At 72.4% G+C, this 57508-nt stretch carries 48 protein-coding genes, 1 pseudogene and 1 riboswitch (2 of these 50 running past the window's edge); of the genes and pseudogenes, 30 read left to right on the top strand and 19 right to left on the bottom strand.

Features of this window, described 5'->3' with window-relative positions; all coding sequences use genetic code 11:
* Positions 1-630: the 5' portion of an alpha/beta fold hydrolase gene (locus K3769_RS36370; protein WP_267030476.1), read on the bottom strand. 405 nt of this gene lie to the left of the window's left edge; the window shows 630 of its 1035 coding nt (coding positions 1-630); it begins with the start codon at positions 628-630; the stop codon falls past the left edge of the window.
* A 315-nt stretch (positions 631-945) separates the two neighbouring features.
* On the opposite strand from K3769_RS36370, the gene K3769_RS36365 reads away from it, so the two are divergent.
* The 5 genes from K3769_RS36365 (at position 946) to K3769_RS36345 (ending at position 6097) form a co-directional block, all read left to right on the top strand.
* A complete protein-coding gene (locus K3769_RS36365; protein ID WP_267030475.1) occupies positions 946-2355 on the top strand; it encodes a S1 family peptidase in 1410 nt (469 codons plus the stop codon).
* Between the two features lie 43 nt (positions 2356-2398).
* Complete coding sequence (locus K3769_RS36360; protein WP_267030474.1) at positions 2399-3628, top strand: damage-control phosphatase ARMT1 family protein; 1230 nt, start codon at positions 2399-2401, stop codon at positions 3626-3628.
* 130 nt (positions 3629-3758) lie between these two features.
* Positions 3759-4151, top strand: a complete 393-nt coding sequence (locus K3769_RS36355; protein WP_267030473.1) for a hypothetical protein — start codon at positions 3759-3761, stop codon at positions 4149-4151.
* 92 nt (positions 4152-4243) lie between these two features.
* Positions 4244-4900 carry a thioredoxin-like domain-containing protein gene (locus K3769_RS36350; RefSeq protein ID WP_267030472.1) on the top strand — a complete coding sequence of 219 codons (657 nt, stop codon included), beginning with the start codon at positions 4244-4246 and terminating at the stop codon, positions 4898-4900.
* Between the two features lie 312 nt (positions 4901-5212).
* Entirely contained in the window at positions 5213-6097 is an 885-nt protein-coding gene (locus K3769_RS36345) for a hypothetical protein (RefSeq protein WP_267030471.1), read from the top strand.
* Between the two features lie 112 nt (positions 6098-6209).
* Here K3769_RS36345 and K3769_RS36340 read toward each other — a convergent pair whose 3' ends face one another.
* Both K3769_RS36340 and K3769_RS36335 read right to left on the bottom strand, forming a co-directional pair.
* Positions 6210-6401 carry an antitoxin gene (locus tag K3769_RS36340; RefSeq protein WP_267030470.1) on the bottom strand — a complete coding sequence of 64 codons (192 nt, stop codon included), beginning with the start codon at positions 6399-6401 and terminating at the stop codon, positions 6210-6212.
* Between the two features lie 117 nt (positions 6402-6518).
* Entirely contained in the window at positions 6519-7232 is a 714-nt protein-coding gene (locus K3769_RS36335) for a ribonuclease H family protein (protein WP_267030469.1), read from the bottom strand.
* A 136-nt stretch (positions 7233-7368) separates the two neighbouring features.
* Between K3769_RS36335 and K3769_RS36330 the strand changes: the two genes are divergently transcribed.
* The 7 genes from K3769_RS36330 to K3769_RS36300 all read left to right on the top strand — a co-directional run bounded on the left by K3769_RS36330 (position 7369) and on the right by K3769_RS36300 (position 13550).
* Positions 7369-8292 (top strand): MurR/RpiR family transcriptional regulator, encoded by a 924-nt coding sequence (locus tag K3769_RS36330; protein WP_267030468.1) that lies wholly within the window; start codon positions 7369-7371, stop codon positions 8290-8292.
* A 310-nt stretch (positions 8293-8602) separates the two neighbouring features.
* Positions 8603-8986, top strand: a complete 384-nt coding sequence (locus tag K3769_RS36325) for a hypothetical protein (RefSeq protein WP_267030467.1) — start codon at positions 8603-8605, stop codon at positions 8984-8986.
* A gap of 98 nt (positions 8987-9084) precedes the next feature.
* Positions 9085-9834 (top strand): TetR family transcriptional regulator, encoded by a 750-nt coding sequence (locus K3769_RS36320; RefSeq protein ID WP_372515109.1) that lies wholly within the window; start codon positions 9085-9087, stop codon positions 9832-9834.
* 123 nt (positions 9835-9957) lie between these two features.
* On the top strand, positions 9958-10431 hold the full coding sequence (locus K3769_RS36315; protein ID WP_372515108.1) for a Zn-ribbon domain-containing OB-fold protein: 474 nt from the start codon (positions 9958-9960) through the stop codon (positions 10429-10431).
* Positions 10432-10500: 69 nt separating this feature from the next.
* Positions 10501-11010: a mycothiol transferase gene (locus K3769_RS36310; protein ID WP_267030466.1), complete on the top strand. Its 510-nt coding sequence runs from the start codon at positions 10501-10503 to the stop codon at positions 11008-11010.
* Between the two features lie 267 nt (positions 11011-11277).
* Positions 11278-12438, top strand: coding sequence for a tetratricopeptide repeat protein (locus tag K3769_RS36305; protein WP_267030465.1), 1161 nt, complete (start codon positions 11278-11280; stop codon positions 12436-12438).
* Entirely contained in the window at positions 12435-13550 is a 1116-nt protein-coding gene (locus K3769_RS36300) for a polyprenyl synthetase family protein (protein WP_372515107.1), read from the top strand. The genes K3769_RS36305 and K3769_RS36300 overlap by 4 nt, the downstream gene beginning before the upstream one ends.
* A gap of 51 nt (positions 13551-13601) precedes the next feature.
* Here K3769_RS36300 and K3769_RS36295 read toward each other — a convergent pair whose 3' ends face one another.
* Positions 13602-13826, bottom strand: a complete 225-nt coding sequence (locus K3769_RS36295; RefSeq protein ID WP_267030464.1) for a hypothetical protein — start codon at positions 13824-13826, stop codon at positions 13602-13604.
* A gap of 168 nt (positions 13827-13994) precedes the next feature.
* Positions 13995-14294, bottom strand: coding sequence for a hypothetical protein (locus K3769_RS36290; RefSeq protein WP_267030463.1), 300 nt, complete (start codon positions 14292-14294; stop codon positions 13995-13997).
* 484 nt (positions 14295-14778) lie between these two features.
* Here K3769_RS36290 and K3769_RS36285 point away from each other — a divergent pair, with 484 nt between their 5' ends.
* Together K3769_RS36285 and K3769_RS36280 are read left to right on the top strand one after the other, a co-directional pair.
* Positions 14779-15633, top strand: a complete 855-nt coding sequence (locus tag K3769_RS36285) for a hypothetical protein (RefSeq protein WP_267030462.1) — start codon at positions 14779-14781, stop codon at positions 15631-15633.
* A gap of 17 nt (positions 15634-15650) precedes the next feature.
* A riboswitch (ZMP/ZTP riboswitch) is annotated at positions 15651-15737 on the top strand.
* A 20-nt stretch (positions 15738-15757) separates the two neighbouring features.
* The gene (locus tag K3769_RS36280) at positions 15758-16618 is read left to right on the top strand and encodes a bifunctional 5,10-methylenetetrahydrofolate dehydrogenase/5,10-methenyltetrahydrofolate cyclohydrolase (protein WP_267030461.1); all 861 of its coding nucleotides are present in this window, start codon (positions 15758-15760) and stop codon (positions 16616-16618) included.
* 15 nt (positions 16619-16633) lie between these two features.
* On the opposite strand, the gene K3769_RS36275 is transcribed toward K3769_RS36280, so the two are convergent.
* The gene (locus tag K3769_RS36275) at positions 16634-17701 is read right to left on the bottom strand and encodes a CU044_5270 family protein (RefSeq protein ID WP_267030460.1); all 1068 of its coding nucleotides are present in this window, start codon (positions 17699-17701) and stop codon (positions 16634-16636) included.
* On the bottom strand, positions 17694-18272 hold the full coding sequence (locus tag K3769_RS36270; RefSeq protein ID WP_267030459.1) for an RNA polymerase sigma factor: 579 nt from the start codon (positions 18270-18272) through the stop codon (positions 17694-17696). The genes K3769_RS36275 and K3769_RS36270 overlap by 8 nt, the downstream gene beginning before the upstream one ends.
* A 105-nt stretch (positions 18273-18377) precedes the next feature.
* Here K3769_RS36270 and ctaD point away from each other — a divergent pair.
* Positions 18378-20012, top strand: a pseudogene (gene ctaD, locus K3769_RS36265) (aa3-type cytochrome oxidase subunit I); the annotation flags it as partial.
* Positions 20013-20183: 171 nt separating this feature from the next.
* On the opposite strand, the gene K3769_RS36260 reads toward ctaD, so the two are convergent.
* Positions 20184-21623 (bottom strand): M6 family metalloprotease domain-containing protein, encoded by a 1440-nt coding sequence (locus tag K3769_RS36260; RefSeq protein ID WP_267030457.1) that lies wholly within the window; start codon positions 21621-21623, stop codon positions 20184-20186.
* Between the two features lie 197 nt (positions 21624-21820).
* Positions 21821-23683, bottom strand: a complete 1863-nt coding sequence (locus K3769_RS36255; RefSeq protein ID WP_267030456.1) for a glycoside hydrolase family 5 protein — start codon at positions 23681-23683, stop codon at positions 21821-21823.
* A 214-nt stretch (positions 23684-23897) separates the two neighbouring features.
* Between K3769_RS36255 and K3769_RS36250 the strand changes: the two genes are divergently transcribed.
* From K3769_RS36250 to K3769_RS36225, 6 genes are read left to right on the top strand one after another with little or no spacing between them, the layout of a single operon-like run.
* Positions 23898-24386 (top strand): (2Fe-2S)-binding protein, encoded by a 489-nt coding sequence (locus tag K3769_RS36250; protein WP_267030455.1) that lies wholly within the window; start codon positions 23898-23900, stop codon positions 24384-24386.
* On the top strand, positions 24383-26779 hold the full coding sequence (locus K3769_RS36245) for a xanthine dehydrogenase family protein molybdopterin-binding subunit (RefSeq protein ID WP_267030454.1): 2397 nt from the start codon (positions 24383-24385) through the stop codon (positions 26777-26779). Before K3769_RS36250 ends, K3769_RS36245 begins: the two co-directional genes overlap by 4 nt.
* Positions 26776-27636 (top strand): FAD binding domain-containing protein, encoded by an 861-nt coding sequence (locus K3769_RS36240; protein WP_267030453.1) that lies wholly within the window; start codon positions 26776-26778, stop codon positions 27634-27636. Before K3769_RS36245 ends, K3769_RS36240 begins: the two co-directional genes overlap by 4 nt.
* On the top strand, positions 27633-28580 hold the full coding sequence (locus tag K3769_RS36235; protein ID WP_435369368.1) for an AAA family ATPase: 948 nt from the start codon (positions 27633-27635) through the stop codon (positions 28578-28580). Before K3769_RS36240 ends, K3769_RS36235 begins: the two co-directional genes overlap by 4 nt.
* Positions 28577-29734: a vWA domain-containing protein gene (locus K3769_RS36230; RefSeq protein WP_267030452.1), complete on the top strand. Its 1158-nt coding sequence runs from the start codon at positions 28577-28579 to the stop codon at positions 29732-29734. The genes K3769_RS36235 and K3769_RS36230 overlap by 4 nt, the downstream gene beginning before the upstream one ends.
* Entirely contained in the window at positions 29727-30830 is a 1104-nt protein-coding gene (locus K3769_RS36225) for an XdhC family protein (RefSeq protein WP_267030451.1), read from the top strand. Before K3769_RS36230 ends, K3769_RS36225 begins: the two co-directional genes overlap by 8 nt.
* Positions 30831-30833: 3 nt before the next feature.
* Here K3769_RS36225 and K3769_RS36220 read toward each other — a convergent pair whose 3' ends face one another.
* Both K3769_RS36220 and K3769_RS36215 read right to left on the bottom strand, forming a co-directional pair.
* Complete coding sequence (locus K3769_RS36220; protein WP_267030450.1) at positions 30834-31337, bottom strand: metallophosphoesterase family protein; 504 nt, start codon at positions 31335-31337, stop codon at positions 30834-30836.
* 43 nt (positions 31338-31380) lie between these two features.
* Positions 31381-33849 carry a SpoIIE family protein phosphatase gene (locus K3769_RS36215; RefSeq protein ID WP_267030449.1) on the bottom strand — a complete coding sequence of 823 codons (2469 nt, stop codon included), beginning with the start codon at positions 33847-33849 and terminating at the stop codon, positions 31381-31383.
* Positions 33850-34137: 288 nt separating this feature from the next.
* On the opposite strand from K3769_RS36215, the gene K3769_RS36210 reads away from it, so the two are divergent.
* The gene (locus K3769_RS36210) at positions 34138-36300 is read left to right on the top strand and encodes a SpoIIE family protein phosphatase (RefSeq protein WP_267030448.1); all 2163 of its coding nucleotides are present in this window, start codon (positions 34138-34140) and stop codon (positions 36298-36300) included.
* A gap of 103 nt (positions 36301-36403) precedes the next feature.
* On the opposite strand, the gene K3769_RS36205 is transcribed toward K3769_RS36210, so the two are convergent.
* Positions 36404-37795, bottom strand: a complete 1392-nt coding sequence (locus K3769_RS36205; RefSeq protein WP_267031694.1) for a S1 family peptidase — start codon at positions 37793-37795, stop codon at positions 36404-36406.
* A 650-nt stretch (positions 37796-38445) separates the two neighbouring features.
* Between K3769_RS36205 and K3769_RS36200 the strand changes: the two genes are divergently transcribed.
* From K3769_RS36200 to K3769_RS36180, 5 genes are all read left to right on the top strand, one after another.
* On the top strand, positions 38446-38661 hold the full coding sequence (locus tag K3769_RS36200) for a type A2 lantipeptide (RefSeq protein WP_267030447.1): 216 nt from the start codon (positions 38446-38448) through the stop codon (positions 38659-38661).
* Between the two features lie 142 nt (positions 38662-38803).
* A complete protein-coding gene (locus K3769_RS36195) occupies positions 38804-39610 on the top strand; it encodes an HlyD family efflux transporter periplasmic adaptor subunit (protein ID WP_267030446.1) in 807 nt (268 codons plus the stop codon).
* 59 nt (positions 39611-39669) lie between these two features.
* Entirely contained in the window at positions 39670-41886 is a 2217-nt protein-coding gene (locus K3769_RS36190; RefSeq protein WP_267031693.1) for an NHLP family bacteriocin export ABC transporter peptidase/permease/ATPase subunit, read from the top strand.
* 1 nt (position 41887) lies between these two features.
* Positions 41888-44713 carry an NHLP bacteriocin export ABC transporter permease/ATPase subunit gene (locus K3769_RS36185; protein WP_267030445.1) on the top strand — a complete coding sequence of 942 codons (2826 nt, stop codon included), beginning with the start codon at positions 41888-41890 and terminating at the stop codon, positions 44711-44713.
* Between the two features lie 185 nt (positions 44714-44898).
* Positions 44899-46407, top strand: coding sequence for an MFS transporter (locus tag K3769_RS36180; RefSeq protein ID WP_267030444.1), 1509 nt, complete (start codon positions 44899-44901; stop codon positions 46405-46407).
* Positions 46408-46544: 137 nt separating this feature from the next.
* Here K3769_RS36180 and K3769_RS36175 read toward each other — a convergent pair whose 3' ends face one another.
* The 5 genes from K3769_RS36175 to K3769_RS36155 all read right to left on the bottom strand — a co-directional run bounded on the left by K3769_RS36175 (position 46545) and on the right by K3769_RS36155 (position 52265).
* Entirely contained in the window at positions 46545-47819 is a 1275-nt protein-coding gene (locus K3769_RS36175; protein WP_267030443.1) for an MDR family MFS transporter, read from the bottom strand.
* A complete protein-coding gene (locus K3769_RS36170) occupies positions 47812-49530 on the bottom strand; it encodes an ABC transporter permease subunit (protein ID WP_267031692.1) in 1719 nt (572 codons plus the stop codon). Before K3769_RS36170 ends, K3769_RS36175 begins: the two co-directional genes overlap by 8 nt.
* Positions 49531-49604: 74 nt before the next feature.
* On the bottom strand, positions 49605-51104 hold the full coding sequence (locus tag K3769_RS36165; RefSeq protein ID WP_267030442.1) for an ABC transporter substrate-binding protein: 1500 nt from the start codon (positions 51102-51104) through the stop codon (positions 49605-49607).
* 96 nt (positions 51105-51200) lie between these two features.
* The gene (locus K3769_RS36160; RefSeq protein ID WP_267030441.1) at positions 51201-51734 is read right to left on the bottom strand and encodes a GNAT family N-acetyltransferase; all 534 of its coding nucleotides are present in this window, start codon (positions 51732-51734) and stop codon (positions 51201-51203) included.
* 51 nt (positions 51735-51785) lie between these two features.
* The gene (locus K3769_RS36155) at positions 51786-52265 is read right to left on the bottom strand and encodes a hypothetical protein (RefSeq protein WP_267030440.1); all 480 of its coding nucleotides are present in this window, start codon (positions 52263-52265) and stop codon (positions 51786-51788) included.
* A 256-nt stretch (positions 52266-52521) separates the two neighbouring features.
* Here K3769_RS36155 and K3769_RS36150 point away from each other — a divergent pair, with 256 nt between their 5' ends.
* The gene (locus tag K3769_RS36150; RefSeq protein ID WP_267030439.1) at positions 52522-53022 is read left to right on the top strand and encodes an STAS domain-containing protein; all 501 of its coding nucleotides are present in this window, start codon (positions 52522-52524) and stop codon (positions 53020-53022) included.
* A gap of 187 nt (positions 53023-53209) precedes the next feature.
* Here the strand turns inward: K3769_RS36150 and K3769_RS36145 are convergent, their stop codons facing one another.
* The gene (locus K3769_RS36145) at positions 53210-53638 is read right to left on the bottom strand and encodes a protease inhibitor (RefSeq protein ID WP_267030438.1); all 429 of its coding nucleotides are present in this window, start codon (positions 53636-53638) and stop codon (positions 53210-53212) included.
* 439 nt (positions 53639-54077) lie between these two features.
* On the opposite strand from K3769_RS36145, the gene K3769_RS36140 reads away from it, so the two are divergent.
* Together K3769_RS36140 and K3769_RS36135 are read left to right on the top strand one after the other, a co-directional pair.
* A complete protein-coding gene (locus tag K3769_RS36140; RefSeq protein ID WP_267030437.1) occupies positions 54078-55085 on the top strand; it encodes a hypothetical protein in 1008 nt (335 codons plus the stop codon).
* A 166-nt stretch (positions 55086-55251) separates the two neighbouring features.
* The gene (locus tag K3769_RS36135) at positions 55252-56421 is read left to right on the top strand and encodes a lactate 2-monooxygenase (protein WP_267030436.1); all 1170 of its coding nucleotides are present in this window, start codon (positions 55252-55254) and stop codon (positions 56419-56421) included.
* Between the two features lie 8 nt (positions 56422-56429).
* Here the strand turns inward: K3769_RS36135 and K3769_RS36130 are convergent, their stop codons facing one another.
* On the bottom strand, positions 56430-57508 hold the 3' portion of the coding sequence (locus K3769_RS36130; RefSeq protein ID WP_267030435.1) for an RICIN domain-containing protein. Its footprint extends 727 nt past the window's final position; the window shows 1079 of its 1806 coding nt (coding positions 728-1806); the start codon falls outside the window, past its right edge — the gene reads right to left on this strand; it ends in the stop codon at positions 56430-56432.

Here is a 57508-nt window from a genome sequence, read left to right as displayed (position 1 = left end):
CTTCGGGACGAAGAAGACCGCGCCCGATCCGGTGCCCTCCCCCGACGCCGGCATCGTGTCGCCGGCCAGCGTCGCGTAGAAGCCGGCGAGCCAGCCCCGTACGTCCGGTTCGATCTCCGCCTCCGCCCGGCCCGGCTCCTGGAAGTAACCGACATAGAACTCCTCGTCCCCGCCGATCATGGCGAAGGCGTCGGTCGGCTTCATACCGCCCCGGGGCGCGTATGGCACCCCTAGCAGTCCGACAGCGGTGAAGACGTCGGGCCTGAGCAGCGCGGAGTCGGCGGCGATGGTCGAGCCCCAGTCGTGGCCGACGATCACGGCGGTCTCCTCGCCGAGCGCGTGGACGACCGCCACGTTGTCCTCGACGTGGGCCCCGATCCGGTACTCCTCCACCGCGTCGGGCGTCGAGGAGCGCCCGTATCCGCGTACGTCGATGGCCACCGCCCGGTAACCCGCCGCGGCGAGTGCGGGGAGCTGGTGGCGCCACGAGTGCCAGAGTTCGGGAAAACCGTGGACCAGCAGGACCAGCGGGCCTTTGCCCTGCTCGACCAGGTGGATCCGGCCACCGGGGACGTCGACCGTCCGGTGGGTGGCGCCCGCCGGGGTGAACGGACTGGCTTCCTGCGACATACGTCCTCCTTGCGCCGACTTCCGCGACCGCCCAGCAGCTGGGCTGTCGGACGGGGCCGAGCCGCCGAACACGCTCAGCCCTCTGCCGCCGATCATGGGGGTGCTCCCGCCGGGCGGCGAGAGACCTTGCCGTTTCGGCAAAACGTGTCGCGCGGCACGATCCGGACGACCGGCTGGTTCACGCCGACCGCGAACGGCCGGGCGGCTCGGTGAACCGGACCGCGCGACGGCACGTACTGAAGGAGGGCGTTCACCTCGCGGGTACGTCCGCAACAGAAGTGACACTGTGTCAGGACAGTCGCACGGGAGCCGTGGATGAGGCATGCACGACGGAATGTTCAGCGAATCGCACGGTTCGCCGCCATCGGCGGGCTGGCCTGCGGAGGGCTGATGGTCACGCAGGCCATGGCGAGCGAGACCTCGTCGGACGGCACGCAGACTCCCGATGCCGAGACCCGGGCCGCCCGCACGGGACAGGAACTGGTCTCCGAACTGGGCACCTCGCGTACGGCGGGCAGCTGGATCGACGCCAAGGGGCGCCCGGTCGTCGCGGTCACCGACGAGAAGGCCGCGGCGGACGTACGCGAGGGCGGTGCCGTGGCCAAGGTGGTCCGCTACACCATGCGGGACCTGAAGTCCGCCGCCGAGGCGCTGAAGGACGCGCCCAAGGTGGCCGGCACCTCCTGGGCGATGGACTACGCGACCAATCAGGTGGTGGTCCGCGCCGACACCACCGTCTCCAAGGCCGAGTGGGCCCGGTTGACCGCGGTCGCCGAGGACATCGGCGCCTCCGTGCGCATGGAGCGGACCAAGGGCACGTTCACCCCCCGGCTGAACGGCGCCGACGCGCTCTTCGCGGGCTCCGGACGCTGTTCGGCGGGCTTCAACGTGACCGACGGGAAGACCAATTTCATCCTCACGGCCGGTCACTGCGGGCCCGTGGGAACCTCGTGGTTCTCCGACCAGCAGGGCGCCGAGTCGGTCGGCTCCACCGTCTCCGGCTCGTTCCCCGGCGGTGACTTCTCCCTCGTGCAGTACAACGCGGGCACCGCCCTGAACGGCGCCGACATCGTGACGGTCGGCAACGGCCAGGGGGTACGGATCATCGGAGCGGCCGATCCGGCCGTCGGCCAGAAGGTCTTCCGCAGCGGCAGCACGACCGGCCTCCAGTCGGGCCAGGTGACCGGCCTGAACGCGACGGTGAACTACCCGCAGGGCACGGTCACCGGGCTCATCGAGACCACGGTGTGCGCCGAACCGGGCGACAGCGGCGGCCCGATGTTCGCCGACGGACTGGCCATGGGCGTCACCTCGGGCGGCAGCGGGGACTGCCAGGCCGGCGGTACGACGTTCTTCCAGCCGGTCACCAAGGCGCTGACCTCGCTCGGTGTGAAGCTGGCACTCGATCCCGCGGCGGCGGCGCAGGCCACCCCCTCGTCCGGTGCCAGTGGCGGCACGGGCGACGACGCGGCGGCGGTACCGCCCGCCACGTCCTCGACCGCTCCCGGCGCCGCCCTGCCCGGTGCCATGGGGCCGGCGGGCACGGCTCCCCAGGGGCAGACCGACAACGCCGCCTCGGCGCTGGAACGGCTCGGGGAGTACCGCAACCTCGGCCCCGGGCTGTTCGTCATCGCGGGGAGCCTGCTCGCGCTGGTGGCCCTGCGGATCCGTTCGGAACGGGGCCGCAAGCGCTACCGCAACCAGTACTCGCAGAGCTGGGGCTGACACCCGCCCCGCGGGCGGCGGGCACGGACGGTTTACTGGGGACATGACGCGCCCCAGTCAGGACACCGGCCGAGCCCCCACCGACGCCGAGACCGCCCCCTCCACCCCTGCCCCTGTGGTGGTCGGCACGCCGGGCTCCTTCGCCCGCAGCGTGCTGGACGAGCGGCACCCGGCCCTCATCGAGCGCGTCCGACGGGCCACCCCGTACCCGCCCGGGCACCGGCGCGCACTGGACGCCCTCCTCGACGAGATCACCAAGGGGACCGTCGAGCCGCTGGGCCCTGCCGAGCCGGGCGGGAACCTCTGGCGGGACGAGCCCTACTACGGGCAGCGCTGGGCGGACGTGCCGTTCCTCTGGGCGGAGAGCTTCTTCTACCGCAAACTCCTCGCCGCGCTGAGGCACTTCACACCTGGCGCCTGGCTGGGCATCGATCCCTTCGCCCCCTTCAAGAACGCCGAACTGGCGGGGTCCGAGGTCGACGACGAGCTGGCCGCCCTCGACCGCCTCCCCCACCTGGCGCCGGACGAGCAGGACCGTACGCTCCTGCTCTCCTCCCTCTGGGGCAACCGGGCCGACCTCGGCTTCCAACTGTCGGCGGGAGAAGCGGGGTTGGGCGACCGGGTCCAGGGACTCGTGGTCGACGACTCGGACGCGCTGTGGGACATCCTCGCGGCCGAAAAGCCGGGAGAGCCCGATGGACCCGGCAAGGTCTGCCTCGTCGCCGACAACGCCGGTCCCGAACTGCTCCCCGACCTGGTCCTCGCCGAACACCTGCTGGCCACCGGCCGGGCGGCGTCCGTGGTCCTGCACCTCAAGCCGTACCCGTACTACGTCTCCGACGCCACCACCACCGACACGCTCGCCTGTCTCGACCGGCTGACCGGAGCGTCCGGCCGTGCGGCGGCGGTCGGCGAACGGCTGCGGGACGCTGTCGGCGACGGGCGGCTGATCCTGCGCAGCCACCCGTTCTCCTGCGCTCCGCATTCCTACGACCGGATGCCCGCCGACCTCCGGGAGGACTTCGCGTCCGCCACGCTCACCGTCATGAAGGGCGACCTCAACTACCGCCGCCTGGTGGGTGACCGGCACTGGCCGGCCACCACGCCGTTCACCGAGGCCACCGCGTACTTCCCCGGTCCGGTGGCGGCCCTGCGGACGCTCAAGTGCGACGTCGTGACCGGGCTGACTCACGCCACCCTGGCGGAACTGGACGCGGGCACGGAGTCCTGGCGCACCAGCGGAACACACGCCCTCATCCAGGTCAGCCCCTGACCCAGGTCAGGACATGGCCGCCCGCCCGGGCCGGCCGGGCGGGAGTGTGCGCTCACGAGCGGGAGAGGGCGGTTCCCGTTGGTGCGGGGTACCGGGAGCGCTCTCCCGGGCAACGCATACCATCACGGGGATGAGCAGCCGGGCACCCCAGCGAGCGCGCCGCGTCACCCGCGGCGCGGCGCCGTGTCCTGCCCTGACCGTGCTGCTCGGCGTCCTGCTCGCCGTGCTGGTGGCCAGCCTGGGGTACGTACCGGCGCACGGGCGGACCGCCCCGGCCGCCGTCCCGGTGATCACCGTCTCCGTCCCGCACGAACGGCTGGCCTCCCCCGCCCAGCACGACCAGTGCTGTGGTCTGCCCACGCACGAGGCGCGGGCCGTGCTGCCGGTGGGTGCCCATCCCCTGCCCGCGGTGGCGCCCCGGATGCCCGTCGTGGCGCCCGCGCGTCAGGCGGCGCGCGTGCCCGTGCTCCCGCCCGTCCGCGGAGCCCCCGACCTCCATGTCCTCCAGGTGCAGCGGATCTAGACCGGCGTCCGTTCGACGACGTCCGTTTCGACCCTCACCCATCGCCGCCCGCCCGGACGATCCGGCGTGGCGGGGACAAGGAACGCATTCCCATGAGCAGAACCAGCAAGAAGTCGGCCGCCACGGCCCGCAAGGCGCGTATCGAGGAGATGCGCCGCGCCGAGAAGGCCCGCGAGCGCCGCAACCGCGTCCTGACCGTCTCGGTCTGCGCGGCCATCGTCGTCGGGCTCGTCGGCTTCGGCGCGTACTACGTCGACCGGGCGAACGACAAGGACGAACAGCAGCAGGCGGCGGCGAAGAAGCCGGTCAAGGGCGAGAAGTCCTGGAACGCGAAGAAGCTGACCCAGAACCATGTCTCGAAGTCCGTGTCGTACCCGATGAACCCGCCGGTCGGCGGCGACCACAACCAGGCGTGGATGACCTGTGACGGCGCGGTCTACACGAAGGCGATACCGAACGAGAACGCGGTGCACTCGCTGGAGCACGGCGCGGTCTGGATCACGTACAACGACAAGGCGGCGGACGCCGATGTGAAGACGCTCGCCGAGAAGGTCGGCAAGACGCCCTACACGCTGATGAGTCCGGTCGCCGACCAGGCCGGGGCCCTCATGCTGTCGGCCTGGGGCAAGCAGCTGACCGTCGACAAGGCGTCCGACCCGCGGGTCCAGCAGTTCCTCACGAAGTACGTGCAGGGCCCGCAGACCCCCGAGCCGGGAGCCGCCTGCACCAACGGCATCGACGCGGCCTGACACACGCGCCGGATCCCGGGCGCCGACGGCGCCCGGGCGTCCGCGGTACCCGGCGCCGGGGCGCCAGAGGGGCGGCGGCACTCAACTCGCTTGCCGCGCAAGCCGATCCGACCACCCCGGCTCGTTTCACCGCCTACCGGCCGACCGCGTACCCGTGCCCGGACGACCTGGCCCATCCGGGCGACGTGTACCGGCCCTGACCCGTACCGCCCGGCGTGGGAACCGTCCGGGCCGCCGGGCGTTCCGCATCCTCTCCTCGACACCCGCGAACGGCACCCGGCCGCTCGCCGCCCCGACGAGGAGGACGATTACGTGCCGGTCCGACCCAGCTTCCGCAGGACGCCTTTGCTGTTGACCGCGGCGGCCGTACTGGCCGTCACGGGCTGGACCGCCGTGGGAGCACCGGCGGGCGCGGCACCCCGACACCGGGCGCCGGAGCCGCCACCCGCGGCGACCGCCACGACCGTCTGCTCCCCCGCGGGCACCCTGAAGGGTCCGGGCGGCCAGCGGGCCGTCGTCGGTCTCTGCGCGAACGGCGGAGGCGCGGGAACGTCGCTGTCGGCCCCGGCCACCTGCCGGCGCGGCGGCACCACCGTCCGGTACGCCTGTCTGACCTCGGGGACCTGGACCCTGCGGCGGGACGGCCGGACCGTCGCCACGGGCCCGCTGCCCGGCGGCCGGGAGACCCCGGAACCGGGCACGTACGAGGTCAGCGGCACGGTGCGGGTGCGCTCGTCGCCCGCCGGTGTCGACCTGCGGGGGACGGTCCGCGCCACGCTCACCCTCACGGACCCGAAGCCCGTCGCCACCCACCGCATCGAGGTCGACCGGCACACGCTGCGTCCGCGCTCGACGGCCACGCTGACGTACACCGTCGCGCGTGACAGTGACGCGGGGGACGGGAGCGCCCGGTTCGGGCTCATCGGGGAGGAGGCCTCGGGAGTGGAGCTGACCACCTCCGACGCCCGCTGCGTGAATCCGCTCACCGGACGCCATCCGTCGACGGCCCGCAGCATGTACGCGCTGGACTGCGCCCTGACCGACCTGCAGCCGGGGCGGCCCTCCACGGTGGTCGTCCACGCCAGACTCGCGGACGCCTGCACGAGCGTCGTCTCGAAGCTGGGGTACTGGATGCCGCGGGGCCAGAGCCCCTACACCGGCGGGATGCTGGCGGGACCCACGGTCACCTGCGACTGAACGGGCCGGTCCCGTGGAGGGGACCTGCCCGTTCGGCGGCGATGGGGTACGCCCCCGTCGCCTGTGGTCGTTCGACCGCGGTGCCAGGACCGCGGTGTCCGGAACCGCGGTGTCAGGACCGCGGCGGATTCTCGTCCCGACCCGACCCGAACTGGTCCTTCAACCTGTCCTGGGCGCTGTCGACCTGACCGCTGTACTTGCCCCCGGTCTTGCCGTCGACGTAGTCACCGGCCTTGTCCACACCCTTGCTCGTCTGGTCCGGGTGGCCCTTTAGCATGCCCTTGATCTTGTCCATAACGGACATGAGTCATCCTCCTGATCGGTTCACCCCTACGTATCAAGGGTCACCGCAGGTGCCGGGTTTCGCATCCGGGGCGCAAACAGCCAGGTCGGGGGCGGGTCAGCAGGGGGTCCGGGGCCGCTACTGGGCCTCTGTACGGCACTCCGGGTGGCCCCAGCCGTCGGGGTTCTTCGCGATGGTCTCGCCCGCCGCATACGTACGGCCGCAGCGGCACCGGCCGGGGAACTTGGCCTTGAGCGTGCGCGAGGAGGAGGCGGCGGACGACGAGGAGGCGCGCTTCTTCGCGGAGGCCTCCTTCGATGCCGGCTTCGGTGCCGCCTTCTTGGCCGCCGGGGACTTCGGCGGCTCCGGAGAGCCCTGCTCACTGCCCGCCGGCTGCTGGACGAACGCGGCCTGGCTCGCCGCCCGGTCCGCGAAGTCGTTGAGCGGGTCGCCGTCGACCTGGTGCGCGGGCACGTACCGGAACTCCACCGAGCGGCCGTCGAGCAACTCGTCGATGCGCACGACGAGTTCCTGGTTGGCCACGGGCTTGCCCGCGGCCGTCTTCCAGCCCTTGCGCTTCCAGCCCGGGAGCCAGGTGGTGACCGCCTTCATGGCGTACTGGGAGTCCATCCGGATCTCCAGCGGCACAGCCGGGTCCACGGCCGCCAACAGCCGCTCCAGTGCCGTCAGTTCGGCGACGTTGTTGGTCGCGGTGCCGAGCGGCCCCGCCTCCCACTCGGTGGGGGTTCCCGTGCCGTCCCCGACGACCCAGGCCCAGCCTGCGGGGCCCGGGTTTCCCTTCGACGCCCCATCACATGCGGCGATCACGCGTTCAGCCATGGGCCCGATCATGCCAGGGGTGCGTTCCCCAAAGGTGCAGTGGGTTGGGTGCGTGTGTATGTGCGGGTGCGTCGTGGCCGGCGGCAGGTCGTGCGTCGCGGGGTGTGGGCTATGTTGAGGCACAGTGGGACACGAAGGAGGCGCACCGGTGCCATCGCCGCAGCAGGCCCGCGCGCAGGCATCTGCGATCAGTTCGGGGAAACCGGCCACGGAGGCGGAGGCAGCGCCCACGACCCGGCTGCGGGACCTGTTCGACGGCCCCCGGCTCTCCCCCGGTCAGCGGCGTATCGCCCAGTACCTGATCGAGCACATCACCGACGCGGCCTTCCTGTCGATCACGGATCTCGCCGAGCGCGTGGGCGTGAGCCAGCCCTCGGTGACCCGCTTCGCGACGGCGGTGGGCTTCAGCGGCTACCCGGCCCTGCGGGAACGCCTCCAGTCGATCGCGCTCAGCAAGCTCGCCGGTTCGCCCGACGCCGCCGAGGAGGCCCGGCCCAACGAACTGCAGGCCGCCGTCGACGCGGAGATCGACAACCTGGAGAACCTGCGGCGCGACTTCGCCGACCCGGAACAGGTCATCGAGACGGGACGCGCGCTGTCGCGGTCCGCTCCGCTCACCGTCCTAGGGCTGCGGATCTCCGGTTCACTGGCCGAATACTTCGCGTACGCCGCCCGGCGCATCCACCCCGACGTCCGGCTGGTGACGCGGGGCGGGAGCGTCGCCTACGACGCCCTGCTGCAGTCGCGCGAGGCGGGCGGCACCTGGGTGCTGGCCTTCACCATGCCCCGGCACGCGCAGGAGACCCTGACGGCCGTGCGGGTCGCCCGGCGGGCCGGTCTGCGCGTCGCCCTGGTGACCGATCTGGGGCTGGGGCCGCTGGCCGAGGAGGCCGACGTCGTCTTCGCGACCGGTACCGGCGCGCGGCTCGTCTTCGACTCGTACGCCGCGCCCGCCGTGCTGTCCGCGGCGCTGCTGCAGGCCATGACCGACGCCGATCCCGAGCGGACACAGGCCCGGCTGGAGGACTACGAGCAGGTCGCGGACGAGCACGTCTTCTTCCTCAAGGACTGAGCTGCGCGGCCCTTTCCGGCCCTTCTCCTGCATATGACGACAGCATCACGCAAGGCGAAATTCAGTCGCACAGGCACATGAATTTTTACATACCCTTGCTTACCAGACGGTATATATGAATACTTCTCGCTGATCGGGCTCCGGTGGGGTCCCGGTCGCCCGGGAGTGCGGCGCACCCGCCTCGCACCGCCCCCGGGCGCAGGAAACGGGCACCGCTCACGCACGCCCGTGGCGGCCCCGGTCAATCCCCTGGGCCGGGGCCGCCAAGAACGACCAGAACCGCCCGCCGGCCACCTCGGAAGCGATCCCCATGTCCCTGACGTACTCCCCCATCAGCACGGACTGGCCCTGTCAGGTCAAGACGCCCGGCAACCGCGACTGGGAGCGGTCGGCCGCGAGATGGCTGCGCGAGCTGGTGCCGGCCCGCTACGCCAGCTACCCGCTGCTGATCCGTCAGCCCGTGCTCCTCGCCCGCCACGCGCAGATCCAGCTCCAGCAGGAGATCCGGGTCGTGCGCACCGCACTGCACAGCGCGCGGGCCGAGCTGCCGGCCCTGGGGATGCCCGAGTCCGTGATCGAGCACACGATCAAGCTGTACGCGGCCGAGCTGACGCAGTTGAACCACATCGCCCGGGGCGTCCGCGTGATCACCCAGGCGCTGGTGGAGAACCACACCCCCCGCCACGGCCACTGAACCGGCCGCTCAGTGGCGCGGAGCACGATGGCACTCAGTTCCCCTTTCGGAGCACACCGAGTGCCATGGGGCTCTCGTGCGGTGCTAGGTTCCCCACCATGAGCGAGGCATCCCGTCCCGACCAGGCGTCCGACGCGAGCGGTCCGAGGCCGCCGATGCGGGAGTCCCTCGTGGCGGCGGCGTTCCAGCTGTTCGTGGAGCGGGGGTACGAGCAGACCACCGTCGACGACATCGTGGCCCTCGCGGGTGTCGGACGCCGGTCCTTCTTCCGGTACTTCCCGTCCAAGGAGGACGTGGTCTTCCCCGACCACGAGGGCTGCCTGACGCGGATGACCGCCTTCCTCGACGAGAGCGGCCCCGGTCACGAGCCCGTGGAGCGCGTCTGCGACGCCGCACGCCTGGTGCTGCGCATGTACGCCGAGAACCCGGCGTTCTCCGTGCAGCGCTACCGCCTCACCCGCAAGGTGCCGGGGCTGCGGACGTACGAACTCTCGGTGGTCTGGCGGTACGAGCGGGCGCTGGCCGACTATCTGCGCGGACGCTTCTCGGGACGGCCCGACGGGACTCTGCGGGCCGACGTCATCGCGGCGGCCGTGGTCGCCGCGCACAACAACGGGCTGCGGTCCTGGCTGCGTTCGGACGGCCGCGGCGACGCGAGTGCCGAGGTGGATCACGCACTCGCCCACGTCCTGGGGATCTTCGGGCCGGAGCGGGCTACGGACGGCCCGACCCGGGGGCCGGGAGCGGGCGGAGACGACGACGTGGTCGTCGTCGTCTCCCGGCGCGGTGCCCCGCTGTGGCGGGTCGTCCAGGAGTTGGAGACCACGCTCGGCCGCGATCCTGCCTGATTGTCCCGGCGATTGAGGGAACTGAGTGCCTTTACGCGTGGCACTGCGTGCCATATCCTGAGGCCGTGCGCGGCGCTGCGCCGCGCATCTTCGGATTCCGGCCAGGCGCAGGGAGATGACATCGTGTTCCACCGAGGAAGCGGGACCACGACAGGCCTACTCGACCCGGAGACGGCGACGGGGACGGCGACGGAAGCAGGAGCGGCGACCGGGACGGCGACGAGCGCGGGGGCCGCCGAGGACGGGCTCCTGTACCTGCGCTGCCGCTGGTGCGGTACCAGTTCGTTCCAACGACTGCTCTGTCCGGTCTGCGCGGGCAGCGACCTGCGGACGGAACGCAGCGCGGGCCTCGGCGTCATCCGCCACGCGACCGTCGTACAGCGCAACACCCCCGGCGCGCGCAATGTCTCGCTCGTGGAGATGGCGGAGGGGTTCACGGTCCGGGGCCGTGTCTCGGGACCGCTCGTCGCGATCCGCACCGGCGACCGGGTCCAGCTCACCACGTCGGCGGACCCGGTGCGCCGCGAGCCGGTGTTCAAGCTGTGCGAGGAGCCGTTCTCCGGACCGCGCCACGGGTCCTACGCCGGCTGGCGCTGAGGCAGTGCGCGGCGGCGCGGGGGACACTGGGCGGGACGCATGTCCACGGAAAAGAGCCCGGAGGAACCCATGCACGCCCAGGATGTTCTGGTCGAAGCCTACGGACGCATCAAGGACGAGGTGCACGCCGCCGTCGTCGGCCTCTCCCCCGACGAGCTCAACGCCCGGCCCGGCGGCACGGCCAACTCGATCACGTGGCTGGTCTGGCACCTCACCCGTGTCCAGGACGACCACGTCGCCGATGCCTTCAGCCTGAAGCAGGTCTGGCTGACGGGCGGCTGGGCGGAGCGTTTCGCGCTGCCCCTGGCCGAGGACGACACGGGCTACGGCCACGACGCACGACAGGTCGCCGAGGTCCGGGTGGACTCGGGCGACCTCCTGACCGGCTACTACGACGCCGTGCACGAGCAGACCCTGCGGGCACTGCGCGACCTGCGCGCCGAGGACCTGGACCGCATCGTCGACGAGAACTGGACCCCGGCCGTCACCCTGGGCGCCCGCCTGGTCAGCGTGGTCTCCGACGACCTACAGCACGTGGGTCAGGCCGCCTACGCACGAGGGCTGACAGCCCAAGGCTGAGCGCCGCCCGCCCCACCGCCCGCGCTGTGATGTACGCCTCAGAGGCAACCCCGCCGCCGCGATCCTCGTCCTGATCTCCAACGAGGTGGCGCGGCGGCGCCGGTGAACCGAGCACACCAGGACAACGGTCCGGGGCGGAGAACCGGGGTGGAAGCCGGGGCACTATACACAGCATGTATACGCACTGTGTATAGATGTGGTCGATTTCGACCTGTGTACGGGCGGGCCGGGCCGCGTCCACCTCACCCGGCGGACCGAAAGGCATCCATGTACGGCAAGGCATTCGCGCCCGAGTACCAAGGCGCGCTCACCACCCTGTCCGTGAACTCCTCACTGGTCGACGTACTGGCCGCGGGCACCGAGCAGTTGCGGGCGGCCGAGCGGGCCGGGGCACGGTCGGAGGCCGCCCGCTCGGGCCTCGCGGTCGCGGAGGCGCACCGGCGGCTCGGGCAGGTGGGCGAAGCCGACCTGGCGTGGAAGGCGAGTTACCGCGCGGCCCGCGAGGCGAAGGACACGGCCGCGATGGCGTGGGCGCTGTGGAGCGGTGGCACACTGGCCCGCCAGCGCGGGGCGCTCCCGCTGGCCTGGCGGCTGCTGGGCCTCGCGGCCGAACTCGGCGAGCGGGGCGGCGACGTGGTCGTACGGGGCTATTCACTGGCGGGGATGGCGGAGACCGGCCGTATCCAGGGCGACTACGCGGCGGTCGGCGCGCTCCACGAGCAGTTGCTGGCGGAGGCGCGCAAACGCGGCGAGGCGCGGCACACGGTGTGGGCGCTCGAAGGGATAGCGCAGATGCACCGCAACACCGGTTCGTACGACACGGCGTACGCGATGTTCGAGGAGGCGGCGGAGATCGCCGGCCGGGCGGACGACCGGCGTGGGCGCGCGTGGGCGCTGCGCGGGCTCGCCGACATCGTGTCCGTGCGTGACGGGGACGCCGACCGGGCGCTCGGTCTGCTCGCCGAGGCCGAGGTGACGTGCCGCGAGATGAACCTGTCCAGCGCGCTCGCGTACAACCACAAGATGCGCGGCAACGTCCTGTACCGCGCCGGGCGTTACGCCCAGGCCCGCGACCTCTACGAGCAGGCCCTGGCGGAGTTCCGGGCGATGGGCGAGCCCCGCGGGGAGGCGCTCTCCCGGCTCGGCCTGGCCAAGTCCCTGGCCCGCCTGGGCCGCCCCCTGCACGAGACGGCGGCCGAACTGGCGGACCTGGCACAGGTGCTGGACCGAATCGGCCTCCGCCACGCCCACCGAATGGTCTCCCGGGCCCAGACGGAACTGGGCATCACCCCCACCACCCCTGAAGCCCCTGAAGCCCCTGAACCCGACACCGGGCCCAGGGCCAGTGCCGAAGCCGGGGCCGACGCCGTGCCCGTGCCCGTGCCCATGCCCATGCCCGACCGTGCCGACGTCGGGAGCCGGCGATGACCACGATGTCCTCCGCTCTCTCCCCCTCCCGGCCCGCCCCAAGGGCACACGCGGACGAGCGCGCGTCCCGTCTGCTGGAGCACAGCCGCAGCCTCGTACGCCCCGCGCTGGCCGAGGCGATCGCGCGGCTGCATCCCTGGGTGGGCGAGATGGCCGCCTACTCCCTCGGCTGGTGCGAGCCCGGCGGCGCGCCCGTGGCCGCGCCCGCGGGTGGCAAGGGTCTGCGGCAGGCCCTCGCCGTGCTGGGCGCGGAGGCGGCCGGCGCCCCGCGGAGCGCCGGCGTGACCGCGGCCGTCGCCGTGGAACTGGTGCACACCTTCTCGCTGCTCCACGACGACATCATGGACGGCGACCCGACCCGGCGCGGGCGCCCCACGGCCTGGAAGGCGTACGGCACAGGCCCGGCCGTCCTCGCGGGCGACGCGCTGTTCGCCCTCGCCGTGGAGACCCTCGCCGCCACCCCGGGAACCGGCGCCCCAGGCACCGACATCCCCTCGGCCGTACGCCACCTGTCCACCGCGCTCAACGACCTCGTCCGCGGCCAGGCCGACGACCTGCTCTTCGAGAGCCGCCCCTGGACCGGCCCGGAGGCGGTCCGCCCGGACGAGTACCGCGCGATGGCCGAGCACAAGACCGGCGCCCTGCTGGGCTGCGCGACCGCCCTCGGCGCCGTGCTCGCCGGCGCCCCTCGCGAGACGGTCGCCGCGCTCGACCGCGCGGGCCGCCATCTGGGCCTCGCCTTCCAGGTGGTCGACGATCTCCTGGGCATCTGGGGCGATCCCGCCGTGACGGGCAAGCCGGTCCACGCGGACCTGCTCCGGGGCAAGAAGACGTTCCCTGTCCTGGCCGCCCTCGGCACGCCGGCCGGCCGCCCGCTCGCCCGTCTCCTCGACTCCGCCGGCTCCCTCGGCGCGGCGGACGCCCGCCGCGCCGCCGCCCTGATCGAGGACGCCGGCGGACGTGGGGCCGCGACGGCGGAGGCCCGCCGGCACATCGCCGCCGTCGAAGCCTGTCTCGACGGTCTTCCCCGGACCGTCCGTACCGGTCGCACGGTCCGGACCACCGACGACCTGCGAGCCCTTCTCGCCCATCTCGTACACCGCGAGATGTGACCGACCCCGCACCGCTCCCGTGCCTGCACACCAGCAGTCACTCGACCTGCGTCAGAGTCCCGGCTCGGGTCCCCAGTAAGAGGAGCCTCCGCCGCGCCACTCGATGAGCGGGGACACCGCAACCTCGTTCTCGTCGAACTCCAGCCCGGCGCGGCGCAGGAACTCGACGATGTCCGGGAGGTTCATGGCGGTGCCGATCGGCTCGCCGTGGACCGTCACGCGTCGGCCGCCGTCGCCGCGCGGCGGATGCACGAGTACTGCGGGGTGTTCGGACATGCTCTCAGCCTCACCCGGACCGCCCCCGCGCGCATCCGGGCGGGTCCGATGCCCACCGGATCGTCACCGGGCCTCTCAGCGACCCACACGGCGAGGCCCCGGACCGGCACGGCCCGGAACGGCCCGGAACGGATGGGCCCAGCCCCGCACGGCCCGGTACAGGGCAGCTCAGTACTCGATCGCCGGGAGCAGTCCCGTGACGGGGGCGGCGAGGTCGGTCACCTGGTGCAGCTGCTCCAGCTGGTAGAGGCCGTTCAGCTGGTTGAGGGACTGGATGCCGTCGGAGATCTTCGGGATCTTGTTCCGGTGCTCGACGGGGAGGTCGCTCACGGCGATCTGGTCGAGCTCCGCGATCGGGTCCAGTTTTGCCTTCTCGGGGACCGTGGCGGCGCCCGCTGACGGTACGGCGAGACCCGTGACGCTGATGGCGAGACCAACGGCGGCGACAATACGTCGTGTTGAGATCATGCTTTCAGCAACGGTGACAAGCTGCTCGCGGACACGGCTCCGCCCGCCCCCTCACCCGACAGGCGCATCGGTACGGCTGCGCTTGCCGGGACTCCCGTGCCGGAGGAGTCTCGGAGAAGAGGCCTCGCACGGCCCGCTCCGCACCGCGGGCCACGGCCTCATTCGCCAGTGGTCCACCAGGAGGTCTGCCATGGACGCCGAGGAATGACGCCGAGGGTCCGGATCACCTCCCGTCTGACCTGGACCTTCACGGCCCGGCTGAGCCCGGGCCCACCGACGCGGCCCCGGCCGGCTCGCGGGGCCGTCCGGCGCGTGCCCGCCGCACTCCTCCGATCGGCGGTCCGCTCGGCACTGCGGGCCGCGCGTCCCCGTCGGTGATCGCTTCGCCGACCTCCCGGGGCGGCGGTGGCTCAGTCGCCCGTTGTCCTGAAGTCGCGCAATAGTTTCCTTGTGGATGGTTTTTCTGATTACTACCTTCCTCGCCATGACAAAGACGAGTACGCCGCACGCCGCCCTCCCGGTGGTCGAGGTCACCGCCGCGGCACGTGAACTGGCCCGGGCCGGACGGTGGCAGCGCGCGTTATGCCTCCTCGACGCCACGGTCACCACCGAGCCGCGCGACCGGGCGGCTCTCGCACTCGCCGGCGCGCAGATCGCCCTGGAGCGCGACTGGTTCGGCGGTACGGACACGGCGGACGCCCGGATCGCCACCGCGGACTCCGCGATCGGCGGGCTCACCGAGCCGGTCGGGCGCTGGGACCTGGACTTCGTACGGCTGCGGCACGCGTACTTCCGGCTGCTGCTCGGCGACGGCGCCTTCCGGTTCGGGCCCGCCGGCAAGGACCCCGCCGAGCTGGCGGAACTGCGGCGGCGCGCGGACGAGTTGTGCGAACGGGCGGCCGACGACGTACGCCGGGGCTGGGCGCGGATGTACCTGGGGCTGATCGTCGACAACCTGTTCGCCGAACGGGACGAGGCACCCGCGCACTACGAACTCGCCCTGCACGCGGGGGAATCGGCCGACGACCTGCTGGCCCGCGAGGCGCTGCGCCACCTCGGCGACCACGACCACGACAACCTCGACCACGAGCGGGCGCGGCAGCGCTGGACCCGGGCGACCGCTCTCGGCGCCCGCGCCGGGAACGTCCCCGGGACCCTCTCCCAGCAGATGCTCCTGGCCGTCCTGGCCCGCGACACCGGCGACGAACCGGCCGCCACGGCCCTCGCCACGGAGGTCGCGCGCTGGGCCGGAGCGATCGGAGCCGTCCGCGTGGCGTCCCAGGCGACCGCGTTCCTGACGGGGACGGATCCCACCACCGGCCGCGGGAACGAGGGCTGAGGGCCGGGCGTAAACTGGCCGCAGGCCGTGACTGGCGCTGAGGTGGACCACCACCGGGGAGCGGCCCGACGCAACCGTCACCGCCGCGCGCCTGGGCATCTTCCACGACGCTCAGGAGCGACACATGTCCCAGGCCACAGCCACACTCATGGACGGCACCGGTCTCGCCCGGCGGATCGTCGAGGAGACGGCGAAGCAGGCGGCCGACCTCACCGGACGCACGGGCGTAACGCCCTGTCTCGCCACCGTGCTGGTGGGCGAGGACCCGGCGTCCGTCACCTACGTACGGATGAAGCAGAACCGTTCGCGCAAGGCGGGGATCGCCTCACGGCACGTGTCCCTGCCCGCCGCGACCACGACCGCCGAGCTGATCGGCACACTCACCGAGCTGTCCGCGGACCCCACCGTGCACGGCATCCTGCTCCAGCACCCGATGGGGCCCCACATCGACGAGCGGGCGGCCTTCGAGGCGATCGCCCCGCAGAAGGACGTCGACGGGGTGACCCTCGCCTCCTTCTCCGCGATGAGCTTCGGACTGCCCGGTTTCTCCTCGTGCACCCCGGGCGCGATCATGCGCCTCCTCGACGCGTACGACGTCGATCCGGCCGGCCGGCGTGCCGTGGTGGTGGGCCGCAGCGCGATCCTGGGCAGGCCGGTGGGCATGCTGCTGCTCGGCCGCGACGCCACGGTGACGTACTGCCACTCGCGCACCCCGGCCGGCGACCTGTCGGCGGTCCTGCGGGAGGCGGACATCGTGGTGGCCGCGGTGGGGCGTGCCCGGCTGATCCGCGGGGAGGACATCAAGCCGGGCGCGGTCGTCGTCGACGCCGGCTACAACGCCGGGAACGTGGGTGACGTCGACTTCGACGGCGCCCGTGAACGGGCCTCGCTGATCACCCCCGTGCCCGGTGGTGTCGGTCCGGTGACGATCGCCACGCTGCTGTCCCAGACCGTCGAGGCGGCCGTCCGGCAGACCGGCGCCTGATCAGGGGCGGGGACGTCAGCGGATCCACGCGCTGTACTCCATGACGTCCCCCGCCTCGACGCCGTACTCGGGCTCGTCGGCGGAGGCCGTGGACTCCAGGCCCAGTACGGCACCGGTGGCCGGGTCCATGATCAGCATCCGGCGGTAACCGGATCCGTCGTACACGTACGCCTGCCCGGGCCGGCCGAGGCGGTCGGTCACCCGGCCGACCGGCCTCAGCCCCTCCGCGTCCGCGAGGAGACGGGCGAGTGCGGCGTTCTCGCGGGCGCCGGGGGTCCAGGTGTCGAGGAGTACCGCGACGGCGTCCAGCAGTTCGGGGGTGGTCGGCGGGCCGTCGAGGTGCTGGGCCTCGCGCAGATATGCGCGCAGCCGCGCGGTGTCGTGCGGGGGCGGTGACTGGGGCGGGGCGTCGCTCCAGCTCGGCGGGAAGGTCTGCTCGCTGATGACGTGCCCGTCGTCGACGAGGCGCGGGCCGTCGTCCGCTTCGCCGAGCACCCGCCGGCCGGGGTGGCGCGGGTCGGTCGCGACGACCAGGACCGTGTGGCTGTCGTCGGCGTTCCAGCGCACGACGCGTTCCACGGGCAGCGTGATCGGCGGCTCGTTCTCCGACATGCCCACGCTCCACGACTGCACGTGCGTGCCCTTGCGCAGCCCCGCCGCCCCGTCGTCCCCCGCCTCCCGCTCTGCCAGCTCTGCCAGCCTGTCGAGGGGTACGGGAGTGGAGTCGGCCCGGACCACCAGCGGGCGGGGCGCGGCCACCGCCGGGGTGGTGTTCGGGCCCGCCAGGAGGAGAGCGGTGGCGGTCACGGCGATCACCACGGTGGCCGCGAGCGCCCAGAGGAGACGGGTACGGGTGCGCCACGGGCGGGGTCCGGTGCCCGCGCCGCCCGTCTCGGCACCCGCCTCAGCGCCCGCGTGCCCGCCCGCACTCGCGCTCGTATCCGCGCTCGTATCCGCGCTCGCGCTGGCCAGGAGGTGGGCCAGGTGGCTCTCGGCCCCGGGGCCCAGCGGGCCGTCGCCGAGACGGGGGTCGTCGGAGGGCACCGGGTCGGCTCGGCGCAGCAGTTCGAGTTCGTCAGCCATGGCCCTGCTCCTTCGGGGTGTCGCGGCGGGGCGTCCCGGGGTCCGCGGCCACGGCGCCCGGGGCCACCGTGATCCGCAGGCGGTCGATCTCGGTCCTGAGGCGGCGACGGGCCCGGTGCAGCCGCATCACCGCCGCCCGGCTGCCGCAGCCGAGGGCCACGGCGATCTCGTCGACCCCGAGTTCCTCCCAGGCGGTGAGCCGCAGCACCTCCTGGTCGGCCGGGGAGAGGCGGGCCAGCGCGTCGTGCACCCACTCGGCGGGCCGCTCGGAGCCGGGGCTGTCCACGATGTGCCGGCCGTGGGCGGTCTCGTCGTTCCCGAGCCTGTTCATCAGCCGCCGCCGGCGCCCGTAGCCGCGTACCGCGTTCGACAGGCAGTTGCGCGCCACGCCGTACAGCCAGGGAAGCGGGGACGCGGGCAGGTCGGACCGGCGCCGCCAGGCGACGGTGAAGACCTCCGCCACCACTTCCTCGACTTCGCTCGTCCGGCCGTCCAGTCGCCGCGCAACATAGCGGCTGACCGCCCAGTAGTGCTCGCGATAGGCAGCGGCGAAGATCTCGTCGTTGCTCATGTTGCGTATGTGTCCGGCAGGTCCGCGATCGTCACACCTGTTTCGGTGATCCTTGTCGCTCCGCTCACGTGTGACGTCGAAGGGGCGGACGGACACAGGCGGATCATGGAGAGCAACACTGTCACCCCGGCGCTCGCGCCCCCACGCCCGGGCCGCCGTCCCGGCCTCGCCGCCGTCCGGTGGCTGACCACCACGGACCACAAGACGATCGGCACGATGTACCTGGTCACGTCGTTCGCGTTCTTCTGCGTCGGTGGCGTCATGGCGCTGCTGATGCGCGCCGAACTGGCCCGTCCCGGCACGCAGATCATGTCGAACGAGCAGTTCAACCAGGCGTTCACGATGCACGGCACGATCATGCTGCTGATGTTCGCGACGCCGCTGTTCGCGGGCTTCGCCAACTGGATCATGCCGCTGCAGATCGGCGCGCCCGACGTGGCGTTCCCGCGGCTGAACATGTTCGCCTACTGGCTGTACCTGTTCGGCTCGCTCATCGCGGTCGGTGGCTTCCTCACCCCGCAGGGCGCGGCGGACTTCGGCTGGTTCGCCTACAGCCCGCTCTCGGACGCGGTCCGCTCGCCGGGCATCGGCGCCGACATGTGGATCATGGGTCTGGCCTTCTCCGGCTTCGGCACCATCCTCGGCGCGGTCAACTTCATCACCACCATCATCTGCATGCGCGCCCCCGGCATGACGATGTTCCGTATGCCGATCTTCGTGTGGAACGTGCTGCTCACCGCGGTCCTGGTGCTGCTCGCCTTCCCCGTGCTCGCCGCCGCGCTGTTCGCGCTGGAGGCGGATCGGAAATTCGGCGCGCACATCTTCGATGCGGCGAACGGTGGAGCGTTGCTGTGGCAGCACTTGTTCTGGTTCTTCGGCCATCCGGAGGTGTACATCATCGCGTTGCCGTTCTTCGGCATCATCTCCGAGGTCATTCCGGTCTTCTCCCGCAAGCCGATGTTCGGCTACATGGGCCTGATCGGCGCGACCATCGCCATCGCGGGTCTGTCCGTGACGGTGTGGGCGCACCACATGTACGTCACCGGCGGTGTGCTGCTGCCGTTCTTCTCCTTCATGACGTTCCTCATCGCCGTACCGACCGGCGTGAAGTTCTTCAACTGGATCGGCACGATGTGGCGGGGCTCGCTGTCCTTCGAGACGCCGATGCTGTGGGCGACCGGTTTTCTCGTCACGTTCGTGTTCGGTGGTCTGACCGGTGTCATCCTGGCGTCGCCGACGATGGACTTCCACGTCTCGGACTCGTACTTCGTGGTCGCACACTTCCACTACGTGATATTCGGCACGGTCGTGTTCGCGATGTTCTCCGGCTTCCACTTCTGGTGGCCGAAGTTCACCGGCAAGATGCTCGACGAACGCCTCGGAAAAGTCACCTTCTGGACGCTGTTCATCGGCTTCCACGGGACGTTCCTCGTCCAGCACTGGCTGGGCGCGAACGGAATGCAGCGCAGGATTCCCGACTATCTGGCCGTGGAGGGATTCACGTTCCTCAACACGGTCTCCAGTATCTTCTCCTTCGTCCTCGGGTTGTCCCTGCTGCCGTTCTTCTACAACATCTGGAAGACGGCGAAGTACGGCGAGAAGGTCGAGGTCGACGACCCGTGGGGGTACGGCCGTTCGCTGGAGTGGGCCACGTCCTGCCCGCCGCCGCGGCACAACTTCGTCGTTCTGCCGCGGATTCGTTCGGAGTCTCCGGCGTTCGATCTGCACCACCCTGAGATCGGGTAGGGCAACGGACTGCGCAGTTCCCCGCGCCCCTGAAAGACTAAGGATTGCGCCGTTCCCCGCGCCCCTGAAAAGCCAAAAGATTGCGCCGTTCCCCGCGCCCCTGAAAAGCCAAAAGATTGCGCAGTTCCCCGCGCCCCTTTGAGGGTGCGGGGAACTGCGCGGTGGTCAGGTCACCGTGATGTGGACCGTCATCTCGTCGGACCCTGCCGTGCCCGCCGTCTCCACGGTGATCCCCGTCCACTTGCCGTCGGGCAGGTTGAGCGGGGGCTCCGTCCTCTCGCCGACCGTGTTGCGGTCCCCGAACGGGTACAGGTCGTCGCTGTCGCCCCGGTTCCCCCGGCCGAACATCCGTGAGAGGTCGCCCCGGCCGTCGGCCTGAAGGAGCTCGATGGCGAGGTTCTGCTCGTCGTTGACGTTGTCGATCGACTCGTCGACGACGTACACCGCGATCCCCTCGTCGGGCAGGAAGGCGTCCTGCCCCCGGCGACGGCGGTACTCGACGAGGACGTACTGGCTGTCGGACATCGTCTCGGGGTTCTGCACGAACACCGCCCCGCCGTCCTCCGCGGCGGGCCGCAGCCGGATGTCGCGGGTGGTCTTGTTCACCACCTGGGGCTCGATCCAGCCGTGGAACATCCGCAGCATGGCCGTCGGGAACACCGGCGTCAGCCCGCCGTTGCCCCAGGAACCGCCGGACATGAGGCAGTAGTTGCCGAGCCCGGCCGACCGGGTCAGCTGCTGCTGTCCGGTGTCGTAGTAGTCGGCCCAGCGCGCCGCGAGGTGCCCCCACTCATGGGCGCAGACTCCGACGGCGCAGTCCTCGGGCACGGTCAGGAACGTGCGCACGGACAGGCCGGGCGCGACCTCGACACCGTCGGGGATCGTCCACTTGAGGCTCCACAGGTCGCCGCGCTGGGTCGTCTGCTCGGCGCCGCGTCCCGCGTGGATGATGAACAGGGCGGTGACGGCGCCCTCGCCGAGCGCGTCGAAGGACGTGAAGTCGACCCCGGCGGCCTGGGCCGCCAGTACGGCGTCGCGCGCCAGTCCCTGGGTGTTGCGCGGGAAGGTGGCGTTCATGCCCGAGTTGCCGTCGGCGTAGAACGACAGCGGCTGCGGCATCCGGAACCAGCCGTGCACCGCGCCCTCGATGTCGATGCCGGTGCTGGGCGAGGTGTCGAAGCCGCTGACCTGCCGGTAGAAGGAGCGCATGCTGCCGCTCGGGAACTCGTCCAGGCCGAAGAGCATGCTGTCGTAGTGGCCTGGCCCGTGGTCGACCTCGTGCGGCTGGTCGGGGAAGTCGACGAGCAGCACCAGCGTCCTTACGGTGCCCCGGAGTTGGGTCGTGGGCCGGGTGATGAGCTGCTTGTCGGTGCTGGGGCCGGGGTCGGTGGCTCCGTCGTCCAGGCCGACGAGGTTCTCGCCCCTCCGGCCCGCGCGCCAGACGGAGTAGTACTCCTCGAAGGTGGTGTTCCTGGGCAGGCGGCGTTCCTTGGTCAGTTCGAGATAGCGGGCGTACAGCTGTGCCAGGGCCTGCGGCGACAGCGGTACGGGGCAGGCGGCGGCACAGTCGTGTGCCGGGCGGACAGGGCTGAGCGTATGACGCATCAGGCACCCCCTTCAGGGGACGAACCCCTCTTTGCCGGATACGGAGGATCCAGAGAAAACCGACCCTGATGGGGTCTTACGCCCTCTCATATCCGGGGGTGCCCGCCCTGTCAACGTCCTTCCGACGCAAGGCCGTTGAGGCCGTCGAAGTGGAACTCCGCCGTCCTGCGCCTACCCCTGCCCCCGCGTCGCCGCCGTCAGCCCGCCGTGGTCGCCGCCCAGTTCGCGAGCTCGGCCCGTGCGGCGTTCAGCAGCGTCGTGGACGGGGTGCTAGCGCCGTTGGTGACCAGGGCGTAGTGCAGGACGCCCGAGTCCGCGGCGGTCAGCAGGAGGCGGCGGCTGCCCGTGCCGCCCGGTTCGCGCGCGGCGGCGATCGGGGTGGTCCTGGTGTAGGCGGGCGGCGAGGCCGTCACCCCGAGGTCCGAGACGACCGTGGTGGAGGCGGTCGGGAAGGAGGCGGGGAGGTGCAGTTCGGTGGGTTCGGCGCTGCCGTCCGAGCGCCACACCTGGAGCGCGTACTGGCCGGAGCCGACCAGTTCCGCCACGCGCGGCAGGGAACCGGGGACCGGGTTCCAGGTGAGGGTGGTGGAGCCGTCCCGCGACCGGTCCTCGTAGGTGAAGGCGACCGTCTTCCCCGCCGTCGCGCTCGGGTAGATCCGGTCGAGGAGCCGGGCGTCCTGGCGCAGCACGGCCGTCCCGGAGTCGTCGAGGCGTACGGCGGAGAGGTCCTCGTCGTTCCAGGCGTCACCGGTGGTGAGCACCTTGTCGGGGTTGCCGTTCATCAGCTCGCGGTGACGGCCGTTGTAGATGTCCCACTGCCACTGCGAGCCGGACAGGACGGGACCCGACCGGGTGGGGCTGGTCCACCAACTGCCGCCCTTCACGCGGGAGTCGAGGGCCTGGTACATGGCCTTGAGGACGGTCGGCGCCTTGTCGGAGACGGTGCCGGAGAGGGGGTGGCCGAACTCGCTGACGACGGCCGTCGTGCCGGTGGCGGTGGCCCGGTCGCGCACGGTGCCGAAGTCGCCGGCGTACTGTCCGTTCTCCGCCTTGCCCCACATGAAGACGCCCGAGATCGCCTTCTGGTCGTAGAAGTGGGTGTTGAAGACATAGCGCGGGCCGAGCGTGCCCGCGTCGAGGAGGCCGCCCTCCTGCTTCTGGAAGTCGATGTTGGCGTTCCAGAAGAGGTTCGGCTCGACGAAGGCCGGCTTGTCCTGCCAGCCGGCCGCGTCCATCCGCGCCCGGAACTGCACATAGAACGGCCAGAGCACGTCCTTCTCCCAGGCCCGGCTCGTCTGACCCGAGTCGTAGACACCGGCGTGCGGTTCGTTGTACGGGTCGAAGCCGACGACCCCCGCGAACTGGGCGTCGGTCAGGTGCTGTTCGACGTACGCCATGGTGGTCTGCGCGGTGCTGAGGAAGGCGTCCTGGAGGCCGAACGCGTTGTGCCAGAAGTCGTACGACGCCTTGGTGACGGCCGCGTTCGAGGTGATGTTCTGGCCCCAGAAGGGGCAGATGCCGCAGTACTCGTCGGGGTAGTCCCCCGCGTCGACGGCCCACTTGGGGGCGCCGTCGCCCGTGTACCAGCTGTCGGGGTCGAAGAGGTGGCGCGAGTAGAGGTCCTGGTGGAAGTCGGGGTAGATCCGGATCCCGGCGTCCAGGAAGGCCCGCATCTGGTCGGTGGCGGCGGCCAGGTAGGCGGTGTCGACCTGGCCGCGCACCGGTTCGGCGTACGCCCAGGAGAGCAGGAAGCGCACCGAGTTGCCGCCGCCGAGGGCGCGCAGCGCGGTCGCCGACTTCCTGGCGTCGGCGACCGAGGCGAACGGAAGGCCGCGGTTCTCCGCGAGCTTCGTCTCGCCGGAGACGTTGTAGCCGCGCAGCACGACCTCGCGGCCGAGCCCGTCGGTGAAGCGGCCGTTCTGGACCGTGAGGGTCGCGGCGGCGGCCGGGTCGAACCACAGGTCGTCGGGGAGGGCGGTGGCGGACTGGGCTCCCGTGGTCGACAGGAGACCGGTCAGGAGGACGAGGACGCCGAGCAGATGCACACGCAACTTCGACATGTACACAACAGTCCCGTGCGCCTCTTCCGCCCGTCAAGCCTCCTGACTTGAGAGTAAGTCAGCTTTCGCAAGCAACGGATTAACGCTCAACAAAGCCTGTCCGGGCACTCGCCCCTCCCCGGACCCGGTTCTAGAGTGACGTCCATCACGTCCGGTGGCTGATGTCCCACACGCTGATGTCCCACACCCCTCGCACGGTTCCCTGGGAGGGCACATGACCCGAATCTCGGTGACGGTGGACGGCACGAAGTACGAGGACGAGGTCGAACCCCGTCTTCTGCTGGTCCACTACCTGCGCGACCGGCTGGGCCTCACCGGCACCCCCGTCGGCTGCGACACCTCCAACTGCGGGGCCTGCACGGTCGACCTCGACGGCATGACCGCGAAGAGCTGCTCGGTGCTCGCGGTCCAGGCCGACGGGAGCGAGGTGACCACCGTCCAGGGACTCGCGGTGAACGGCGAGTGGCATCCCCTCCAGAAGGCGTTCCACCGGCGGCACGCCCTGCAGTGCGGCTACTGCACCCCCGGCATGATCATGGCCGCGCGCGACCTCCTCAGGGAGAACCCGGCGCCGAGCGCCGACGAGGTACGCCACGCGCTGGAGGGCAACCTCTGCCGCTGCACCGGCTACCAGAACATCGTCCGCGCGGTCCTCGACGCCGCCGACGCCACCGAGCCCCCGGCCCGGGAGGTGGCCCCGTGAGCGAGCGGACCGGCGAGCGCGAGGTCGGGCGGTCCCGCCCCCGCAAGGAGGACGCGCGGCTCGTCACCGGACAGACCAACTGGACCGACAACATCGGGGTCACCGGGCTGCTGCACCTGGCGGTCCTGCGCAGCCCGATGGCACACGCCCGCATCGAGCGGATCGATGTCGCACCCGCCCTCGAACGGCCCGGTGTGGTCGCCGCGTTCACCGGCCGCGACCTCGCCGAGGACCTTGCCTCGCTGCCGTGCGCGTGGCCGGTGACGGAGGACATCGTCCTGCCCGGCCATCCGGCCGTGGCGGTCGACGAGGTCAGGTACGCGGGCGATCCGGTGGCGGTCGTCGTGGCCCGCGACCGGTACACGGCCGCTGACGCGCTGGAAGCGATCGAGGTCGACTACGAACCGCTGCCCCCGGTGCTCGACCTGGAAGCCGCGCTCGCGGACGACGCCTCACTGGTCCACGCGGACAAGGGGACCAACCGCTGCTATGTGTGGCCGCTGGCCACGGGTGAGAGCTACCAGACGGTCAGGGAACGCGCGGACGTCGTCCTGCACCGCCGCTACCACCAGCAGCGGCTCATCCCCAACGCCATGGAACCGCGCTCGGTCGTCGTCACCCCGCTCGCCGCGTCCGGCGAGTACACCGTGTATTCGGCGACCCAGATCCCGCACGTCCTGCGCGTGATGCTCGCCATGGTCACCGGCATCCCCGAGCACAAACTGCGCGTGGTCGCCCCCGACGTCGGCGGCGGCTTCGGCTCGAAACTGCAGGTGTACGGGGAGGAGGTGATCGCCCTCGACCTCGCCCGGCGGCTGGGCCGGCCCGTCAAGTGGACCGAGTCGCGCTCCGAGGGCTACCTCGCCACCCACCACGGGCGCGGCCAGATCCAGGACATCGAGGTCGCCGCGACCGGCGAGGGCAAACTGCTCGGCCTCAAGGTCGACCTGCTCGCCGACATGGGCGCCTATCTGATGCTCGTCACGCCGGGCATCCCGATCCTCGGCGCCTTCATGTATCCGGCGATCTACAAGATGGACGCCTACCAGTTCACCTGCACCGGTGTGTTCACGACCCGGACGCCCACGGACGCGTACCGGGGTGCCGGGCGCCCGGAGGCCACGTACGCCATCGAACGGATCATGGACGAGCTGGCCGTCGAAGTGGGCCTCGATCCGGTGGAGTTGCGGCGCCGGAACTGGATCGGGCACGAGGAGTTCCCGTACACGTCGATCGCCGGGCTGACCTACGACAGCGGCAACTACGAGGCCGCCACCGACAAGGCGCTCGCCCTCTTCGGGTACGACGAACTGCGGGCCGAGCAGGCCAAGCGCAACGAGAGCGGTGACTCGGTCCGGCTCGGCATCGGGGTGTCCACGTACACCGAGATGTGCGGGCTCGCGCCGAGCCGGGTGCTGCGGGATCTGCGGTACGGGGCCGGCGGCTGGGAGGCGGCGAGCATCCGGATGCTGCCCACCGGCAAGGTCGAGGTGGTCACCGGGACCAGCCCGCACGGACAGGGGCACGAGACCTGCTGGAGCCAGATCGCCGCCGACGTGCTCGGGGTGCCCTTCGAGGACGTGCAGGTCGTGCACGGCGACACCAGGTCGGCGCCGCAGGGCATGGACACCTACGGGTCGCGGTCGCTGGTCGTGGGAGGTGCGGCGGTCCATCACGCGGCGGAGAAGGTGGTCGAGAAGGCACGGAAGGTCGCCGCCCACCTGCTGGAGGCCGACGAGCGCGACCTCGACTTCACCGACGGCGTGTTCTCGGTGAAGGGGTCGCCCGAGGAGCGCAGGACGATCCAGGAGGTCGCCTTCGAGACGTTCTCCTCGCACGACCTGCCCGACGGCATGGAACCGACCATCAACGCCGAGCATCTCCTCGACCCGGAGAACTTCTCCTACCCGCACGGCACCCACCTGTGCGCGGTCGAGGTCGACACGGAGACCGGCCGGACCGCGATCCGCTCGTACGTCTGCGTGGACGACGTCGGCAAGGTGGTCAATCCGGTGATCGTCGAGGGCCAGGTGCACGGCGGACTGGCCCAGGGCATCGGGCAGGCGCTCTACGAGGAGGCCGTCTACGACGACGAGGGCAACCTCGTGTCGGGCACCATGGCCGACTACCTGGTGCCCGGCGCACCGGACCTGCCCGAGTTCACGACCGACCGCACGGAGACGCCCGCCACCTCGAATCCGCTCGGGGTCAAGGGAGTCGGGGAGGCGGGGACGATCGCCTCCACGCCCGCCGTCGTCAACGCGATCGTGGACGCGCTGCGGCCCCTGGGCGTCCACGACGTACGCATGCCGTGCTCACCGGGGCGTGTCTGGGAGGCCCTGCGGTCCGCGCAGTCGGACCGGTCCGGGTGGGAAGGAGCTGAGAGGTCATGATTCCTCCGGCATTCGAGTACGTACGCCCCACGAGCGTCGACGACGCCGTCCGTACGCTCGCCGGGACGGGTGAGGACGCGAAGGTGCTGGCCGGCGGACAGAGTCTGCTGCCGTTGCTGCGGCTGCGGCTCGCCTTCCCCGAACTGGTCGTCGACGTGGGCCGGATCCCCGGGCTGCGCGGGGTCCGCGAAGAGGGCGACGCGCTGGTCATCGGCGCGCTGACCACCCACCACGACGTCATCGCCGACCCGCTGGTCCGCCGTTACGCGGGCCTGCTCGCCGCCGCGGCGGCCACGGTCGCCGACCCGGCCATCCGCCATCGGGGCACCCTCGGCGGCTCGCTCGCCCACGCCGATCCCGGCGGCGACCTGCCCGCGGTGGCGCTCGCGCTGGACGCGGAACTGGTCGCGGCGGGTCCGGGCGGCCGGCGGAGCATCCCCGCCCGGGAGTTCTTCGTCGACTTCCTGCAGAGCGCCCTGCGGCCGGACGAGCTGCTGGTGGAGGTGCGGGTCCCGAAGACCGGCGAGTCCGACGGCTGGGGCTTCCACTACGAGAAGTTCAGCCGGGTGGCGCAGGCCTGGGCCATGGTCGGCGTGGCGGCACTCGTGCGGCGCGAGGACGGACACATCGCGCAGGCCCGGATCGGCCTCACCAACATGGGGCCCACTCCCCTGCGGGCCTCGGCCGCCGAGGAGGCGCTGGCGGGTGCGGGTCCCGACGGGGTGGCACGGGCCGCGCAGTCGGCGGCCGAGGGGACCCGGCCGGCCGCCGACCCGGCGGCCTCCGCCGAGTACCGGGAGCATCTGGCACGGGTGCTCACGCGGCGTTCGGTGCTGGCCGCCGCGGGGATGGGGTGAGGCCGATCGCACGCCAGGAGCAGGAGGAGGGCCGGGTCGCGGGCGGAGGCGGCGCGGGATCCGTGTGGCCGGCCGGGCCCGACGACGTGCGGGCCCGGCTCGAAGAGAGCGGGTATCTCGTCGACGACGGACTGGCGGTCGCCTGTTTCCTGGCACTCAGACTGCGGCGGCCGGTCTTCTGCGAGGGCGACGCGGGCGTGGGCAAGACCGCGCTCGCGTCGGCCCTCGCCACCGCGCTCGGCGCTCCGCTGATCCGCCTCCAGTGCTACGAGGGCATCGACGCCTCCCAGGCGCTGTACGACTGGGACTTCCCGCGCCAGTTGCTGCATCTGCGGGCGGCCGAGGCGGCCGGGATCACCGACGCGGACCGGCTGGAGGGCGAACTGTACGGGCGCCGCTTCCTGATCGCCCGGCCGCTGCTGCGAGCGCTGGAGACCCGGTCGTGCGTGCTGCTCGTCGACGAGATCGACCGTGCCGACGACGAGTTCGAGGCCTTCCTTCTGGAGCTGCTGTCCGAGTACACGGTGACGATCCCCGAACTGGGCACACTGCGCGCGCAGTCGCCGCCGGTCGTGGTGCTCACCTCCAACCGGACCCGCGAGGTGCACGACGCGCTGAAGCGGCGCTGCCTCTACCACTGGTTCGACCACCCCGGCTTCGCCCGCGAGCTCGCCATCGTGCGGCGGCGGGTGCCGGCCGCGTCGGCGCGGCTCGCCGAGCAGGTGACGACGCTGGTACAGGCGTTGCGGGCGCAGGAGCTGGTCAAGCCGCCGGGGGTCGCGGAGACCATCGACTGGGCGGAGGCGATGGCCGCGCTGGGCGCCACGGAGGCCGACGCGGAGCTGGCGGTGGCCACGCTGGGCTCTGTGTTGAAGTACCGGGAGGACCTGGAGCGGGCCCGCGGGCTCGACCTGACGGCGCTGCTGGCGGTGCGCGGGACGTGAGCCGGGACAGGGCGCGGGAGACCGGTGCGCGAGGAGCTGTCGACGCGTCCGCCGTGCTCGTCGGCTTCGCCCGTGCCCTGCGGGCCGCCGGGATCGACGCCGGCCCCGACCGCGTACAGGCGCTGATCGGTGCGCTCGCTGCGCTGCGGCCCGGGGTGCGGTCCGACGTGTACTGGTCGGGGCGGCTCACCCTGTGCGGGAGCCGGGACGACCTGGAGCGGTACGACCGGGTGTTCGCGGCCTACTTCGGGGGCGCGGGCACCGGGGGCAGGGCGGTGCGCGCCGCTCCCGCCACACGGCTGAGGGTGACCGTGCGGGAGGCCGGACCCGTCCCCCGCGGCGGCGGTGAGGGCGAGCGGGACGGCGTACCCGCGGCGGTTCTCGCGAGCTCGGCCGAGGTGTTGCGGCACCGGGACTTCGCGGGGCTCACCGAGGCGGAACGGGGTCAACTGCGGCGGCTGCTCGCCGCGTTCGCACCGCGTGGGGAGCTTCGGCGTACCGCGCGGCTGCGGCCGGCCCGGCGCGGGGCCGTCGATCCCCGCCGTACCGTGCGGGAGATGCTGCGGCGGGGCGGTGAGCCCGCGCCACCGCTGCGCAGGGCGCGGGCCGCCCGGCCGCGGCGGCTGGTGCTGCTGGTGGACGTGAGCGGTTCCATGGCGGCGTACGCGGACGCGCTGCTGCGGTTCGCACACGCCGCGGCGCACGGCGGCCGGGCGCCCACGGAGGTGTTCACGATCGGTACGCGGCTGACGCGGGTCACCCGTGAGCTGGCGCACCGCGACCCCGGCACCGCGCTGGCCGCGGTCGCGGCGGCCGTACCCGACTGGCGTGGCGGCACCCGGCTCGGCGAGCTGCTGCGGGACTTCCTCGACCGGTGGGGGCAGCGCGGGATGGCACGCGGCGCGGTGGTCGTCGTGCTGTCGGACGGCTGGGAGCGTGGCGATCCGGAACCGCTCGCCGCCCAGATGCGACGCTTGCACCGGCTCGCGCACCGGGTGATCTGGGCCAATCCGCGCAAGGCCCGTCCCGGATACGCGCCCGTGGCCGCCGGTATGGCGGCGGCACTGCCGAGCGTGGACGCGTTCGTCGAGGGCCACAGTCTGGCCGCGCTGGAACGTCTGGCCGCGGTGGTGAGAGGAGCGGACCATGCGTGAGATCCTCCCGGCACTGGGCCGGTGGTACGCGGAGGGCTCCCCGTTCGGGCTCGCCACCGTCGTCGCCGTCAGCCGCAGCGCGCCCCGGGACCCGGGCGCCTCCATGGCCGTCGGCCCCGGTGACGAGGTCGTGGGCAGTGTGTCCGGCGGCTGTGTCGAGGGCGCGGTGTACGAGCTGGCGCGGGAGGTCGTCGGGGCGGGCGAGGTCCGGCTCGAGACCTTCGGGTACAGCGACGCGGACGCGTTCGCCGTCGGGCTGACCTGCGGCGGGGAGATCACCCTCCTCGTACGGCCCGTGACGGCCGCCCTCGACCCGTCCTTCGGGGCGGTTGCGGAGTCGGTGGCCGCGGGCCGCCCGGTGACCGTGGCGACGGTGCTCGACGGCCCGGCCCGGCGCGGCGCGACCCTCGCCGTCTGGGCGGACGAGGTGTCCGGCACGCTCGGCACGAGTGGCCTGGACGTGGCGGTGACCGCCGACGCGCGGGGCGAACTGGCCCTGGGAGCCACCGGCCGCCGGCACTACGGCCCGCACGGCGAGCGGCGCGAGGACGCGGTGACGGTCTTCCTGCACTCCTTCGCTCCCCCGCCGCGCATGCTGGTCTTCGGGGCGATCGACTACGCGGCGGCGGTGGCCCGCATCGGGGACTTTCTGGGCTACCGGGTCACCGTGTGCGACGCGCGGCCCGTCTTCGCCACCCCGAAGCGCTTCCCGCCGGGCGTCGAGGTCGTCGTCGAGTGGCCGCACCGCTTTCTGCGGCAAACGGACACCGACGAGCGCACGGTGATCTGCGTCCTCACCCACGATCCCAAGTTCGATGTGCCGCTCCTGGAGGAGGCGCTGCGCCGCCCGGCCGCGTACATCGGGGCGATGGGCAGCCGGCGCACGCACGACGACCGGATGAAACGGCTGCGCGACGGCGGGCTCGACGGGGCCGAACTGGCCCGGCTGCGCTCGCCGGTCGGCCTGGACCTCGGGGCGCGTACGCCCGAGGAGGTGGCCGTGTCCGTCGCCGCGGAGATCGTCGCGCTGCGCTGGGGCGGCAGCGGCGCGCCGCTGGCGGCGACGCACGGGGAGATCCACCCGCGGCGGCAGTGAAGGTCAGCCGCGCGGCGGCAGGCGGTGCAGGCTGACCTCGTCCAGACCGCCGTCCTTCACGGTCGCGGTCATGTACGTACAGTGCGGCTGGCGTCTGCGGTCGGTGGGCGAGCCCGGGTTGAGCAGGCGCAGTCCGGTGGCGGCCGTGGTGTCCCAGGGGATGTGGCTGTGGCCGAAGACCAGGACGTCGAGGTCGGGGAAGCGCTCCGCGCAGCGGCGTTCGCGGCCCTGGGCTGCGCCGGTCTCGTGGACCACCCCGAGGCGCAGGCCGTCGAGTTCCGCGCGGGCGATCTCGGGGAGGCGGGCCCTGAGGGCGGGGCCGTCGTTGTTCCCGTACACGCCGATGAACCGGCGCGTGCGGCTTTCGAGGAGGTCGAGGGTCGCGGTGTCCACCCAGTCGCCGGCATGGATCACGACGTCGGCGCGCGGGAGTTCGGCCAGGAGTGGCTCGGGGAGTTCCTTGGCGCGCTTGGGGAGGTGGGTGTCGGACATGAGGAGGAGGCGCATGGGAATCAGTCTCCTTGCCCGGCTCGCCGCCCGGCCTCTCCGTTCAGTCCCCGATGGGCCCGATCAGGGGGAGTTCGGCCCAGACCTGTTTGCCGCCGCTGACCGGGACGGTCCCCCAGGTGGCGGAGAGGGCCTCGACCAGCAGTATGCCGCGGCCTCCGGTGGCCTCCCAGCCGATGCTCGTGGGCTTGACGGGCGACCGCGGTGAGGAGTCTGCGACGGCGACGCGCATGCGGTCGTTGATGAGGGTGAGGTCGAGGCGGACCTGGCCGTCGGTGTGCACGAGGGCGTTGGTGACGAGTTCGGAGACGATCAGGAGGATGGCGTCGGGCTCGTCCCCGACCCCCCAGGCCCGCAGGGCGCGCCGGGTGAAGCGGCGGGCGTGGCGGACCGCCTCGGGGACGCGCCACACCGTCCAGCTCTCGCGCAGCGGCCTCAGGTCCAGGCCGTCGTAGCGCATGAGGAGCAGGGCCACGTCGTCGCCCCGGTTGGCGTCCGCGAGGAGGGCGTCCGCGACGAGTCCGAGGTGTGCGGGGTCGGCGGCGCCCAGTTGGCCGGCGAGCCGGCGCAGGCCGTCGTCCATCTCCAGTTCGGAGGACTCGACCAGGCCGTCGGTGGTGAGGGCCACCACGGTGCCGGGCCGCAGCGGCAGCGGGCTCATCGGGAAGTCGGCCTGGGTGATGACCCCGAGCGGCGGCCCGCCCTCCGTGACGACGATGTCCGTGGTGCCGTCCGGGTGCCGCAGGACCGGCGGCAGATGTCCGGCCCGTACGCACCAGGCGGTGCCCTCCGCCATGTCCACGTCGACGTAGCAGCAGGTGGCGAAGAGGTCGGTCTCCATGCCCGTGAGGAGCCGGTTGGCGTGCGAGACGACCACGTCCGGTGGGTGGCCCTCGACGGCGTACGCGCGCAGGGCGGTGCGCATCTGGCCCATCAGGGTGGCGGCCTGGGCGTTGTGTCCCTGGACGTCGCCGATGACGAGGGCGACGTGGTTGTCGGGCAGCGGGATGACGTCGTACCAGTCGCCGCCGACCTCCAGGCCCGCCGTGGTGGGCAGATAGCGGGCGACGGCCTCGGCGCCGGGCAGCGGCGGCAGTCTGCGCGGCAGGAGGGTGCGCTGGAGCATGCCGACGAGTTCGTGTTCGGCGTCGAAGGCGTGGGCGCGCATCAGGGCCTGGCCGGCGAGGCCTGCGGAGGCGGTGAGCAGGGCGCGTTCGTCGGGGCCGAAGTCGTGCGGGGTGTCCCAGCCGATGAGGCAGGCGCCCGCCATCCGGCCGCCGGCCGGCAGGGGCAGTACGGCCAGGCCGCCGGGGCCGACGTCGGCGAGCGCGGCCTCCAACGGGGTCCCGGCGGGCCAGATCGCCGCGCGGCCCTCGCGCAGGGCGGCCTCCAGGGTCGGCATGGTGCGCACGGGGGCGTCGGGCCACTCCGAGCGCCACTCGGTGCGCCACACCTCGGGCCAGGACTCAGGCTCCGGTGGATCCAGGACGGTGACGACGAGGCGGTCGCCCTCCAGTTCGGCCAGGGCGATGCGGTCGGCGTTCAGAGGGCGGCGCAGGGCGGTGACGACCGCCTGGCCGACGTCGCGGACAGTGCCCGCGGTGGCGAGGGCGGCGGCGAGGCGCTGGACGCGGGCCACCTCGTTGCCGCCGGACCGCAGTTTCGAGGCGTCGGCGACGGTGCCCACCAGCCGGGCCGGGCGTCCGTCGGCGGCGGGCAGCAGCCGGGCGCGCAGCCTCAGCCACCGCTGGTCGCCGGAGGGCTGGAGGATACGGAACTCCAGCTCCCGCTCGCCGATGGACATGTGGTCGGCCTCCACCACGGACATCAGGGTGGGCAGATCCTCCGGCACGGTCATGCTCAGCAGCGTCTCGACCTTGCCGTCGAACTCGTCGGGCGCGAGTCCGAACAGCCGCAGCATCTCGTCGTCGACCTCGACCCGGCCGGAGTCCATGGCCAGGCTGAACGAGCTGCTCGGCAGCGGCTCGGACTCGCCGGTGCCGGACGGGGGCGGGAAGGAGACCGCCTCGGCGAACAGCTCCAGGCACTTGCGGTCCTCGGTGTCGAAGCCGCCCGGACGCTCGCTCACGGCGACCAGGCAGCCGCCGCCCCGCGGGTCGGGGGGCAGGGGCAGGGCCGCCAGCCAGTGGTCCCCGGCCGGGGTGGGCCGGGCGCCGGGGAGCCGCGCGAGTTCCGCGGGGCCGAGCCAGCGGGGCTGCCCGGCCCGGTAGGCGTCGGCGGCGGGTGAGACGCCCGAGAGCGGATAACTGTCGCGTACGCCGTACAGGGCCCGGGGGACGCCCGCGGACTCGATCAGGCACAGCTGGTCACCGCGGTCCCCCGGCGCGTACACCAGGGTGAGGGTCGCGCCGGCGTAGACGAGTGCCTGTTCGAGCACGCTCCGCAGCCGTTCGGGCGAGCCGAGGTCCGTGCGCAGCGCCTTGAGGGCAAGTTCGGCACGCAGCGTTCTCGTGCTGCGTTCCGCACCGCCCTCACTGACCACGTCCGTCATTACAGCGCTTTCCGGACGCGGGCGCAGCCCCTGTGCACGTCACGAAGTGGGCCGGCCCGCCGCCCGGAGGCGCGGGGCCCCCTTACGCGGGCCTTGCGGCGGCGTCACGGAGAGTTTCCGGGGCCCGGCGGGGATACCGCCGTCAGGGGTCACGCTGCGTAGGACGGCGCGCGGAACGAGGGGGGCGCCCGGCGCGGGCGCGGGGGCGCACCCGGGCATCCTCGCCGTGCGGGAACCGCTCCCACGGGGCAGCCTTGACCTCTGGGTTCCTCCGTGTGGCCGAGGGAGGTGGTCGGGGTGTCCCACGGGCAGACGTCCGGGCATTCGTCCCGGCCCGCCCCGGCTCCGGTCGGCCGACCGCTGCTCTCCCTGACGCTGGCGGCGCTCCTGGACGACGTGCACGCGCACTCGGGCGCGGTGTATCTGCTGGCCCCGGGCGAGCCGGTGCTGGAGATGGCGGTGATGGCCGGGCTGCCCAGGGCGTTCGCGGCTCCCTGGGAGCGGCTGGGCCTGAGTGCGCCGATCCCGGTGGCGGAGGCCGCGCGCCACCGGCGGCTCGTGTGGGTGAGCGGCGAGCAGGAGATGGCCCGGCGCTATCCGCGGATCTCGGTGGTCCTGCCGTATCCGTTCGCGCTGGCCGCACTGCCGGTGGCGACCGACCGGGCCACGTACGGGGCGCTCTTCGTGACCTGGCCGGGCGGTCATCCCCCGGAGCTGTCGGACTGGGAGAGGGACCATCTGACGGCCGCCTGCGACCGGCTCGCGATGCGGCTGGAGCGCGCCCACGAGACGGGCCGGCCGATCCGCCCCGAGCCCGATCTCCTCTCCCCCGCGCCCATCGCGAGCGTGGCGGGCACGCTCGGCACGGTCGAGGCGTCGCGGATGGTGGCGCGTCTGCCGTACGGGCTGTGCGCGCTGGATCTGCAGGGGCGGATCACCTTCGCCAACGCCGCGTCGGCCGAGCTGCTGGGGCTGCCGGTCAGCGCTCTGCTGGGCACCCAGTTGTGGGCGTCGGTGCCCTGGCTGAACGACCCGGTCTACGAGGACCGCTACCGGGCCGCGCTGATCAGCCAGCAGATGACGTCGTTCGTGGCGCTGCGTCCGCCGTCGGACTGGCTGTCGTTCCGCTTCTACCCGAGTACGAACGGGCTGAGCGTGCGCATCACCCGGGCCCGGGCCGTGGCGCGGGAGGGTCCGGCGGCCTTCCGGCACGGGGAGACCGGTACCCGCCTCGTCTCGATCTCGCAGGTGCTGAGCCTGGCCGGGGCCCTCACCCAGGCGGTGGGTGTGCAGGACGTGGTGCAACTGGTCGCCGACGAGATCGCACCCGCCGTCGGCAGCCAGGGCCTGGTGATGCTCGGCTCGGAGGCGGGCCGGCTGCATGTGCTGGGACAGCGCGGCTATCCGGACCCGCGGGAGCTGGAACGGTTCGACGGGATGCAGCTCAGCGATCCCTCGCCCGGCACGCACGCCCTGGTGAGCGGTGAGCCTGCCTTCTTCGCCTCCACGGATGAGCTGGCGCGGGTGTATCCGGAGCAGCGGCCGGCCGGTGACATGGCCGCCTGGGCGTATCTGCCGCTCATCGCGTCCGGACGGCCGGTCGGCACCTGCGTCCTCGCGTACGCGGCGCCCCATCCCTTCCCGGCCGACGAGCGTGCCGTGCTGACCAGCATCAGCGGGCTCATCGCGCAGGCGCTCGACCGGGCCCGCCTCTACGACGCCAAGAACAAGCTGGCGCACGGGCTGCAGGCCGCACTGCTGCCCCACTCGCTGCCGTCGCTGCCCGGCATCGAGGCGGCGGCCCGCTATCTGCCCGCCACCCAGGGCATGGAGATCGGCGGTGACTTCTACGACCTGGTCCCGACCGGCGCGCAGGCCACGGCGGAGGCCGCCGCGGTGATCGGGGACGTGCAGGGGCACAACGTCACGGCGGCGGGCCTGATGGGACAGATCCGTACCGCCGTACGGGCCTACACGACCGTCGGCCAGTCGCCGGGTGAGGTCATGAGCAGCACCAACCGGCTGCTGATCGACCTGGGCACCGAGCTCTTCGCGAGCTGCGTCTATCTGCGTCTGGACCCGGCGCACGGTCACCTGGTGATGGCCCGCGCGGGGCATCCGCCACCCCTGCTGAGGCGGCCGGACGGCAAGGTGCGGGTGCTCGACCTGGCGGGCGGTCCGCTGCTGGGCATCGACGCGGACGCCGGCTACCCGACGACCGACGTGGCGCTGCCGCCCGGCTCGCTGCTCGCCCTCTACACCGACGGGCTGATCGAATCCCGCGGCGTCGACATCGAGGACGCGCTGGCGGGGCTCGCGGAGCTCCTCGCGGAGATCGGGGACCGCCCGCTGGACGAGGTGGCCGACCGTCTCGTCCACCACAGCGGCACGGCGGACCAGCGGCTGGACGACGTGGCCCTGCTCCTGCTCCGGGCGACGCCCGCCCCCTGACCGCGCGTACCGCGCGGCCGGCCGAGGACACACGGAGCGGCCCGGTCCTCCCGCCGGAGGACCGGGCCGCTCCGAACGGCAACACCGCTGACGCGCGGTCAGGTCACCTGTTGTGCCCCGAACCGTCGCCCGCCGCGTCGCCTGCCTGGTCACCGGCGTCACCGGCGTCACCGGCCTGCTCCTCGCCACCGACGGCCTCGCCGCCGACCGCGTCACCACCGGCACCGGCTTCCTCACCGGCCCCGGCCTCTTCACCGGCACCGGCTTCCTGACCGGCGCCCGCCTCTTCACCGGCGCCGGCCTCCTCGCCGGCTCCGGCTCCTGCCTCTTCACCGGCGCCCGCTTCCTCGCCGGCTCCTGCCTCGTCGCCCGCGCCGGCACCCGCGTCGCCCGCGCCGAGCGTCGCGCCCACCGCCGTCAACGCGGTGGTCACCGGCTGGAAGAAGGTCTCGCCGCCGACGGTGCAGTCGCCGCTGCCGCCCGAGGTCAGGCCGATCGCGCTGCCCTCCGCGGTGAACAGCGAGCCGCCGCTGTCACCGGGCTCGGCACAGACGTCGGTCTGGATGAGGCCGGTGACCGTGCCCTCCGGGTAGTTCACGGTGGCGTCGAGGCCTGTGACCTGGCCGTCGTTGAGACCGGTGGTGCTGCCCATGCGGATGACCGTCTCACCGACCGTGGCATCCGCGGCGGCCAGGATCTCCACGGTCTGCTCGCCGGTGTTCACCGTGCTCGGGGCCTCGGTCGCGGGGTCGTCGTACTTGACGAGGGCGAAGTCGCCGTCACCGGGGAAGGTGGCCGTCTCGACCGTGCCGATCGGCGCGCCGTCCTGCGCGTCCGACCACTCGGCGGCGGCGACACCGCAGTGACCCGCGGTCAGGAAGGCGGGGCTGCCGTCGTCGGCGACGACGTTGAAGCCGAGCGAGCAGCGCGCGCCACCGCCGAAGATGGCGTCGCCGCCCTCGACGAACGTCTTGAACTCACCGGCGGACTTCTTGATGGTCGCCACGCCCGCGCCGAGCGTCTGGACGGTCGACTCCAGCTGGTCCCACTTCGCACCTGTGACGGTGCGGTCGGCGGTGACCTGGATCTTGTTCGTCCGGGGGTCGACGGCCCAGGAGGTGCCGGGGATGGTCGCGTCGGCCTTCAGTGTCCGCGACGCCGTCTTGAGTTCGGCGGTGCTGTTCTCGACCTGACGGACCACCGCACCCTTCTTCTCCGCCAGGACGATGTTGTTGTTGTCGCCCACGACGTTGATGATCAGCTGCTGCTTGCCGGAGTCGTAATATCCGCCGGCGTAGTCCTCACCGAGCAGTTCGGACAGCTGAGAAGCGAGGTCAGACGCGTCCGCGGCCTTCAGCGTTCTGGGCGCGGCACCTTCCGTCGCATCGGTCTGGGACGCCATCGCGTTGGGCAGGACGAGGGCTGCCGCGCCGAGCGCGACCACGCCTCCTGCGGCGATGACGGCCTTGCGCTTCGGTATCCGCTTGTGACTCAACTTCATGACCTCCTGGGGACGGGGGGTCCGAGCCGCCGGATGACGGCTGACTGCGGGCGCCTGGATGGCTGTTGATACGCAAGCGACACCGGTGGCGTTCAACGGTCCCGCTCAACTTCCTTTGCGAAAGCGCGAATCGGCCCCGCCGGAGGAACGGGCCGCGGTGGCGGGGGCCCACGCATGCGGACCCGGAGCGGTCACACGCGGCGACCGGTCGGTGACAGAGAGGGCGTCGGCCGCAGCGGAATGTCGGCTTCAGCAAATCTGCACATCGAATACGCAGCGGAGTCACGGCCCACGACGGATCCGCACACCGGCTCGTCGCGCGCTGCCTCATTGGCGAGGTGTGCCCGATTCAGGTTTCGCCGTGTGTTGCGGAGATGTGGATGACCCCCGGGGCCATGTGAAGAAGTCGCCACCACGCGGTGCGCGGAACTGCACGGTTGAACCGATCGGGCTCCCGAATAGCCGTTTTCCGATGCCCGTTGATTGGATGCGGGACACGGCACCGTGCTTTGATCCATTGCACCGCGGGGGCCGTTCCTCGGATTTCGTTCTCGGGATCCGGGCGCTCGCGGTCGCGGCCGACCATCTGTCCCCAGAGGGGGCCGCTCCCCCCTTGTGAATACCAATAGGAAGGGAAGTTCATCATGAACTCCACCCCCCAGGTCCAGACCGCCGAGATCTCCGACGCCGACCTCGACAACGTCTCGGGTGGCCTCGCGCTGAACGCCCTCAGCACCGTCACCGGTGCCGTGGACGGCATCGCCCCGGTCTCCGGCGTGGTCGACACCGTCGTGGGCACCGTCGAGGGTGTGACCGGCCTGAACACCGCCCCGGTCACCGGCCTGGTCGCCGGTCTCTGATCACTTCTGTGATCGCTTAGCGTGCCGTGAGTCCCGGAACCATTCCCCGGTTCCGGGACTCACGGGTGCTGCCCCTTTCTTTTGTTTTCTGGCTCGGTTCGTCCCAGGGACGCGCCATCAGTCACGCGCAGGTGAGAATTCCGTGCAGTTCCGCCAACAGGCCCTCGCCAAACTGCAGTCGCCGGAGGAGCTGGACCTGCCGGTGCGCTTCGCCCGCCCCCAGGGCTGGCTCGTGCTGTGTGTGACGGTCGTCGTCATGGCCGCCGCGTCGGTCTGGGCCGTGACGGGCTCCGTGGCGTCCACGGTGAGCGCGCCCGCCATCCTCACGCACGGGCAGGGCAGTTACCTTCTGCAAAGTCCCGTCTCCGGGCAGGTCACCGCGGTCCTCACCGAGCAGGGCCGCCGGATCAAGGCGAACGCCCCCGTCCTCAAGGTGCGTACGGCCAAGGGGGAGACGGTGGTGCGCGGTGTCGCCGCCGGCCGGGTCTCCGGACTCGCCGCGACGATCGGCGCGATCATCTCCACCGGCACGAACGTCGCCGCGGTGGAGAAGGTCGCCGACTCCGACGACCCCCTGTACGCGACGGTGTACGTGCCCGCCGAGAACGCCGCGACGATCCCCGCGAACGCCGCCGTCGACCTGACCGTCCAGTCCGTGCCGACCCAGGAGTACGGGGTGCTGCGCGGCCATGTGAAGTCGGTGGACCGGGCCGCCCAGTCACCGCAGCAGATCGCCGCCTTCCTCGGCGACAGCCAACTGGGCGAGCAGTTCACCGAGAAGGGCAGGCCGGTGGCCGTCCTCGTCCGGCTCGACACCTCGTCCGGCACGAAGTCCGGCTACCGGTGGTCGTCGGCCGAGGGTCCGCCGTTCCGGCTCGACTCCATGACCATGGCCTCCGGCTCGATCCGCCTGGACGACCAGCGCCCGATCGATTGGCTGCTGCCGTGACCGCCCCCCAGGACACCTCGTCCGCCACGCACACCACCGACAGCGCCACCGCCGGCGAACTGCCGCCGCCCGTACGGGGCCGGCGCCGCTCGGCGCCACCGAGGCGCAAGGTCCCCAAGGGCCGGGGCCGACCCGTCCGTACGCCCACCGTCCTGCAGATGGAGGCCGTGGAGTGCGGCGCCGCCTCCCTCGCGATGGTCCTCGCCCACCACGGACGGCACATCCCGCTGGAGGAACTGCGGATCGCCTGCGGTGTCTCGCGCGACGGCTCGCGCGCCAGCAACCTGCTGAAGGCGGCCCGCGGTTACGGCCTGACGGCCAAGGGCATGCAGATGGACACGGCGGCGCTCGCCGAGGTGCAGGCGCCGGCGATCCTGTTCTGGGAGTTCAACCACTACGTCGTCTTCGACGGGATCGGGCGCCGTCTGGGCCGGCGCGGGGTGCACATCAACGACCCCGCCAAGGGCCGCCGTTTCATCTCCATGGAGGACTTCGACACCAGTTTCACGGGCGTCGTGCTCGTCCTGGAACCGGGTCCCGACTTCGAGAAGGGCGGTCGCAGACCCGGCGTCATGGGCGCCATGCCCGCCCGGCTGCGCGGCACCTCGGGCACGATGCCCGCGGCGGTGCTGGCCAGTCTGCTGCTGGTGGCGGTCGGCGCCGCCGTACCCGCGCTCAGCCGTACGTACATCGACATGTTCCTGATCGGCGGGCAGACCTCGCTGCTCGGGGTGCTGTTCGCGTCGATGGGCGCGAGTGTGCTGCTGACGGTGGTGCTGACCTGGCTGCAGCAGGCGAACCTGCTGCGCGGCCGGCTGATCTCCTCGACGCTCAGCAGCGCCAGGTTCCTGCGGCATCTGCTGCGGCTGCCGGTCACGTTCTTCTCCCAGCGCAGCCCCGCCGACCTCGTGCAGCGCCTCCAGTCCAACGACGCCGTGGCCGAGACACTGGCCCGCGACCTCGCGGCGGCGGGCGTGGACGCGGTCGTCGTGGTCCTGTACGCCGTACTGCTCTACACCTACGATCCGCAGCTCACGGCGGTGGGCGTCGGCGTGGCCCTGCTCAACGTGGTGGCGATGCGGGTCGTGATCCGGCTGCGGGCGACGCGCACGGCGAAGCTGCGGGCCGACAACGCGCGGCTGACCAACACGGCTTACACCGGGCTGCAGTTGATCGAGACGATGAAGGCGACCGGCGGCGAGGACGGCTACTTCCGCAAGTGGGCGGGGCAGCACGCCACCACGCTGGAGGAGCAGCAGCGCCTCGGCGTGCCGACCGCCTGGCTGGGGGTCGTGGCGCCGACGCTCGCGACCCTCAACAGCGCGCTGATCCTGTGGATCGGCGGGATGCGGGCGGTGGAGGGGCACATCTCCGTCGGACTGCTCGTCGCGTTCCAGGCACTGGTGACCCGCTTCACCGCACCGATCACCCGCCTCAACGGGGTGGCGGGCCGCATCCAGGACTTCGCGGCCGACGTGGCCCGGCTGAAGGACGTGGAGAACTTCGCCGCCGACCCGCTGTACTCGCGGCGCGGCGCGCACGACAGCACCCGCAGGCTGCGGGGCCATGTGGAGCTGGAGAACATCACTTTCGGTTACAGCCCGCTCGACAAGCCGCTGCTGTCCGGGTTCTCGCTGACGGTCGGTCCGGGCCGGCAGGTGGCCCTGGTGGGCGGCTCGGGCAGCGGCAAGTCGACGGTGTCCAGGCTGATCTCGGGCCTGTACACGCCGTGGGAGGGCGTGATCCGGATCGACGGGCAGTGGCTGGAGGACATCCCGCGCGGCGCGCTCGCGTCCTCCGTCTCCTTCGTCGACCAGGACGTGTTCCTCTTCGAGGGCACGGTCCGCGACAACATCGCCCTGTGGGACCCGTCGGTCCCGGACGAGGCGGTGGCCGAAGCGCTGCGGGACGCGGCGCTGTACGACGTGGTCATGCGCCGTCCGGGCGGCATCCAGAGCCGGGTCGAGCAGGACGGCCGCAACTTCTCCGGCGGGCAGCGCCAACGCCTGGAGATCGCGCGGGCGCTGGTCCGCAGGCCCAGCATCCTGGTGCTCGACGAGGTGACGAGCGCGCTGGACGCGGAGACCGAGCAGCTCGTGATGGACAACCTGCGCCGGCGCGGCTGCGCCTGTGTGGTCATCGCGCACCGGCTGAGCACCGTGCGCGACAGCGACGAGATCGTGGTGCTCCAGCACGGCACGGTGGTGGAACGCGGGCGTCACGACGCCCTGGTGGCGGCCGGCGGCGCGTACGCCGAGCTGGTCAGGGAGCGATGAGATGACCCATCAGCAGCTCGGGGCCGAGGGCGATTACGTGCTGGCCGCGCTCGGGGGCATGGGCGTTCCGGTCGACGGGTCGGGCCTGAACCGCCTGGACCTCGAAGGACCGCACGTGCTGTGGCTCGTGGCGGCGGGGGCCATGGACCTCTTCGCCGTGGACGCGGCCGAGCAGGGCCACTGGCACCACCTCGGCCGGCTCGAAGCGGGCTCGCTGCTGCTCGGCCCGGTCGCCGGACCCCAGCACACGCTCGTCGGCCGGCCGCTGCGCGCGTGCGTCCTGCGCCGTATCGAGCTGCGCGAGCTGCACCGGCCGCCGCAGACCGAGAGCTGGACCTACGACGCGTACGGCACCCCCCAGTACGTACCCCCGTCGACCAGCCCCCTGGAGTACGCCCTCTCCCTCGGTGTCGGCCGGGGCCTCGCCATCCTTTTCGCGGCGCCGCTCGCCACCGAGCAGGACGCGGCCCCGACCGACGACGACGTCCTGTGGACGCAGGTGGCGCCGGGCAGTGTGCAGTACGGCTCCCTGTACGGCGCCGAGGCCGCGGCGGACCTGCTGGTCGACCCGGCGATGTGGCAGACGATGGTCGACCAGCAGTACCGGCTGCTGGCCACGCTCGACCGCTGGATCGAGCAGCTGGAGCGCACCCACGAGACCCGGACGGCCGCGGGCATCAAGGCGGGCGAGGCGGTCCGCGCACAGGCCGACCGCACGCTGCTCGCCTCCATATCCAAACGCTCGGGCCGGGGTCCCGGCGCGGGTGACGCCGATGCCACGTACGCGGCGTGCGGGCTCGTCGCCCGCGCGGCCGGGATCACCCTCGCCGATCCCGCGAAGGGCGGCGCGGAGAGCGATCGTCTCGACCCGGTGGAGCGGATCGCGCTCGCCTCCCGGGTCCGGGCGCGTGCGGTCCGTCTCGACGGGCGCTGGTGGCGCGACGACGTCGGACCCCTGGTCGGGCACCGGGTCGCCTCGGGTGCGCCGACCGCGCTGCTGTGGCGGCGCGGCGGCTATGTGGCGGTGCATCCGTCGAGCGGCCGGGAGACACCGGTGGAGAAGGCGAACGCGGCGGAGTTCGAGCCGCGTGCGGTGATGTTCTACCGGCCGCTGCCCGACCGCGGGCTGACTCCGCTGCGGCTGCTGCGGTTCAGCCTCCGGGGCACGAGTGGGGACATGCGCAATCTGGCGCTCAGCGGTCTGGTGACGGTGGCGCTCGGCGCGCTGGTGCCGGTGGCGACCGGTCAGGTCCTCGGCGAGTTCGTGCCGAAGGCCCAGGAGAGCCTGATCGTCCAGATCTGTCTGGCGATCATGATCGCCGGTGTGGTGTCGGCGGCGTTCCTGCTGATGCAGAACCTCACCATGCTGCGCCTTGAGGGCCGGATCGAGGCCACGCTCCAGCCGGCCGTGTGGGACAGGCTGCTGCGGCTGCCGACGACGTTCTTCACCTCGCGCTCCACCGGTGAACTGGCCAGTGCCGCCATGGGCATCAGCGCCATCCGCCGCATGATGGCGGGCCTGGGCCCCGTGGTGGTCCAGTCGGTGACGGTCGGCGCGATGAACCTCGCGCTGCTGTTCTGGTTCAGCGTCCCGATGGCGCTCGCCGCGATCGGGATGCTCGTGGTGATCGCCGGGGTGTTCCTCGGGCTCGGCCTGTGGCAGGTGCGCTGGCAGCGCCGGCTGATCGTGCTGAGCAACAAGCTCAACAACCAGGCCTTCCAGACCCTGCGCGGACTGCCGAAGCTGCGGGTCGCGGCGGCGGAGAACTACGCGTACGCGGCCTGGGCGGGCGAGTTCGCCCGCAGCCGTGAACTCCAGCAGCGGGTGGGCCGGATCAAGAACCTGACGACCGTGCTGGGCTCGGTGTATCTGCCGCTCTGCTCGCTCATCATGTTCATGTTGCTGGCGGGACCGGCGCGCGGCACGCTGTCCGCCGCCGCGTTCCTGACCTTCAACACCTCGATGACCATGCTGCTGACCTCGGTCACCCAGCTGACGGGTTCCTTCGTGTCGATGGTGGCCGCGCTGCCGATGTTCGAGGAGATCAAGCCGGTCCTGGACGCGGAGCCGGAGGTCCGGGTGGCGAGCACACGGCCCGCCGAGCTGTCCGGCGCCATCGAGGCGAAGAAGCTGTCGTTCCGGTACACCGACGACGGGCCGCTCGTACTCGACGACCTGTCCTTCGCGATCCGGCCCGGCGAGTTCGTGGCGGTCGTCGGCCCGAGCGGCTGCGGCAAGTCGACGCTGCTGCGGCTGCTCATCGGCTTCGACAAGCCGGTCGGGGGCAGTGTGCTGTACGACGGCCAGGACCTGGCCGCGCTCGACCAGTCCGCCGTCCGCCGTCAGTGCGGTGTCGTGCTCCAGCACGCGCAGCCGTTCACCGGCTCGATCCTGGACGTCATCTGCGGTACGGAGCCTTACACGCCCGAGGAGGCGATGGCCGCCGCGGAGATGGCGGGGCTCGCCGACGACATCAGGCGGATGCCGATGGGGCTGCACACGATCGTCTCGGGCAGCGGCGCGGTCTCCGGCGGCCAGCGCCAGCGGCTGATGATCGCCCAGGCGCTGATCCGGCGTCCGCGCATCCTCTTCTTCGACGAGGCGACCAGCGCGCTCGACAACGAGACCCAGCGCACGGTCATCGAGAGCACCCGCGCGCTCAACGCGACCCGGGTGGTGATCGCGCACCGGCTGTCCACCGTGATGGACGCGGACCGCGTCATCGTGATGGAGGACGGCCGGATCGCCCAGCAGGGCACGCCCGCCCAGCTGCTCGCGGACACGGGCGGCCGGCTGCACGAGCTGGTGCGGCGGCAGATGCAGTAGGGGGCGTCCGGAGCCCCGACCGGCTCTCAGGGTTGACCGCGGCGCGTGTGACGTCCGTCTCGCTAGCGAAACTTTGTCGTTTCGATGAAAGTGGTCTAGCCTCGAAGCGTACGAAACAGTTTCGTTTACGTGCACCGCGTATCCCGTACTCCCGTTCCGAGTGAACTTTCCCTGGAGTGGCTCCCATGTCCAAGACCCAGACCCTCTCCGAGGACGCCCGCAAGGGCGCCCCGGACGCACCCGGCGCGGCGCGCCCCGCCAACCGGTGGTGGATCCTCGCGATCATCGGCATCGCGCAGCTGATGGTGGTGCTGGACGCCACCATCGTGAACATCGCGCTGCCGTCGGCCCAGGCCGACCTCGGCTTCACCGACGGCAACCGCCAGTGGATCGTCACGGCGTACGCGCTGGCCTTCGCCTCCCTGCTGCTGCTGGGCGGCCGGATCGCCGACCTCTTCGGGCGCAAGCCCGCCTTCCTCATCGGTGTCGCGGGCTTCGCCGGAGCCTCCGTGCTCGGCGGCGCGGCCAACAGCTTCGGGATGCTGGTCGTCGCGCGCGCCCTCCAGGGTGTCTTCGGCGCCCTGCTCGCACCCGCCGCGCTCTCCCTGCTGAACACGACCTTCACCGACGCCAAGGAACGCGCCAAGGCGTTCAGCGTGTACGGCGCGATCGCCGGCGCGGGTGGCGCGCTCGGACTGCTGCTCGGCGGTGTGCTGACCGACGCGCTGGACTGGCGCTGGACGCTGTACGTCAACGTCGTCTTCGCCGTCGCGGCCTTCGTGGGCGGCTGGATCCTGCTGAACAACCACCGTGACGCCGCGAACTCCAAGCTGGACCTGCCGGGCGCGCTGCTGGTCTCCGCCGGTCTCTTCTCCGTGGTGTACGGCTTCTCCAACGCCGAGACGCACGACTGGGGCTCCGCCCTGACCTGGGGCTTCCTGGTGGCGGGCGGCATTCTCCTGGCGGTGTTCGGCTGGTGGCAGACCCGTGCCGCGCACCCGCTGCTGCCGATGCGCGTCCTGCTGGACCGTACCCGCGCGGCCTCGTTCATCGCCGTCCTGGTGACCGGTGCGGGCATGTTCGGTGTCTTCCTCTTCCTCACCTACTACCTGCAGCTGAACCTGGGCTTCAGCCCGACGAAGACCGGTGTGGCCTTCCTGCCGATGATGGCCGCGCTGATGGTCATGGCCCAGGTGTCCACGACGATCCTGGTGCCGCGCATCGGGCCGAAGACCGTCATCCCGGCCGGGTTCGCGCTCGCCACCGTCGCGATGGTCTGGCTGACCGCCATCGACGTCGACTCCGCCTTCTCGACGGCCGTGCTGCCGCCGCTGCTGGTGATGGGCGCCGGGCTCGGCATCGTGATGCCGCCCGCGATGGCGCTGGCCACGAGCGGGGTCGCCGCGGAGGACGCGGGGGTGGCCTCGGCCACGGTCAACACCATGCAGCAGGTGGGCGGTTCCATCGGCACCGCGCTGCTGAACACCCTTGCCGCGAGTGCCGCGACCAGCTTCCTGGTCGGCAAGAACGCGAGCGATCCGCTGGTGCGGGCGCAGTCCTCGATCGAGAGCTACACCACCGCGTTCTGGTGGTCGGCGGGGTTCTTCGCGGCGGGCGCGCTGGTGACGTTCCTGCTGTTCCGTCCCGGAGTTGCCGAGCAGGATCCTGACGCCGCGCCGGTCGTTCACATGTGACGCGTTCGCGTCGCCGCGAGGCCGAGGGGCCGCCGTCTTCAGGGAGACGGTGGTCCCTCTTCGCGTTTCCCCTGCGAGGGGGGCGGTGTTGGCGGGTTCGACGCCGTGGAGGCTGGGCGCGCAGTTCCCCGCGCCCCTCAAGGACGGGGCTGCGCCCCTGTCCTTGCCCGACGGGGGTGGGGCAGCAGCACTGTGGCCGCCGCCGGGATCATGGCCAGGGCCAGCCAGGGGACGGCCGGGGGGAGGTTCGTGTCCAGGAGGGTGCCTGTGGTGGCGCTGCCCAGCAGGACGATGAGGCCGGAGATCGAGGAGAGGGCGCCCGTGTAGAGGCCCAGTCTGTCCGCCTCGGCCAGGTCGGGGACCCAGGCGCGGGCCGCCGGTGCCACCAGCATCTGGCCCAGGGTGAGCAGGACGACGTAACCGGCCACCGGCAGGAGCCCCACCGTTCCCGTCCAGGCGGCGGGGCGGGCCGCGGCGACGACCGCGAAGCCCGCTGAGATCAGCAGCAGTCCCGTCGTCATGGAACGGCGCAGGTCCAGGCGCTCGCCCGCCCAGCGCGTGACGGGCAGCTGAGCCGTCACGACCAGCAGCGACGAGAGCGCGAACAGCCAGGCCAGCGGCGCCTGGGAGCCCGTCGCGCGCTCCACCTCGACGGGCAGCAGCTGGTACAGCTGGTTGTAGCCGAGCAGATAGGCGCCGTACGCGCAGCACAGGGCCAGGAAGCCGCGGTTGCGCGCCAGGCGGCGGAGTCCGCCGCGGGAGCGGACCTGTGCCCGGCCGGGAATCCGTTGCGGCAGCAGCCACGCGTGGCCCGCCAGGACCAGCACGAACACTGCCGCCCCGGCGAGGCAGACCGTACGGAAGTCCACGGCCAGCAGCAGCGCGCCGAGAAACGGGCCGGTGAACGCCCCCGCCTGCCCCGCCACGGTGAACAGCGCCAGTACGTGCGTCCGCGGGCCCTCCCCCGCCTCCTCCCGGCACACCGCCTGCCGGGCCACCTCCGACTCGACCGCGGGTGAGAAGAGCGCGGCGGCGAAACCGATCAGGAGGACGGCCCCGATGACCGCCCAGGTGGCTGCCGCGTACCCCAGCCAGCCGAAGCCCGCGACGCGCAGGACGCAGCCGGAGAGCACCACCGGCCGCACCCCGTACCGGTCCGCCAGCGCGCCGCCCACCACGAACAGGCCCTGCTGGCTGAAGGTGCGCAGCCCGAGGACCAGTCCGACCAGCCAGCCCGCCATGCCGATCGCCGTGCCCAGGTGGGCGGCGAGGAAGGGCAGGACGGCGAAGAAGCCGACGTTGAAGGCGAGCTGGGTGAGGACGAGCAGGCGCAGCAGCGGGGAGAGGGAGGTGAAGGTGTCCAGGGCGGCGAGGGGTCTCGCCGCCCTGGAGTGTGGTGCTGGTTCAGGCATGTCGCCGCCGGGCGCGGGTCCTGTCGACTCCTCCGCCGGCGGTGACCGCGACCGCCCCCAGCAGCGCCAGCGCGGCGGCCGGTGCCAGGGAGGCCCACGGCGCCCGTTCCACGTACGGCAGGTTCTCCGACAGCAGCAGGCCCCACTCGGGGGACGGCGGCTGCGCGCCCAGGCCGAGGAAGCCGAGGGCCGCGAGGGACAGGGCCACCCCGGGCAGGCGGAGCAGGGCGTGGCGCAGGACCGGGGGCAGGACGGCCGGGAGGAGTTCGTGGCGCAGGAGCTGGAGCGGGGTGGCGCCCAGGCCGCGGGTCGCCGCGAGGTGGGCGGTGGCCTTCTCCTGGCGGAGCAGGGCCGAGGTGTGGGCGGCCAGGGGCGCCCAGGCCACCGCGGTGACCGCGAGGGCCGGGGTGGCGGGCCCGCTGCCCGCGACCGCGGTGACCAGGAGCGCCGCGAGGACCGGCGGGAGCGCGTTGACGGTGTCGGCGAGCGGCCCGGAGAACCGTGGCAGCAGCCCCAGCAGCACGCCAAGGAGCAGTGCGGCGGCGCTGACCGCGGCGGCCACGGCCAGCGTGTCCAGTGCCCCGTGGCCGACCCTGGCCAGGACGTCGCGGCCCAGCGCGTCCGTGCCGAAGGGGTGTGCCCAGGACGGGGAGCGGAGCCTGGCCGTGGTGTCCAGCTCCAGGGGGTCCCGGGTGAGGCCCGCTGTCACGACGGCCAGCAGCAGGCCCCCGTACAGCAGGGGTGGTGTCGTGGGGCGGGGAGGTGTGGGGCGGTGCAGTGAGGGCAGCGCGCCGTCGCGCAGGGCCGGGCCGATCAACAGGCGCGCGGCGAGACGGGCGAGGCCCCCCACGGTCGCCGCCAGGACGACGAGGGCCAGGGTGCCGGCCTGGAGGACGGGCAGGTCCTGGGCCACCGCGGCCTGGAGGGAGAGCCGGCCGAGCCCCGGGATGTCGAAGATCTTCTCCACGGCCACCGCGCCGCCGGTCAGCCCGACGACGAAGAGTCCCAGGTTCGGCAGCAGGCCGGGCACGCAGCGGCGGAGCGCCTGGCGGGCGACGGTCCGGCCGCGGACCCCGCGCGCGGCGGCGGCCAGGGCCCACGGTTCGGCGAAGGCGCCCGGCAGCAGGTCGTCGAGCATCCGTCCGAGCAGGGCGCCCGCGGGCAGGCCGAGCGAGAGCGCGGGCAGCACCAGCCACGAGGGGCCGTACCAGCCGAGGGCGGGCAGCCAGCCGAGTTGCACGCCGACGACGGAGGCGAGCACCGAGGCGGTCAGGAAGTCGGGCAGCGTGGCCATGAACGCCGAGCCGGTGCCCGCGGAACGCCGTTCGTAGAGCCGTCGGCCGGCCCCGAGCCGCAGGGTCCGCGCGCACACGCCGGCCGCCGTGACCGCCGCGACGAGCAGGGCCCCGCCCATCAGCAGCAGTGAGACACCGAGTGCCTGGAGGACCGCCGGCATGACCTGCGCGCCGGAGATCCACGACACGCCCGCGTCGCCGCGCGGCAGTCCGCCGAGCCAGTCGCCGAGCAGCCGCGCCGGCCCGGCGTCCAGGCCGAGCTGCGCGCGGATCGCGTCCAGTACCTCGGGGGTGGCGGTGCGCTCGGCGGACCGCGCCCTGAGCACGGTGAGCGCCGGGTCCGTGCGCGAGAGCCACGGCAGCAGCCCTACGCCGCAGACCAGGACGGCGGCCAGGGCGGCGCGCCAGAGCAGCACGGGCGCCCCGCCCCGGAGGGCGGCCTTGACCACTGGAGCCGCCTTGAGCACGGGAGCCGCCTTGAGCACGTGCGTCAGCGCCGGGTGCCGACGCCGACGAGGCCGCGCTCGTACGGGTCGAGGAGCACGCCGCCGACCTCGGCGCGGACACCCGTGATGATCCGCTGGTGGACCAGCGGTATGACGGCGTCCGTGCCGAGTATCGCCGCCTCGGCGGTCATCGCCGCGTCCTGCCGCTTCGCGGTGTCGCTGATCGACTCGGCCTCGGACACGGCCTTGTCGACCTTCTTGTCGCACAGCTGCGCCAGGTTGTAGCCGCCCTCGCAGGTGTAGTCGCTGGCAAGGATGGAGAGGGGGTCGCCGGTGTCGAGCATGGTGTTGCGGGCGGACACGAAGGCGTCGAACTTCCCGGCCAGCGCGTCACTCTCCAGCCGCGAGTACTCGCGCACCTCCAGCTTCACCTCGAACCCGGCCTTCTCCAGCTGCTGTTTCAGCACCTGGGCGGCCTCGGGCAGCTCGGGCCGGTTGTCGTACGTGGCGACGGTGAGCGTCCTGCCGGTGGCGGAGCCCGCCGCGGCCCGGCCGGCCGGCTCGACGCGCTTGTCGGACGCCCAGGTGAGGGCGGGCCCGTAGATGCCGGCTCCGGCGTCGGCGTATCCCTCGTAGACGCCCTTGGCGAGGGCGGAGGTGTCGATCGCCTCGCGGGCGGCGGCGCGTGTCCTCGGGTCCTCGAACGCCCCGGACCCGGTGTTGAGCAGCAGGCTGGTGGTGCGGGTGGTCGCGGTCTCGCGACGGGTCGCCCTGTCGAGGGAGGCCGCCTGCGAGACGGGTACGGCCTCGGCGATGTCGGCCTCGCCGGTGCGCAGCGCGTTCGTCCGGGCGGTGCCGTCGGCGATGAACTTCGCGTCGACGCCCGAGGCCTGGGCACGGCCGCCCCAGTAGTCGTCGAAGCGGTCGAGGGTGGCCGCGGTGGTGCCGGTGGTCCCGGTGAGTTCGAAGGGTCCGGTGGCGGTGCCCACGGGGCTGACGGCGTCCTTCTTCGCGTACGCCTTCGCCGAGAGGATCACCAGGCCGGGGCTGGACAGCCGCAGCGGCAGCGCCGGGTCGGGGTCGGCCGTCGAGACGCGTACCCGGCCGTCGCCCGCGGCCTCGGCGGTCAGTTCGACGCCGGAGAGGGCGGCGGTCACGGGGTCGGCGCCCGCGGCGCGGGTGAGGGCGGCGGCGACGGCCTTCGGGGTGACCTCGGTGCCGTCCTGGAATGCGGCGTCCCGCAGGGTGAACAGCCAGCCGCGGTCGTTCTCGCGGGTCCACGACTCGGCGAGCGCGGGGGCGGCGGCGCCGTTGGCGTCGAGACGGGTCAGGCCCTCGGTGACGCCGAGCCTGCTGAGGAGGGTGGCGTCGGCGCCGTACGGGGAGAAGTTCTCGGCGGGCGGGAAGGCGAGCGCGACCTTCAGCCGGGCGCCCTCCGCGCTGTCGGCGGACCCGTCGCCGCCGCCGGACGCGAAGCAGCCGGTGAGCAGGGGGGCGAGCAGCAGTGCGGCGACGAACCTGCGACGGCGTGGCAGAGGAAGCATGGTCACTTTCGTTCGGTGCGGGGGTGCCCGGCGCGGGCAGGCCGCGTCGTCAGGAGGAGGCCGGGGCAGGGGTCAGGACAGGAGTAAGGGCAGAGGTCAGGGCAGGGGGACTTCGAAGTGGATGATTCCCTGGCCGCCGCCCGGTTCCTCGCGTTCGTCGTGGACCGCCTTGCCCAGCGAACGCCAGAACGCCTCGGCGCCGGGCACCGACGGGTCGGTGTGCAGATAGGCGGAGCGGTAGCCGCCGTCGGCCGCCGCGAAGTCGAGCAGTCCCGCGACGAGCCGGCGGGCCAGACCCTGTCTGCGGTCGGCGGGGCGCACGTACACCCGGCGCAGCTGGGCGGTCTCGCCGGAGGGGTAGCGCTCGGCCACGTGGCGCGGGTTCGGCGGGTGGGCCGGGCCGCGGGCGTCGAGGGCGGCGGTCGCGGCCACCGTGTCGTCCCGCCGGTCGACCGCGACCAGCAAGGTGTGGCGGGCGGGCGCGACGTAGGCGCCGTGGAGGTCGATGATGTCCCGGTGCCAGCGGGGTACGTACCCGGTGCCGAAGTCCCGGTACACGGTGTCGAGCATCACGGAGCGGGCGCCGTCGACGTCGTCGGGGGTCGCCGTTCTTATGCAGTAGTCGCGCACTTGCGCATCATATGCATTAAGCCTGTACGGGTCTGGCGGCGGGCCCGCCGATCAGGGCCTCGCGGGTCCGCCCGGGGTCGGGCCGGTCCGTCGCCACGGCCCCTTCCACACGACCCAGACATGCCCGTCGGGGCCGTGGTGCACGTTCAGTCCGTCGACCACGGCGAGCAGCGGCAGGTCCTTGGCGCCGGTCCGGCCGTCGGCGTCCAGCGGGACCGCCACGTCGTCGGTGGCCGCGACGGTGATGCCCGAGGGGTCCGCCGTGAGGACGATCCGGCAGCTTTCGGCGGCGCTGCGCGCCAGCAGGCACCGGCTCGCGGAGCAGCCCGCGTCGAGGACCGGGGAGACGAACGACAGCGGGGCGTCGATGACCTGGGTGACCGCCACGGCGGCGGCCTGGGCCGCGAACTCCCCGTCCTGGCGCGCGAAATGGGCCGTGAACTCCATTTCCTGGACGGGCTCCATGAGCCCGTGCTCGGTGAGCAGCGCGGGCCCGTCCGAGGAAGCGCGTACCGGCGTTCCCACCGCCATCCCTCCTTGGCCAGACAGTCGTGCGAAGTGCGTGGTGCGGCCAGGGACCGGGGCAGCACGGTGACTGTACGTCGACAACACCCCTATGAACAGGGCGCGTTGAGCAAACACAAAGACCAAAAGTCAACGGCTGCAGCCGAAGTTCACTAGGTCGAGTGAACTAGATCTTGCGTTGAGCGCGGTATGGATGGTTCCGGCCCGCCACGGGTAACAACCGAGATCGAATACGCCCGCCCCTGTACGAGGTGGAGCCGACATGCCACCCCAACCCCATGATCACGACGCCGGACCGCCCGATGACGCCGGACCGCCCCAGGGCGGCACCGGGGAACCCGGGCTCGCAGGCGCGGCGGAGCCCGGGGCCGACGGCGCGCCGAGGTTCCGGGCGCCCCCGGCGAATCCGTATGCGCACAGTTACGAGGGCCCCGGGTTCGTCGTCGTCGAGGTGCTGGGCGAGATCGACATGGCGACGGCGGGCGCCCTGGAGGAGCATCTGGACGCCCTGACCTCGGACGGAGTGCCCAGGATCGTGGTGGACCTGAGGGCGGTCGAGTTCTTCGACTGCTCGGGGCTGCGGGTGCTGTGCCGGGCCGAGCGCCGGGCCCGGGAGCGCGGCGGCACCCTCCGCCTGGTCTGCGACCAGCCCCGCGTCCACCGTCTGTTACGCGCCTGCGGCCTCCTGGGCCGCTTCCCGCCCCTGACGGAACTGCCTCCCGCACCCCCTCCGGGGAACGACCGCGCCCCCGGCGCCCGATGAGGGAGACGGCACCGGTCGACCCGGTGGAGCCGGACACGCCGGGGCCGGCGGAGAGACGGCCCCACTCCGTCTCTCCACCGGCCCCTGTTGCGGGGTCACGTGACGCTCCGCGACGGGACTCGCACTCCCCATCCGCATCTGCGGGCCTCCGTCGACGCACTCGGAGCACCGCGCGACCCCGGCCCTTTCAGTACGTGAAGACGGTCGTCCCGTAGGACTCCTTCACGCACTCGTTGGCGAAGGTGCGCTCGTAGGAGATCCGCTTGCCCTGCCAGACGCCCTCGACCGTGACGACGACTGGGTCGTACTCACGGGTGCACAGGACGTCGGATCTGGTGGACAGGGCGTCGAAGTCCCCGCTCACCGCCCGCAGTTCGGCGCAGGCGGAGACCGCGGCGGGGTGGGTCCCCGAGGCCGTCGGCGCACAGTTCAGGGTGACCGCGCGTTCAGGTGTGGCTTCGGCCGCGAACTCCCCGTGGCCCGTGGTGAACACCAGGGCCGAGGGGGCGTAGAGCGCGGTCGGCGAAGGGGTGGCGAGGGCGGTCCCGGCCAGGGGACCGCAGACGGCGGTGGCCGTCAGGGTGATCGTCGCTGCCCATCGCGCGGTGTTCGGCATTGTGTGCATCCTTCCGCTCGGTCGAACGCCGCACCGGCCCGGTGTTGCCGGTGCGGCGAGCGCGAGTCTGCCGATTCCCCGGCGGAAACACACCTCGACCCCACGCGTTTCGGTAACCTTGCGTATTGAATCAGTGGCGCGAAGTGACAGAAATCGAACACGCCTCCCTTGGAACTGAGCGGGCGCCCTGTCGAGGCGGCCACCCACTGGCCGGATATCCCCTGCTCGGCAATAGGCCTGAAACATTCCGCTTCAGGCCGGGCGGGTGTCGTCGATGGGCCCCCACGGCACGGGGCTCGGCTTCTTCTCCGCGTTCCCGCGGCTGCCGCGGCCGTTGCGCCTCTCCCGGTGGGACGGTGGGCGGTTGCCGGCAGCGAAATCCGGACAGCTCCTGACGCGGAGGCTGCCCGGGAACGCGGTCTTCGTAGACTGCCCGGCCATGGAAGAGATCTACGGACTGGGCGAGATCACCTGTCCGTCCGGTGAGTTGGTGATCGTCGACGGCGGTCATCTGGGCATGTGGAGCGGAGAGGATTCACCGGCGCTGGTGGACCCCGGAGCGTTCGGCGTCCAGGATCCGGCGGTCGCCGCCGACATGGGCGCGGCGACAGACTTCCGGATCACCGGCCCCGACGCCGACACCGCGGCCCACTCCTTCGGCCGGCAGCCCGGCCGCACGCTCCACGACATCCCGGCGTCCGGGGTCGCGCACCTGGTCGAGCTCTTCGGCGCGCACTGCCGGGAGCAGGGCCTCGACGCCGCGCTCGAAGCCCGGGCCGACCGGGTGCCGCACCGGGAGCGGGTGCGGCGGTGCGCGGAGCGGGGCGGCGGCTGCTTCCTGATGAACGGTGTGCCGGTGGTGGCCCTCGGCGGAGTGCCCCGGGACCGCCCGCTGCCGGTCCTCGCGACGGGCAGCGGCATCGTGGTCCCCGTGGGTCCCTCCCCCGCCGTCGCCGTCAAGTCCGTGGAACTCGGGGAGATCCGCGTCGACTGGGCCCGGCTGTTCTTCGGCGACGCCGACGCGCTGAGCGCCTGGCGGCACGAGGACCCCGTCGACGGGCTGGCCGATGTCGCGTTCTGGGGTGCCGCCGAGGCCGACGCCGCCGCCGAGTTCGCGGCACCCGAGCTGGGCGGGCCCGGCGAGCAGGGCGTGAAGGGCTGGACGGGACTGCCGGTGCCGGACGCGATGCGACTGGCCACCGCACTCTTCGACTGGAAGGACGCGGACCCGCGAAGGCGGTTGATGGTGGACTTCCGTCCGCACTCGCACCACTGGCAGATCATGCGGGCGGTCCGCGCCTCGGCGCTGGACTCCGGCACCGTACAGGTCGGCGGCGCACGGGTGCTGTGCGCGATGACCGGCCAGGGCGACGGCTGGTTCCCGGTCTCGGCGGACCTGGATCCGACGGGCCGCCTGGTGTCCGTACGGGTGTCGTTCCCGGTCTGAGGGCCTGTGTCATATTTCCGGCCGGGGCCGGGTGGCGCCCCGTCGGCACAGAGGTGCGCCCCGTGCTGGACGGATCTTGTCCCGCTCGTCAGGATCATCGCGGGGCCGTGGGCGGGAACGGCACGGTCCCGGCCGGCAGATCCAGGGCGAGAGGCGGAGCGCGGGGATGACGAAGCACTGGGCGGACTTCCAGTACGAGATCTATCTGAACGGGATGACGGGCGCGGTGCCCCGGCTGCCCACCGATCTGACCCGTCTCGAGGAGCTCACCGAACAGCGGCTGGGGCCCGGCCCGGTGGGCTATGTGGCGGGCAGCGCGGGCAGTGGCAGTACGGCACGGGCCAACCGGGCCGCGCTGGAGCGCCGCCGGATCGTGCCGCGCATGCTGCGGGACGTCCACGAACGCGACCTGTCCGTCGAGGTGCTGGGGCGCCGGCTGCCCGCGCCCCTCGCCCTCGCGCCGGTCGGTGTCCTGTCGATCATGCATCCGGAGGCCGAGCCGGCGGCGGCCCGGGCCGCCGCCGCACAGGGGGTTCCGTTCATCCTGTCGTCCGCCTCCAGCACGCCGATGGAGCAGGTCGCGCAGGCCATGGGTGACGGGGAACGCTGGTTCCAGCTCTACTGGGCGAAGGACCGCGAGGTCACGAAGAGTTTCCTGGACCGGGCCAGGGCCTGCGGGTTCACCGCACTGTTCGTCACCCTGGACACCCCCCTGCTGGCCTGGCGGCCACGCGACCTCGACCAGGCCTACCTGCCGTTCCTGCACGGCGTGGGCACCGCCAACTATTTCTCCGACCCGGCGTTCCTGGCCGGTCTGGCCAAGCCGGTGCACGAGGACCCGAACGCGGCCGTCATGCACTTCGTCGGCATGTTCGCGGATCCCGCGAAGACCTGGCCCGACCTGGAGTTCCTGCGGGAGAACTGGGACGGTCCCATCGTCCTGAAGGGCGTCCTGCACCCCGACGACGCCCGGCGGGCCGTCGACGCCGGGATGGACGGCGTGGTCGTCTCCAACCACGGCGGTCGCCAGGTGGCCGGTGCCGTCGCCGCCGCCGACGCGCTGCCCAAGGTGGCCGCGGTCGCCGGGGACCGGCTGACCGTCCTCTTCGACAGCGGTATCCGTACCGGCGACGACATCTTCAAGGCGCTGGCGCTGGGCGCCGAGGCGGTGCTGGTCGGGCGGCCGTACGCCTACGGGCTCGGCCTCGACGGCCAGGCCGGCGTCGAGCACGTCATCCGCTGTCTGCTGGCCGAACTCGACCTCACGCTCGCCCTGTCCGGGCACGCCGGGCCGGGCGGCCCCGGCGCCGACGACCTGGAGGAGGGGACCGCCTGACCACCGCGTCACAGCCCGAGGGCGGCCCGGCGTTCCGCGTCGTCGTCCGCGCGGCCCGGTTCGTCGGTCTGCGAGGTCCGCGGCACGGCGTCGCACGTCGCCTCGGCACACTCGTCCCCCGGCCCCGGCCCCGCTCCGGCCCTCGACCCGGCCCCGGAGTTCGTGCCGATCCGTGTGTCGGCGGCGGAGCGGCCGGCGGTCGGCTCGCCGGACGGCGCGTCCGTGCCCGCTATCGACAGCGACTCGGGCGATTCCCTGGCGCCGTCGGTGAGCCAGCGCTGGTCGTCGCCGCGGTCACGGATCTTGACCACGACATCCGCCTCGACCTCGTCCGCGGCGGGAGCGACAGCCAGCTCCGTCTGCCAGCGGGGCAGCAACTCGCCCCGCACGGTGAGGTCGTAGCGCACGTCGTCCCCTCTCTTGGCGGACGCGGCGGCGCAGTTCCCCAGGACGATCACGCCGGCGTCCACATGGGAGTCCAGGCACAGCGCGGGGTCGGCGACGCTGCGCAGGAGGCCGTCCTTCTCGTACGACCACTTCTGTGTGCCGGCGGCCGAGCAGGCGTCCAGTTCGGCGCCGGCGCCGGCTTTCGCCCTGCCGCCCTTGATGTCGAGGCAGAGGTCGGCGGCGAGGTTGCGCAGCCTGGTCCGGATGGGCCCGGTGGGCAGGCCCGCCGAGCCGGGCGGGGACGACGATCGGGCGGTCGGGGCCTGCCCGCCCGGGGAGAGACCGGCGGACGCCCCGGCGGTGGGTGACGGGTCGGCGCCCTCGTGGTCCGGCGACCACAGCCTCATGACCAGGACGGTCGCGAGCAGGGCCACCGAGACGAGGCCCGCTCCGGCGAGGAGTGCCGTCGAGTACCGCGGGCCCGGGGAGGAGTGCCGCCCCTGCCGGGCGGAGCGCCGCGACAGCAGAGGGGGACGGCCGCCGCCGCCCGGGCGTCTGCCGGTGTGCCGGACGGACCGGACCGTCGAATGGCCGCTGCTGGGCCGGGATTCGAGATAGCGACGGGCACCCCAGCCGAGCACGCCCTCGGCGAGAAGTCCGCCGAGACCGCCCTCGAAATGGCTCAGTTGCTCGGCCGCGT

This window comes from Streptomyces ortus, from assembly GCF_026341275.1.
Taxonomy (GTDB): domain Bacteria; phylum Actinomycetota; class Actinomycetes; order Streptomycetales; family Streptomycetaceae; genus Streptomyces; species Streptomyces ortus.
The sequence above is the reverse complement of the archived record's forward strand: the minus strand, read 5'-3'. Positions and strand labels throughout refer to the sequence as shown.

Coding starts and splice junctions, on each gene's coding strand:
- K3769_RS36365 (WP_267030475.1), top strand. CDS start 946: ATGAGGCATGCACGACGGAATGTTCAGCGAATCGCACGGTTCGCCGCC.
- K3769_RS36360 (WP_267030474.1), top strand. CDS start 2,399: ATGACGCGCCCCAGTCAGGACACCGGCCGAGCCCCCACCGACGCCGAG.
- K3769_RS36355 (WP_267030473.1), top strand. CDS start 3,759: ATGAGCAGCCGGGCACCCCAGCGAGCGCGCCGCGTCACCCGCGGCGCG.
- K3769_RS36350 (WP_267030472.1), top strand. CDS start 4,244: ATGAGCAGAACCAGCAAGAAGTCGGCCGCCACGGCCCGCAAGGCGCGT.
- K3769_RS36340 (WP_267030470.1), bottom strand. CDS start 6,401: ATGTCCGTTATGGACAAGATCAAGGGCATGCTAAAGGGCCACCCGGAC.
- K3769_RS36335 (WP_267030469.1), bottom strand. CDS start 7,232: ATGATCGGGCCCATGGCTGAACGCGTGATCGCCGCATGTGATGGGGCG.
- K3769_RS36325 (WP_267030467.1), top strand. CDS start 8,603: ATGTCCCTGACGTACTCCCCCATCAGCACGGACTGGCCCTGTCAGGTC.
- K3769_RS36320 (WP_372515109.1), top strand. CDS start 9,085: ATGAGCGAGGCATCCCGTCCCGACCAGGCGTCCGACGCGAGCGGTCCG.
- K3769_RS36310 (WP_267030466.1), top strand. CDS start 10,501: ATGCACGCCCAGGATGTTCTGGTCGAAGCCTACGGACGCATCAAGGAC.
- K3769_RS36305 (WP_267030465.1), top strand. CDS start 11,278: ATGTACGGCAAGGCATTCGCGCCCGAGTACCAAGGCGCGCTCACCACC.
- K3769_RS36300 (WP_372515107.1), top strand. CDS start 12,435: ATGACCACGATGTCCTCCGCTCTCTCCCCCTCCCGGCCCGCCCCAAGG.
- K3769_RS36295 (WP_267030464.1), bottom strand. CDS start 13,826: ATGTCCGAACACCCCGCAGTACTCGTGCATCCGCCGCGCGGCGACGGC.
- K3769_RS36290 (WP_267030463.1), bottom strand. CDS start 14,294: ATGATCTCAACACGACGTATTGTCGCCGCCGTTGGTCTCGCCATCAGC.
- K3769_RS36285 (WP_267030462.1), top strand. CDS start 14,779: ATGACAAAGACGAGTACGCCGCACGCCGCCCTCCCGGTGGTCGAGGTC.
- K3769_RS36280 (WP_267030461.1), top strand. CDS start 15,758: ATGTCCCAGGCCACAGCCACACTCATGGACGGCACCGGTCTCGCCCGG.
- K3769_RS36275 (WP_267030460.1), bottom strand. CDS start 17,701: ATGGCTGACGAACTCGAACTGCTGCGCCGAGCCGACCCGGTGCCCTCC.
- K3769_RS36270 (WP_267030459.1), bottom strand. CDS start 18,272: ATGAGCAACGACGAGATCTTCGCCGCTGCCTATCGCGAGCACTACTGG.
- K3769_RS36260 (WP_267030457.1), bottom strand. CDS start 21,623: ATGCGTCATACGCTCAGCCCTGTCCGCCCGGCACACGACTGTGCCGCC.
- K3769_RS36255 (WP_267030456.1), bottom strand. CDS start 23,683: ATGTCGAAGTTGCGTGTGCATCTGCTCGGCGTCCTCGTCCTCCTGACC.
- K3769_RS36250 (WP_267030455.1), top strand. CDS start 23,898: ATGACCCGAATCTCGGTGACGGTGGACGGCACGAAGTACGAGGACGAG.
- K3769_RS36240 (WP_267030453.1), top strand. CDS start 26,776: ATGATTCCTCCGGCATTCGAGTACGTACGCCCCACGAGCGTCGACGAC.
- K3769_RS36225 (WP_267030451.1), top strand. CDS start 29,727: ATGCGTGAGATCCTCCCGGCACTGGGCCGGTGGTACGCGGAGGGCTCC.
- K3769_RS36220 (WP_267030450.1), bottom strand. CDS start 31,337: ATGCGCCTCCTCCTCATGTCCGACACCCACCTCCCCAAGCGCGCCAAG.
- K3769_RS36215 (WP_267030449.1), bottom strand. CDS start 33,849: ATGACGGACGTGGTCAGTGAGGGCGGTGCGGAACGCAGCACGAGAACG.
- K3769_RS36200 (WP_267030447.1), top strand. CDS start 38,446: ATGAACTCCACCCCCCAGGTCCAGACCGCCGAGATCTCCGACGCCGAC.
- K3769_RS36185 (WP_267030445.1), top strand. CDS start 41,888: ATGACCCATCAGCAGCTCGGGGCCGAGGGCGATTACGTGCTGGCCGCG.
- K3769_RS36180 (WP_267030444.1), top strand. CDS start 44,899: ATGTCCAAGACCCAGACCCTCTCCGAGGACGCCCGCAAGGGCGCCCCG.
- K3769_RS36175 (WP_267030443.1), bottom strand. CDS start 47,819: ATGCCTGAACCAGCACCACACTCCAGGGCGGCGAGACCCCTCGCCGCC.
- K3769_RS36165 (WP_267030442.1), bottom strand. CDS start 51,104: ATGCTTCCTCTGCCACGCCGTCGCAGGTTCGTCGCCGCACTGCTGCTC.
- K3769_RS36155 (WP_267030440.1), bottom strand. CDS start 52,265: ATGGCGGTGGGAACGCCGGTACGCGCTTCCTCGGACGGGCCCGCGCTG.
- K3769_RS36150 (WP_267030439.1), top strand. CDS start 52,522: ATGCCACCCCAACCCCATGATCACGACGCCGGACCGCCCGATGACGCC.
- K3769_RS36145 (WP_267030438.1), bottom strand. CDS start 53,638: ATGCCGAACACCGCGCGATGGGCAGCGACGATCACCCTGACGGCCACC.
- K3769_RS36140 (WP_267030437.1), top strand. CDS start 54,078: ATGGAAGAGATCTACGGACTGGGCGAGATCACCTGTCCGTCCGGTGAG.
- K3769_RS36135 (WP_267030436.1), top strand. CDS start 55,252: ATGACGAAGCACTGGGCGGACTTCCAGTACGAGATCTATCTGAACGGG.